General features: G+C 56.0%; 43 protein-coding genes (1 of these 43 only partly in view). 27 read left to right on the top strand and 16 right to left on the bottom strand.

Annotated features, from left to right (window positions below; genetic code table 11):
- The first annotated feature begins 442 nt into the window (after positions 1–442).
- Positions 443–1,144, top strand: coding sequence for a FadR/GntR family transcriptional regulator (locus tag AC6CWS_RS03860; protein ID WP_023291487.1), 702 nt, complete (start codon positions 443–445; stop codon positions 1,142–1,144).
- Between the two features lie 12 nt (positions 1,145–1,156).
- The gene (gene mdtD, locus AC6CWS_RS03855; RefSeq protein WP_023291486.1) at positions 1,157–2,554 is read left to right on the top strand and encodes a multidrug transporter subunit MdtD; all 1,398 of its coding nucleotides are present in this window, start codon (positions 1,157–1,159) and stop codon (positions 2,552–2,554) included.
- Here mdtD and rbsR read toward each other — a convergent pair.
- From rbsR to kup, 7 genes are all read right to left on the bottom strand, one after another.
- Complete coding sequence (rbsR, locus tag AC6CWS_RS03850) at positions 2,551–3,543, bottom strand: ribose operon transcriptional repressor RbsR (RefSeq protein WP_087776367.1); 993 nt, start codon at positions 3,541–3,543, stop codon at positions 2,551–2,553. The two genes, mdtD and rbsR, sit on opposite strands and share 4 nt — an antisense overlap.
- A gap of 3 nt (positions 3,544–3,546) precedes the next feature.
- Positions 3,547–4,476, bottom strand: a complete 930-nt coding sequence (gene rbsK, locus AC6CWS_RS03845) for a ribokinase (RefSeq protein WP_023291484.1) — start codon at positions 4,474–4,476, stop codon at positions 3,547–3,549.
- A 103-nt stretch (positions 4,477–4,579) separates the two neighbouring features.
- Complete coding sequence (gene rbsB / locus AC6CWS_RS03840; protein WP_004202323.1) at positions 4,580–5,470, bottom strand: ribose ABC transporter substrate-binding protein RbsB; 891 nt, start codon at positions 5,468–5,470, stop codon at positions 4,580–4,582.
- 27 nt (positions 5,471–5,497) lie between these two features.
- The gene (rbsC, locus tag AC6CWS_RS03835; protein ID WP_004202322.1) at positions 5,498–6,463 is read right to left on the bottom strand and encodes a ribose ABC transporter permease; all 966 of its coding nucleotides are present in this window, start codon (positions 6,461–6,463) and stop codon (positions 5,498–5,500) included.
- A gap of 5 nt (positions 6,464–6,468) precedes the next feature.
- Entirely contained in the window at positions 6,469–7,974 is a 1,506-nt protein-coding gene (gene rbsA, locus AC6CWS_RS03830) for a ribose ABC transporter ATP-binding protein RbsA (protein WP_065883550.1), read from the bottom strand.
- 10 nt (positions 7,975–7,984) lie between these two features.
- The gene (rbsD, locus tag AC6CWS_RS03825; protein WP_065883548.1) at positions 7,985–8,404 is read right to left on the bottom strand and encodes a D-ribose pyranase; all 420 of its coding nucleotides are present in this window, start codon (positions 8,402–8,404) and stop codon (positions 7,985–7,987) included.
- A 185-nt stretch (positions 8,405–8,589) separates the two neighbouring features.
- A complete protein-coding gene (gene kup / locus AC6CWS_RS03820; RefSeq protein WP_004202319.1) occupies positions 8,590–10,458 on the bottom strand; it encodes a low affinity potassium transporter Kup in 1,869 nt (622 codons plus the stop codon).
- A gap of 217 nt (positions 10,459–10,675) precedes the next feature.
- Here kup and ravA point away from each other — a divergent pair, with 217 nt between their 5' ends.
- Together ravA and viaA are read left to right on the top strand one after the other, a co-directional pair.
- The gene (gene ravA / locus AC6CWS_RS03815) at positions 10,676–12,175 is read left to right on the top strand and encodes an ATPase RavA (protein ID WP_060590682.1); all 1,500 of its coding nucleotides are present in this window, start codon (positions 10,676–10,678) and stop codon (positions 12,173–12,175) included.
- Positions 12,172–13,620, top strand: coding sequence for an ATPase RavA stimulator ViaA (gene viaA, locus AC6CWS_RS03810; protein ID WP_032454444.1), 1,449 nt, complete (start codon positions 12,172–12,174; stop codon positions 13,618–13,620). Before ravA ends, viaA begins: the two co-directional genes overlap by 4 nt.
- 3 nt (positions 13,621–13,623) lie before the next feature.
- Here the strand turns inward: viaA and asnA are convergent, their stop codons facing one another.
- Entirely contained in the window at positions 13,624–14,616 is a 993-nt protein-coding gene (gene asnA / locus AC6CWS_RS03805; protein WP_065883546.1) for an aspartate--ammonia ligase, read from the bottom strand.
- A 151-nt stretch (positions 14,617–14,767) separates the two neighbouring features.
- On the opposite strand from asnA, the gene asnC reads away from it, so the two are divergent.
- The 22 genes from asnC to AC6CWS_RS03695 all read left to right on the top strand — a co-directional run bounded on the left by asnC (position 14,768) and on the right by AC6CWS_RS03695 (position 38,619).
- Positions 14,768–15,226: a transcriptional regulator AsnC gene (asnC, locus tag AC6CWS_RS03800; protein ID WP_002882510.1), complete on the top strand. Its 459-nt coding sequence runs from the start codon at positions 14,768–14,770 to the stop codon at positions 15,224–15,226.
- 99 nt (positions 15,227–15,325) lie between these two features.
- The gene (mioC, locus tag AC6CWS_RS03795; protein ID WP_017899651.1) at positions 15,326–15,766 is read left to right on the top strand and encodes an FMN-binding protein MioC; all 441 of its coding nucleotides are present in this window, start codon (positions 15,326–15,328) and stop codon (positions 15,764–15,766) included.
- 381 nt (positions 15,767–16,147) lie between these two features.
- Positions 16,148–18,037: a tRNA uridine-5-carboxymethylaminomethyl(34) synthesis enzyme MnmG gene (gene mnmG, locus AC6CWS_RS03790; protein ID WP_023291477.1), complete on the top strand. Its 1,890-nt coding sequence runs from the start codon at positions 16,148–16,150 to the stop codon at positions 18,035–18,037.
- A 115-nt stretch (positions 18,038–18,152) separates the two neighbouring features.
- Positions 18,153–18,776 carry a 16S rRNA (guanine(527)-N(7))-methyltransferase RsmG gene (gene rsmG, locus AC6CWS_RS03785; protein ID WP_032429030.1) on the top strand — a complete coding sequence of 208 codons (624 nt, stop codon included), beginning with the start codon at positions 18,153–18,155 and terminating at the stop codon, positions 18,774–18,776.
- A 616-nt stretch (positions 18,777–19,392) separates the two neighbouring features.
- Positions 19,393–19,773, top strand: a complete 381-nt coding sequence (atpI, locus tag AC6CWS_RS03780) for a F0F1 ATP synthase subunit I (protein WP_004202310.1) — start codon at positions 19,393–19,395, stop codon at positions 19,771–19,773.
- An 8-nt stretch (positions 19,774–19,781) separates the two neighbouring features.
- The gene (atpB, locus tag AC6CWS_RS03775) at positions 19,782–20,597 is read left to right on the top strand and encodes a F0F1 ATP synthase subunit A (protein WP_023291475.1); all 816 of its coding nucleotides are present in this window, start codon (positions 19,782–19,784) and stop codon (positions 20,595–20,597) included.
- Between the two features lie 48 nt (positions 20,598–20,645).
- Positions 20,646–20,885 carry a F0F1 ATP synthase subunit C gene (atpE, locus tag AC6CWS_RS03770; RefSeq protein WP_000429386.1) on the top strand — a complete coding sequence of 80 codons (240 nt, stop codon included), beginning with the start codon at positions 20,646–20,648 and terminating at the stop codon, positions 20,883–20,885.
- A 50-nt stretch (positions 20,886–20,935) separates the two neighbouring features.
- Positions 20,936–21,406 carry a F0F1 ATP synthase subunit B gene (gene atpF, locus AC6CWS_RS03765; RefSeq protein WP_004107293.1) on the top strand — a complete coding sequence of 157 codons (471 nt, stop codon included), beginning with the start codon at positions 20,936–20,938 and terminating at the stop codon, positions 21,404–21,406.
- Between the two features lie 14 nt (positions 21,407–21,420).
- Entirely contained in the window at positions 21,421–21,954 is a 534-nt protein-coding gene (gene atpH, locus AC6CWS_RS03760) for a F0F1 ATP synthase subunit delta (RefSeq protein WP_004202307.1), read from the top strand.
- 12 nt (positions 21,955–21,966) lie between these two features.
- On the top strand, positions 21,967–23,508 hold the full coding sequence (gene atpA, locus AC6CWS_RS03755) for a F0F1 ATP synthase subunit alpha (RefSeq protein WP_004144995.1): 1,542 nt from the start codon (positions 21,967–21,969) through the stop codon (positions 23,506–23,508).
- A gap of 50 nt (positions 23,509–23,558) precedes the next feature.
- On the top strand, positions 23,559–24,422 hold the full coding sequence (gene atpG, locus AC6CWS_RS03750) for a F0F1 ATP synthase subunit gamma (RefSeq protein WP_004144996.1): 864 nt from the start codon (positions 23,559–23,561) through the stop codon (positions 24,420–24,422).
- Between the two features lie 26 nt (positions 24,423–24,448).
- Entirely contained in the window at positions 24,449–25,831 is a 1,383-nt protein-coding gene (atpD, locus tag AC6CWS_RS03745) for a F0F1 ATP synthase subunit beta (protein ID WP_023291474.1), read from the top strand.
- Positions 25,832–25,851: 20 nt separating this feature from the next.
- Positions 25,852–26,271, top strand: coding sequence for a F0F1 ATP synthase subunit epsilon (locus AC6CWS_RS03740; protein WP_004107274.1), 420 nt, complete (start codon positions 25,852–25,854; stop codon positions 26,269–26,271).
- A gap of 695 nt (positions 26,272–26,966) precedes the next feature.
- Complete coding sequence (gene glmU / locus AC6CWS_RS03735) at positions 26,967–28,337, top strand: bifunctional UDP-N-acetylglucosamine diphosphorylase/glucosamine-1-phosphate N-acetyltransferase GlmU (RefSeq protein WP_065883543.1); 1,371 nt, start codon at positions 26,967–26,969, stop codon at positions 28,335–28,337.
- A gap of 186 nt (positions 28,338–28,523) precedes the next feature.
- Positions 28,524–30,353 carry a glutamine--fructose-6-phosphate transaminase (isomerizing) gene (gene glmS / locus AC6CWS_RS03730; protein WP_023291472.1) on the top strand — a complete coding sequence of 610 codons (1,830 nt, stop codon included), beginning with the start codon at positions 28,524–28,526 and terminating at the stop codon, positions 30,351–30,353.
- Positions 30,354–30,692: 339 nt separating this feature from the next.
- Positions 30,693–31,733 carry a phosphate ABC transporter substrate-binding protein PstS gene (gene pstS / locus AC6CWS_RS03725; protein ID WP_023291471.1) on the top strand — a complete coding sequence of 347 codons (1,041 nt, stop codon included), beginning with the start codon at positions 30,693–30,695 and terminating at the stop codon, positions 31,731–31,733.
- A 128-nt stretch (positions 31,734–31,861) separates the two neighbouring features.
- Positions 31,862–32,821, top strand: coding sequence for a phosphate ABC transporter permease PstC (pstC, locus tag AC6CWS_RS03720; protein ID WP_004145004.1), 960 nt, complete (start codon positions 31,862–31,864; stop codon positions 32,819–32,821).
- Complete coding sequence (gene pstA, locus AC6CWS_RS03715) at positions 32,821–33,711, top strand: phosphate ABC transporter permease PstA (protein ID WP_023291470.1); 891 nt, start codon at positions 32,821–32,823, stop codon at positions 33,709–33,711. The genes pstC and pstA overlap by 1 nt, the downstream gene beginning before the upstream one ends.
- 46 nt (positions 33,712–33,757) lie before the next feature.
- On the top strand, positions 33,758–34,531 hold the full coding sequence (gene pstB / locus AC6CWS_RS03710) for a phosphate ABC transporter ATP-binding protein PstB (RefSeq protein WP_004145006.1): 774 nt from the start codon (positions 33,758–33,760) through the stop codon (positions 34,529–34,531).
- Positions 34,532–34,581: 50 nt separating this feature from the next.
- Positions 34,582–35,307: a phosphate signaling complex protein PhoU gene (phoU, locus tag AC6CWS_RS03705; RefSeq protein ID WP_004145007.1), complete on the top strand. Its 726-nt coding sequence runs from the start codon at positions 34,582–34,584 to the stop codon at positions 35,305–35,307.
- A gap of 475 nt (positions 35,308–35,782) precedes the next feature.
- On the top strand, positions 35,783–37,414 hold the full coding sequence (locus AC6CWS_RS03700; protein WP_065883542.1) for a carbohydrate porin: 1,632 nt from the start codon (positions 35,783–35,785) through the stop codon (positions 37,412–37,414).
- A 38-nt stretch (positions 37,415–37,452) separates the two neighbouring features.
- Positions 37,453–38,619, top strand: a complete 1,167-nt coding sequence (locus AC6CWS_RS03695; protein WP_065883541.1) for an esterase — start codon at positions 37,453–37,455, stop codon at positions 38,617–38,619.
- 163 nt (positions 38,620–38,782) lie between these two features.
- Here the strand turns inward: AC6CWS_RS03695 and yieH are convergent, their stop codons facing one another.
- Positions 38,783–39,448, bottom strand: a complete 666-nt coding sequence (yieH, locus tag AC6CWS_RS03690) for a 6-phosphogluconate phosphatase (RefSeq protein WP_044525105.1) — start codon at positions 39,446–39,448, stop codon at positions 38,783–38,785.
- A 169-nt stretch (positions 39,449–39,617) separates the two neighbouring features.
- Here yieH and AC6CWS_RS03685 point away from each other — a divergent pair, with 169 nt between their 5' ends.
- Positions 39,618–40,955 (top strand): NCS2 family permease, encoded by a 1,338-nt coding sequence (locus AC6CWS_RS03685; protein ID WP_023291466.1) that lies wholly within the window; start codon positions 39,618–39,620, stop codon positions 40,953–40,955.
- Between the two features lie 45 nt (positions 40,956–41,000).
- Here AC6CWS_RS03685 and AC6CWS_RS03680 read toward each other — a convergent pair whose 3' ends face one another.
- The 7 genes from AC6CWS_RS03680 to yidC all read right to left on the bottom strand — a co-directional run.
- Positions 41,001–41,567 (bottom strand): NADPH-dependent FMN reductase, encoded by a 567-nt coding sequence (locus AC6CWS_RS03680; protein WP_023291465.1) that lies wholly within the window; start codon positions 41,565–41,567, stop codon positions 41,001–41,003.
- Between the two features lie 36 nt (positions 41,568–41,603).
- The gene (locus tag AC6CWS_RS03675) at positions 41,604–42,179 is read right to left on the bottom strand and encodes a 4'-phosphopantetheinyl transferase family protein (RefSeq protein ID WP_072096716.1); all 576 of its coding nucleotides are present in this window, start codon (positions 42,177–42,179) and stop codon (positions 41,604–41,606) included.
- 310 nt (positions 42,180–42,489) lie between these two features.
- A complete protein-coding gene (yidZ, locus tag AC6CWS_RS03670) occupies positions 42,490–43,449 on the bottom strand; it encodes an HTH-type transcriptional regulator YidZ (RefSeq protein ID WP_004202291.1) in 960 nt (319 codons plus the stop codon).
- Positions 43,418–44,602 carry an MFS transporter gene (locus AC6CWS_RS03665; protein WP_064155654.1) on the bottom strand — a complete coding sequence of 395 codons (1,185 nt, stop codon included), beginning with the start codon at positions 44,600–44,602 and terminating at the stop codon, positions 43,418–43,420. Before AC6CWS_RS03665 ends, yidZ begins: the two co-directional genes overlap by 32 nt.
- Before the next feature lie 99 nt (positions 44,603–44,701).
- Positions 44,702–45,121, bottom strand: a complete 420-nt coding sequence (locus tag AC6CWS_RS03660) for a GNAT family N-acetyltransferase (RefSeq protein ID WP_023291462.1) — start codon at positions 45,119–45,121, stop codon at positions 44,702–44,704.
- 118 nt (positions 45,122–45,239) lie between these two features.
- Positions 45,240–46,604, bottom strand: coding sequence for a tRNA uridine-5-carboxymethylaminomethyl(34) synthesis GTPase MnmE (mnmE, locus tag AC6CWS_RS03655; protein WP_065883537.1), 1,365 nt, complete (start codon positions 46,602–46,604; stop codon positions 45,240–45,242).
- A gap of 122 nt (positions 46,605–46,726) precedes the next feature.
- Positions 46,727–47,345, bottom strand: partial view of a membrane protein insertase YidC gene (yidC, locus tag AC6CWS_RS03650; protein ID WP_023291460.1) — the final stretch only. It continues 1,028 nt past the right edge of the window; 619 of the gene's 1,647 nt are visible here — the last part of the coding sequence; its start codon lies beyond the right edge, outside the window; the stop codon is at positions 46,727–46,729.

The raw sequence follows: 47,345 nt of genomic DNA, 5'->3' as shown, positions 1-47,345 counted from the left end.
ATTACGTGTTCACTCTTGAGACTTGGTATTCATTTTTCGTCCGAGGACGTTAAGAATCCATGTCACTTTGAGTGCCCACACAGATTGTCTGATAAATTGTTAAAGAGCAGTGCCGCTTCGTTTTTCGCTGCGGCGCGGGGTGTGCATATTACGCTTTCCCGCTGCAGAGTCAAGCATTTATTTTCGCTTTTCTCTGCGAGGTTCTCACCGGAACCCCGCTGACCCGGCGGCTTGCTTGCCGTTGTTCCGTGTCAGTGGAGGCGCATTATAGGGAGTAATTCTGAGGTGACAAGGGGAAATGCAAAAAAACTTTTCAACCGTCTCTTTTTTCAACAATGCGGCGAGGAATGTCGCAAAAAACCGCCGTTTTGCTGTTTTAACCGACGAAACGGGGCGCCTGGTGGCATACTGTTAGTGTAGAGAAAAGAAAGGAACGGCATTTATGTCTTTAAGCGCACAGCAACTGGCGGCACAAAAGAACATCTCCTGGGTACTGGCCGAGAAGCTCGCCCAAAAGATACTGACTGGCGAATATCAGCCGGAAAGCATTCTTCCCGGCGAAATGGAGTTAGGGGAGCAGTTCGGCGTGAGTCGTACCGCCGTCCGCGAAGCGGTGAAGACGCTGACTGCAAAAGGCATGCTGCTGCCCCGCCCTCGCATTGGCACCCGGGTAATGCCGCGCAGCAGCTGGAACTTCCTGGATAAGGAACTACTCTCCTGGTGGCTCACGGAAGATAACTTCGAAGAGGTGGTGAGCCACTTTCTCGTCATGCGCAGCAGCCTGGAGCCACAGGCCTGTTTCCTCGCCGCCGCCCACGGCACCGCGGAGCAGAAAGCGCAGCTCAATACCCTTATGGAAGAGATGATTGCCCTGAAACGTCATTTTCAGCGCGATCGCTGGATAGACGTCGATATGGCCTGGCATGAACATATCTATGAAATGAGCGGCAATCCTTTCCTCAGCTCATTCGCTTCTTTATTTCATTCCGTCTACCACACCTACTTCACGTCGATTACGCAAAATGAAGTCGTGAAGCTCGATCTCCACCAGGCGATCGTCGATGCCATTCTCAATAGCGATGCGCCAGGTGCCTTGCTCGCCTGCCAGGCGCTGCTGAACGCCCCACACCACGTAAATCAATAACAAGGATTTGGCATGAGCGGAAAAAAAGGGCGCAGCATGGCAGGCCTGCCGTGGATCGCGGCGATGGCCTTCTTTATGCAGGCGCTGGATGCCACCATTCTTAACACCGCCCTCCCGGCTATCGCCCACAGCCTGAACCGTTCCCCCTTAGCAATGCAGTCGGCCATCATCAGCTATACGCTGACGGTGGCGATGTTGATCCCGGTCAGCGGCTGGCTGGCCGATCGCTTCGGCACGCGCCGGGTCTTTATCATCGCCGTTAGCCTGTTTACTCTCGGCTCCCTCGCCTGCGCGCTCTCGAGTTCATTAACGGAGCTGGTCATTTTTCGCGTTATTCAGGGGGTCGGCGGGGCGATGATGATGCCGGTGGCGAGGCTAGCCCTCCTGCGCGCCTATCCGCGCAGCGAACTGCTGCCGGTACTGAACTTTGTCACCATGCCGGGACTGGTAGGACCGATTCTGGGCCCGGTTCTCGGCGGGGTATTTGTGACCTGGGCCAGCTGGCATTGGATTTTCCTGATAAACATTCCCATCGGCGTGATCGGCATTCTGTATGCCCGTAAATATATGCCAAATTTCACAACGCCGCGCCGACGCTTCGATATAACCGGTTTTCTGTTATTTGGCTTAAGCCTGGTGTTATTTTCCAGCGGTATTGAACTGTTTGGCGAAAAAATCGTGGCGACATGGCTGGCGCTGGCGGTGATCGCCGTCAGTCTGATACTGCTCCTGGCCTATGTCCGTCACGCGCGCCGCCATCCTGCGCCGCTGATCTCGCTCTCTTTATTTAAAACCCATACGTTCTCGGTCGGCATTGCCGGCAACCTTGCCACGCGGTTGGGTACCGGCTGCGTACCTTTTCTGATGCCGCTCATGCTGCAGGTTGGCTTTGGCTATCCGGCCATTATCGCCGGCTGTATGATCGCCCCCACCGCTATCGGCTCGATTATTGCGAAATCTACCGTTACCCAGGTGCTGCGCTGGTTTGGCTATCGTAAGACCCTGGTGGGGATCACCGTGTTTATTGGCCTTATGATTGCCCAGTTCTCGCTGCAGTCGCCAGAAATGCCGCTGTGGATGCTGCTTCTGCCGCTGTTCGTGCTGGGGATGGCGATGTCCACGCAGTTTACCGCCATGAATACCATTACCCTGGCCGATTTGACGGATGACAATGCCAGCAGCGGCAATAGCCTGCTGGCAGTCACCCAGCAGCTTTCCATCAGTCTCGGAGTGGCCATCAGCGCTGCGGTGCTGCGCTTCTATGAAGGTTTTGACAGCGCCAGCACCGTAGAGCAGTTTCACTACACCTTTATTACCATGGGCGTGATAACCATCGTGTCGGCGCTGATGTTTATGCTGTTGAGAGCGAAGGATGGCCGCAACCTGATTAGCGAGCGGCACAAACGCTAAGCGGAACCGCGGACCACCAGCTCCGGGGTTAACTGTACGCGCTGCTGTTTTTGCTGCGGGTCGGCCATGCGATGGATCAGCACGTCGATGGCCAGTTCCCCCAGCTCATCTTTCGGCTGGTGAATGGTGGTTAACGGCGGCGTCATATAGCGAGCCAGTTCAATATCATCGTAACCCACCAGCGCCATATCCTGCGGGATCTGCAACCCGGCCTGGTATAACGCCTGATAAGCGCCAACCGCCATGGCGTCGTTACCGACAAACACCGCCTGCGGCCGCTGCGGCAACGCCAGCAGCTGCTGCATCGCGCTAAATCCGCCGCCAAACTCAAAATCACTGGTCACCACGTCTCCCTCGGCTACGGGCAGACCGCAGCGCGCCATCGCGGCATGGTAACCTTCAAGGCGCAGACGCGCCGGGGTTTTATCCAGCGGGCCGGCAATGCAGGCAATGTGTGAATACCCTTGATCGATCAGGTACTGGGTCGCCATATCGCCACCGAGCAGCGAGTTATCCTGAATCAGATCGCTATCGCCATCAAACGGCGCCCAGTCCATCATGACCGTCGGAACCGACGGATAGCGCTGCATAATTTCCGGGGAGGGTTGGTGGGTCTCAGTGCACAGCAGCAGTAATCCATCGACGCGTTTTTGCATTAACGTCTCCAGATTACGATTCATTCGCTGCTCATCACCTTCCGTATTACAGAGTACGAGACTATAACCCCGCTCAAAGCAGCTGCGCTCCACGCCCCGCACCAGCTCGGAATAAAACGGATTGGTACTGGCGGTGATCAGCATGCCGATGGTGCGGGTTTGATTAAGCTTGAGGCTACGCGCCAGCGCCGAGGGGGCGTAGTTGAGGCTTTTGATCGCGGCGTCGACTTTGGCGGTAATCGCCTCGCTGACAAAGCGGTCCTTATTGATGACGTGTGACACCGTCGATGTGGAAACGCCCGCGACGCGGGCCACATCTTTCATCGTAGCCAAGCATTACCCCTGTTGCGCTAAAAATTCATCAATCTCTGTGCGCCACGGCACGGAAGGCTGCGCGCCTTTGCGAGTCACGGCAATCGCCGCCGCGGCATGCGCAAAGCGGATCGCCTCCGGCAGGGCGGTCCCTTCCAGCAGCGCGGTCACCAGCGCGCCGTTGAAAGTGTCGCCGGCCGCGATAGTATCAATAGCCTGCACGCGAAACCCTGGGATCCGGCGGCTTTCGCCTTCGGCACTGAGCCAGACGCCGCGGCTGCCGAGGGTGATCATTACCGTACCAATGCCTTTGGCATGCAGCACGTCGGCGGCTTTTGCCGCATCCTCGTCACTCTCAACGCGAATCCCCGTCAGCTTTTCCGCTTCGGTTTCGTTGGGGGTAATGATATCCACCAGCGCCAGCAGTTCATCGGACAGTTCACGCGCTGGCGCGGGATTAAGCACCACGGTGGTCTGATGGTGATGGGCGATTTTCGCCGCCGCCAGCACGCTCTCCAGCGGCGACTCGAGCTGCATCAACAACGCCTGCGCGCTGGCGATCCGCTCTTTTTCCGCCTCTACCTGAGCGACGGATAAGGCCGCATTGGCGCCGGCATGAATACCGATAACATTCTCACCTTCGGCGTTAACGAAGATTAACGCCACGCCGGTTGCTTCCCCGGCGACCGCGCGCACAGGCGCCACATCGATTTTATCGCTCGCCAGCTGGCGGCGGATGCGTTCACCGATGTCGTCATCGCCGGTGCAGGCAATAAACGCGATATCCGCCCCGCTGCGCCCGGCGGCCACCGCCTGGTTGGCCCCTTTACCACCGAACGCCAGCTGGTAGTGGTTGCCGGTGACGGTTTCACCCGGCGTCGGGAAAGCGTCAAGGTTGAGAATGTGATCGGCATTGATGCTGCCAAGGACGACAAGTTTGCCTGCAGTTTTCATCGTTTCTGTTCCCGGGAAAGCGCGCCACCGGGATCCGGTGGCGCATGCCCTGCTTTTCTTTTTTTATATTGTCCCTCGGACCGTTGCCAGTCCGAATCGCATATTACTGCTTAACGACCAGCTTCAGCTCAACCGGGTAGTTAGCTTCCACTTTTTCGCCCTTCAGTACCTTATCAGCAGTCTCAACGCCTTTCGCGCCGATCTGCTCCGGCAACTGTGCGACGGTCGCCGCCAGTTTGCCACTGTTTACTGCTTTTTCGCCATCCGGAGTGCCGTCAAATCCAACCACCATCACATCGGACTTGCCTGCGGTCTGCAGCGCGCGCAGAGCGCCGAGCGCCATTTCATCATTCTGCGCGAACACCGCCTGGACGTCAGGATGGGCGGTCAGCAGGTTCTGCATCACGTTCAGCCCTTTGGTACGGTCGAAATCGGCCGGCTGGCTGGCCAGAACGTTGAACTTGTGCGCCGCCACGGCCTGTTTGAAGCCTTCGCCGCGCTCGCGCGCCGCGGAAGTCCCGGCAATGCCCTGCAGCTCAATGACTTTCGCACTTTCACCCAGCTTTTTCGCAATGTAATCGCCCGCCATTTTTCCGCCCTGCACGTTGTCAGAGGCGATGTGGCTCACGACATCGCCTTTTGTCGCCTGACGGTCGAGGGTGATGACCGGGATTTTCGCCTGGTTCGCCATCTTCACGGCATTGCCGACGGCATCAGAGTCGGTTGGGTTGATCAGCAACAGCTTCGCGCCGCGCACCGTTAAATCCTGAACGTTAGCCAGCTCTTTCGCCGGGTTGTTCTGGGAATCGAGCACCACCAGGTTGTAGCCCAGTTTGTCAGCTTCTTTTTGCGCGCCGTCTTTCAGCGACACGAAGAAGGGATTGTTGAGGGTAGAGATAACCAGAGCGATGGTGTCTTTGGCCATCGCGTTCGCGCTAACGGTCGCACTTAGCGCAACAGCAGAGACCAGGGTCGCCAGTTTTTTCATATTCATAGTTAAGATGTCCTGTAGAGTTCTCAGTTACTGCTTTTTGTTATCTACCAGTACCGCCAGCAAAATCACCACCGCTTTAACGATCATCTGGTAATAGGAAGAAACGCCTAAAAGGTTCAAACCATTATTCAGGAAGCCAAGGATCAGCGCGCCAATCAGCGTGCCGACAATGCGTCCTTTGCCGCCCGCCAGGCTGGTGCCGCCGAGCACGACTGCCGCAATGGCGTCCAGCTCATAGCCTGTCCCGGCCGTCGGCTGCGCGGAGGAGAGGCGCGCCACTTCGATAATCCCGGCCAGCGACGCCAGCATCCCGCACAACGCGTAGACGATAATTTTGACTTTATTGACGCTAATCCCGGACAGGCGCGTCGCCGCCTCATTACCGCCAAGGGCGTAGATATAACGACCCAGGCGAGTATGGTGCAGCATGTACCAGGCCGCCAGGAAGACAATCGCCATGATCCATACCGGCGTCGGGATCCCCAGCGGACGCCCGATACCAAACCAGCCGAACAGATCGGCATTATCGCTAAAGCCGGTATTGATCGGGCTGCCGTTGGTGTACACCATGGTCACGCCGCGCAGCAGCAGCATCATCACCAGGGTGGCGATGAAAGCCTGCACGCGGCCTTTCGCCACAATCACCCCGGTGACTGCGCCGATCGCCGCACCTAATGCGAGGGCAGCAGCGACCGCCACCAGCGCATTCACTTCAATGCCAACGATCGACGCCGCCACCGCGCCGGTGAGCGCCAGCAGGGAACCGACGGACAGGTCGATCCCCGAGGTCAGTATGACCAGCGTCATCCCTACCGCCATAATGGCGTTAACGGAGGTCTGCTGCAGAATATTGAACAGGTTATTGACGGTAAAAAAGTTGGGGCTCATGGTCGATACCACCGCGATCAGCACCAGCAGGGCAATCAGCGATTTTTGCTCCATCAGCCACGCTTTCGTGAAATAACGGCGACCAGAAACAGCCTGGGTTGTCATCTTTCTTACTCCTGATTCACACGGTTAAGCTTGCCCACAGCGGCAGCCATCAATACTTCCTGGGTGGCCTGCTCGCGTGTGAATTCACCGCCGAGATGCCCTTCATGCATCACTATGATGCGATCGCTCATGCCCAACACTTCCGGCATCTCGGAGGAGACCAGAATGATGCTCAGGCCATCGGCTTTGAACTGATTGATGAGCTGGTAGATCTCTTTCTTCGCCCCAACGTCGACGCCACGGGTCGGCTCATCGAGGATCAGGACCTTCGGCCGGGTCATCAGCCCGCGGGCGATGGCGACCTTTTGTTGGTTGCCGCCGGAGAGCAGGCCGATCGCCTGCTCCATGGACGGCGTTTTCACGTTAAACAGCCGGATGAAATCACTGACCGCCTGCTGTTCATCTTTATGCTTGAGACTCCCTCCCGTCCGGCTGAAGTAGCGCAGGGCGGTCAGGGACATGTTTTCTTTTACCGACATCCCGAGCACTAAGCCGTCACGCTTACGGTCTTCGGAGATATAGACAATGCCGTTCGCCAGACCATCCTGCGGCGAACGGGTCACCACTTCGTGACCGTCGAGCGTCACGGAGCCGCTGCTGCGCGGCAGCGCGCCATACAACACTTTCATCAGCTCGGTCCGCCCGGCGCCCATCAGCCCGGCGACGCCGAGGATTTCCCCCTGGCGCAGGGTAAAGGTCACGTTTTCCACGCCCGGGCCGCAGAGATTATCGACTTTCAGGCGCACCGCGCCCGGCGCCTTAGCCAGATGCGGATACTGATCTTCCAGCTTCCGGCCAACCATCATTTCAATCAGACGGTCTTCATCCAGCGAGGAGACCTCGCGTTCGGCGATAAACTGCCCGTCGCGGAACACGGTCACGTCGTCGCAAATCTCGAAGATCTCTTTCATGCGGTGGGAGATGTAGACGATGCCGCGCCCCTGCGATTTCAGTTCGCGGATCACACGGAACAGCGATTCGGTTTCGGTATCGGTCAGCGCGTCGGTCGGTTCATCCATAATGATGACCTTCGACTCGAAGCTCAGCACTTTGGCGATCTCCACCATTTGCTGGTCGCCAATCGACAGATCGCCCACCAGCTTCTGGCTGGTAAAACGGAGATTCAGCTTCGCCAGCAGCTTGTCGGCTTCGGTATACATCCGCTTCCAGTCGATTTTGCCAAAGCGGTTAACGAATTCGCGGCCGAGGAAGATGTTCTCGGCGATCGTCAACTGCGGGATCAGGTTCAGCTCCTGATGGATAATGCCGATCCCGGCTTCCTGGGAAGATTTTGGGCCGCTAAAGGTGGTCTCTTTGCCCAACCACAATAAAGCGCCAGCATCACGGGTATAGATCCCGGTCAGCACTTTCATCATGGTGGATTTACCGGCGCCGTTCTCACCCACCAGCGCCATCACCCGGCCAGGGTAGACATTCAGCGAGGCGCCGGAGAGCGCCTTGACGCCTGGGAACGCTTTATCGATCCCTTTCAGTTGCAATAAGGCTTCCATGACGGCGATCTCAGAAGGTGACGCCGGCACAGAGAATGATATTCGCAAACGGGGAACACTCCCCGCTGCGAATTACCGCCTGACTGTCTGCGGTTTGTTTTTTGAACTGCTCATGACTGGTGTAACGAATTTCAATGGTGTTTCCCTGGTGCTGCTGCAGCTGCTCAAGATAGTTGAGCAACGTCGCGTGGAGCTGCGGATTATGCGTCTTAATTTCCTCCGCGATGACAGCCGCTTCAACCTGCATTTCCGTCGTCACCACTTGCAGAACCTGCATAAATGAAGGTACGCCCTGGGTCAACGCCATATCGATGCGCGCGCTGCTGCGGGGAACCGGTAATCCGGCATCGCAGACCACCAGCGTATCGGTGTGGCCCAGGCGGGAGATAACCGCGGAAATATCAGCGTTAAGTACGGTGCCTTTTTTCATTTTTTCTCTTTTGCTCCACTAGCGAAACGTTTCGCTAAAATAATTATTATCAATGCGTGAGCAGAAAACCATCACCAGAAGAGAGAAATGTGATCGCTATCGAAACGTTTCGCGAGACAGCGACAGGAGATGACAGCCGGAGTGAGAAACAAAAAGCCCTTCGCAACGGAAGGGCTTTTTTGACATCAGATTTCGACCTGAGTACCGAGCTCGATAACCCGGTTTGGCGGGATTTCAAACTGATCCGGCGCGCGCAGGGCGTTACGCTGCAGCAAAAGATAAAGCTTGCCGCGCAGGCGCAGATACCACGGCCGTTTGCCGATAATCAGCGACTCATGGGACATAAAGAACGAGGTCTCCATCATCCGGCAGCTGAGTCCTTCCAGGCCACAGCGATGGAACACCTCTTCGACATTTGGCGTTTCCCGCCAGCCGTAGCTGGCCACCACCCGCCAGAACGAGGGCGACAGCTGCTCAATCTGCACCCGGCGAACGTTATGCACGTAAGGCGCGTCTTCGGTGCGCAGGGTCAGGAGGATCACTCGCTCATGCAGCACCTTGTTGTGCTTCAGGTTATGCAGCAGGGCAAACGGGATCACGTTCAGGGCGCGGGACATATACACCGCAGTACCCGGCACGCGCACTGGCGGCGATTTCTCCAGCGAAGAGATCATCGCTTCCAGCGAGTTGCCGTGCTCGTGCATTCGACGCAGCAAGCGGAAACGCTCGCTCTTCCAGGTGGTCATCACCGTAAACATCACCAGACCCAGGGACAACGGCAGCCAGCCGCCGGAGACAATCTTATCGAGGTTCGCTGAGAACAGCGGAACATCAATGCACAGGAAGGCCACCAGCATCAGCCCAACGAACAGTTTATTCCAGTGCCAGTTTTTGCGCGCCACCGTTGCCGACAGGATAGAGGTCAGCACCATGGTCCCCGTGACCGCGATACCGTACGCCGCCGCCAGGTTAGACGAGTGCTCGAAGCTGACGATGACGATCACTACCGAGACATACAGCAGCCAGTTAATGAACGGGATATAGATCTGGCCGGACTCCATTTCCGAGGTGTGGATGATGCGCATCGGCGACAGATAGCCCAGACGCACCGCCTGACGGGTTAAGGAGAAGACCCCGGAGATCACCGCCTGCGAGGCGATAACCGTCGCCAGTGTGGCGATAATCAGCATCGGGATCAGCGCCCACTCCGGCGCCAGCAGGAAGAACGGGTTTTTAATCGCTTCCGGATGCTTAAGCAGCAATGCCCCCTGGCCAAAATAGTTCAGCACCAGCGAAGGCAGCACGACGGAGAACCAGGCGACACGGATCGGCAGTTTGCCGAAGTGCCCCATATCGGCGTACAGCGCTTCCACCCCGGTAATCGACAGCACCACCGCGCCAAGCGCAATAAAGGAAACCGTTTTGTACTGCAGGAAGAAGTGCACCGCCCAGTAGGGGTTTAGCGCCTGCAGAACTTCCGGGTTAGCGTAAATGCTTCGCGCGCCAAGCACCGCCAGCAGCAGGAACCAGATCAGCATAATCGGCGCAAACAGCTTGCCGACCATCCCGGTCCCGTGCTTCTGGATCATAAATAGCAGGGTAAGCACGATAATGGAGATCGGCACAATCCAGCTATCGAGCTGCGGAGCGATAATTTCTAACCCCTCTATCGCCGACATCACCGAAATCGCCGGGGTAATCACCACTTCGCCATAGAAGAAACTGCCGCCGATCAGGCCGAGGATCACCAGCACAGAGGTCATCCGCGCCGAGGTATTGCGTCCGGCCAGCGACATCAGCGTTAAGATCCCGCCTTCCCCGGCGTTATCCGCCCGCATCACGAAGGTGATGTATTTAATCGATACGGTAAAGATTAACAGCCAGAAAATCAGCGACAAAAAGCCAAAAACGGCATCGCGCTCAACGCCAAAGCCAAACTGACCTGACAGGCATTCACGCAGGGTATACAGTGGACTGGTACCGATATCACCGTACACCACGCCGATGGCCGCCAGCGTTAACGCCGGCAACGATTGTTTATTATCAGTGCTCATAGACTAGTCTTTTCGTTTATAAAACAAATGTGTGCCTAGTCCCTTGGCCCACAAAAAGCGCACAGTATGCACGATTATTTGTGAAATCGTACCCCTAACAGACACCATATTAACCTGGCTCAAAAAAAATAAATCGATTCTTCAGGCTATTACCGCCCCTGCTCTAACATCTATACTCGTCCCAATAACGATACATGACAAAGCACGCAACTCAATTATGGCTCAAACACATTTACTGGCTGAAAGAATTTCCCGACTCAGCGCGGCACTCGAAAAAGGACTCTTTGAACGCAGCCACGCGATACGCCTGTGCCTGCTGGCGGCGCTCAGCGGCGAGAGCGTATTTTTGCTTGGTCCGCCGGGGATCGCCAAAAGCCTGATTGCCCGCCGCCTCAAGTTCGCCTTCCAGCAGGCGCGCGCTTTTGAATACCTGATGACCCGCTTTTCCACCCCGGAAGAGGTTTTTGGCCCGCTGTCCATTCAGGCGCTGAAAGATGAAGGCCGCTACGAGCGTTTAACCGCCGGCTACCTGCCGGAAGCAGAAATCGTGTTCCTCGATGAAATATGGAAAGCGGGTCCGGCTATCCTCAACACCCTGCTGACGGCGATTAACGAACGTCACTTCCGCAACGGCGCTCACGAAGAGAAAATCCCGATGCGCCTGCTGGTGGCCGCCTCGAACGAACTGCCCGAAGCCGACAGCAGCCTGGAAGCGCTGTATGACCGCATGCTGATCCGTCTGTGGCTCGATAAAGTACAGGATAAAGGTAATTTCCGTTCGATGCTGGTCAGCCAGCAGGATGAAAACAGCAATCCGGTGCCCAGCGCGCTGCAGGTTAGCGATGAAGAGTTTACGCAATGGCAGCAGCAGATCGGCAATATCAAACTGCCGGACGCGGTGTTTGAGCTGATATTCCAGCTGCGCCAGCAGCTGGATGCCCTGCCAAACGCGCCATACGTTTCGGATCGCCGCTGGAAAAAGGCTATTCGCCTGCTGCAGGCCAGCGCCTTCTTCAGCGGCCGCGACAGCATCGCGCCGATAGATCTTATCCTGCTGAAAGATTGTCTGTGGCACAACGTCGAGAGCATGAACCTGATGTCGCAGCAGCTGGAAACGCTGATGACCTGCCACGCCTGGCAGCAGCAGGCGATGCTGACGCGGCTCGGGGCGATTGTGCAGCGACGCATTCAGATCCAACAGCAGCAAAGTGACAAAACGGCGCTAAAGGTCACCCGCCTTGGCGGCATGTTCAGCCGCAAGCCGCACTATGAGCTGCCGGCGGAGATCCAGGGGACCACCCTGACCCTGCTGCTGCAGCAGCCGCTCAAACTCCACGATATGGAAGTGATCCACATTACTTTTGAGCGCGAGGCGTTAGCCAGCTGGCTGGAAAAGGGCGGCGAGATCCGCGGCAAGCTCAACGGGATCGGCTTTGCCCAACTGCTCAATATGGATGTCGACACCAGCCAGCATCTGGTTGTTCGCGACGTCAGCCTGCAGGGCTCACGCCTCTCGCTGCCCGGCAGCGCGTCGCAGGAAAACATGCCGGCGGAAATTCGCCAGCAGCTGGAGGCGCTGGACGATGAGTGGCACCAGCAACATAACCGCTTCAGTGAGCAGCAGAAGTGCCTGTTTATCCCGGTCGAGTGGCTGGGAAGAATCGAAGCCAGCCTGCAGGACGTCGGCGCGCAGATTAAACAGGCGAAGCAGCCATGACGCTCGATATGCTGAATGTCATGCTGGCAGTCAGCGAAGAGGGAATGATCGAGGAGATGCTGCTGGCGCTGCTGGCCTCTCCGCAGCTGGCGGTTTTCTTTGAGAAATTTCCCCGCCTGAAAAACATCATCGCGGCGGATATTCCGCGCTGGCGGGAAGCCGTTCGCGCCCGCTTAAAAGAGGTTAACGTCCCGCCGGATCTGGACGCCGAGGTGCAAACCTATCAGCAGGCTCAGCTGCTCTCTACCTCGCAGTTTATCGTCCAGCTGCCGCAGATCCTCGGCAAGCTACACCAGCTCCAGTCCCCTTTTGCCGCCCAGGCGCAGAAGCTGGTGGACGACAATGCGACCTTTACCCCGGCGCTGCATACGCTGTTTTTACAGCGCTGGCGCCTGAGCCTGGTGGTGCAAGCCACCAGCCTTAACCAGCAGCTGCTGGATGAAGAGCGCGATCAGTTGCTCAGCGAGGTCCAGGAACGAATGACGCTCAGCGGTCAGCTCGATCCGGTGCTGGCGGAGAATGACACCGCCGCCGGACGCCTGTGGGATATGAGCGCCGGCGAACTCAAACGTGGCGACTATCAGCTGATCGTGCGCTATGGCGATTTTCTTAACCAGCAGCCGGAGCTGCTGCAGCTGGCGGAACAGCTGGGGCGCTCACGGGAAGCGAAATCCGTGCCGAAGAAAGACGCGCCGATGGAGACCTTCCGTAGCCTGGTGCGCGAGCCAGCGACGGTGCCGGAACAGGTCGACGGCCTCCAGCAGAGCGATGACATTCTGCGCCTGCTGCCGCCGGAGCTGGCGACGCTCGGCATCACGGAGCTGGAGTTTGAATTTTATCGCAAGCTGGTGGAGAAACAGCTTCTGACTTACCGGCTGCACGGCGACGCCTGGCGAGAAAAAATCACCGAACGCCCGGTGACGCGGCAGGATTTTGATGAACAGCCGCGCGGGCCCTTTATTGTCTGCGTCGATACGTCAGGATCGATGGGCGGTTTTAACGAGCAGTGCGCCAAAGCCTTTTGTCTGGCCCTGATGCGCGTCGCGCTGGCGGATAACCGCCGCTGCTTTATTATGCTGTTCTCCAGCGAAGTGGTGCACTACGAACTGACCTGCGAGGGCGGCCTGGAGCAGGCGATCCGCTTTCTGAGCCAGCGCTTTCGCGGCGGCACCGATCTGGCCAGCTGTTTTCGCGCCATTATTGAACGTCTGCAAAACCCGCAGTGGGTGGATGCGGATGCCGTGGTGATCTCCGACTTTATTGCCCAGCGGTTGCCGGATGAGGTGATTGCTCAGGTGGGGGAGTTACAGCGAAAGCATCAGCACCGTTTTCACGCGGTGGCGATGTCGGTACACGGCAAACCCGGCATCATGCGCATCTTCGATCATATCTGGCGCTTTGATACCGGGTTGCGTAGCCGCCTGCTGCGACGCTGGCGGCGCTAATCGTTACAGCAGCGCGGAAACGCTTTCGCGAACCTGTGCCGGCCATACGCCGCATTGCACCTGGCCGATATGGTCGAGCTGCAGCAACAGCATCGTCAGGCGAGACTGGCCAATGCCGCCGCCGATAGTCTGCGGCATCTCGCCGCGCAGCAGCGCCTGGTGCCACTCCAGTTTCAGGCGATCTTCATCGCCGGTCAGCGCCAGCTGGCGTTTCAGCGCCGTGGCGTCAACGCGGATCCCCATTGAGGAGATCTCGAACGCATCTTCCAGCACGGGGTTCCACACCAGGATATCGCCGTTCAGTCCGGCAAAGCCTTCAGAAACCTCAGTGCTCCAGTCATCATAGTCCGGCGCACGTACATCATGGCGCTTGCCATCAGAGAGTTTGCCGCCGATGCCGATTAAGAAGACGGCGCCCAGCTCTTTGGCAATCGCTCGCTCGCGGCCCTTGGCATCAAGATCCGGATAGCGACTCAGCAGCGCCTGGCTGTGAACAAAGTGGATCTGTTCCGGCAGGAACGGCGTCAGGCCAAATTCCTGGCTGACCGCCAGCTCGGTGGCTTTGATCCCGGCGTAAATCGCTTCGACGGTCGCCTTCAGCGTGCCGACGTGGCGCTCTTCATCCCCCATCACCCGCTCCCAGTCCCACTGGTCGACATAGACGGAATGGATCGGCGTCAGACGGTCTTCATCGGGGCGAAGGGCCTTCATGTGCGTGTACAGCCCTTCGCCCGCGCTGAAGTCGTGTTGTCCCAGGGTTTGACGCTTCCACTTCGCCAGCGAATGCACCACTTCGAACTGGGCGTCGGGCAGTGTTTTCACTTTCACCTGAACCGCTTTCTCACAGCCGGACAAGTTATCCTGCGTCCCATCGCCCACGCGGCTTAAGATTGGCGCCTGGACTTCAATCAGGCCAAGCTTCTCTTCCAGCTGACGGGAAAAGTGGGATTTAACGAAACTGATCTGGCGTTGTTTTGCGATATATGCGGTTTTCATTTTTATGACTCCTGCGTCCTGTTGCCATTGATTAAGCAACAAAAAAGGCCACAAATACAATAATCAATCAATAAAAAGGCTCATCAACTTTTAATTCATCAAAATATGGCGCTAAAATAGTAAGAACCCTCAAACTTCATAAGAAAAAGATATGGAAAATTATCAGATCGACAATCTGGACCGCGGCATTCTCGATGCGCTAATGGCCAACGCCCGTACCGCCTATGCCGAACTGGCCAAACAGTTCAGCGTCAGCCCCGGCACTATTCATGTACGCGTCGAAAAGATGAAACAGGCGGGCATCATTACCGGCGCGCGAATTGACGTCAGCCCCAAACAGCTGGGCTATGACGTCGGCTGCTTCATCGGCATTATTCTCAAGAGCGCCAAAGACTATCCCTCCGCCCTCGCCCGCCTGGAAAGCCTGGAGGAGGTCACCGAGGCTTATTACACCACCGGCCACTACAGCATCTTTATTAAGGTGATGTGTAAATCCATCGATGCCCTGCAGCAGGTACTTATCAACAAGATCCAAACAATTGATGAAATTCAGTCCACCGAGACCCTGATCGTGCTGCAGAACCCGATCATGCGCACCATTAAGCCCTGATCGTTTTTTTTAATCCCACATTTTTCCACAGGTAGATCCCAGCTCGCTCACAGCGTACAATACGCCACTCTGAACAGTTGAGCGGGCGATCGGCGATCTATGGCAGACATTACACTTATCAGCGGCAGCACCCTGGGCAGTGCGGAATACGTAGCGGAGCATCTGGCGGAAAAGCTGGAAGAAGCAGGCTACAGCACTGAAATCCAGCACGGCCCGCTGGTGGACGATCTGCAGGCGCAGGGGATCTGGTTAGTTATCTCTTCCACCCATGGCGCCGGCGACATTCCCGACAACCTGGTTCCCTTCTATGACGCGCTGCTGGCGCAGCAGGCCGATCTTTCCGCCGTGCGCTTTGGCGCCATCGGGATCGGCAGCCGCGAATACGACACTTTTTGCGGCGCGATCGATAAATTAGAAGCGGCGCTGAAGGCCTGCGGGGCAAAACAGATCGGCGAGACCCTGAAGATCAACGTGCTGGAACATGAAATTCCCGAGGATCCGGCGGAAATTTGGCTGGGATCCTGGAAAAATTTGCTCTGAGATTTGTAAAGATCGTCCGTTCTTCTGTGGATAACCATGCTTAAAAGCTTGGATCAACCGGTAGTTATCCAAAGAATAACCGCAGTACGGTTTTTGAGCTGTGCATAACCCTTCATTCTGATCCCAGCTTATACGGACCAGGATCACCGATCATTCACAGATAGTGATCCTTCTTAAGCTTTTGATCTTACTTCGCGGATCCGACTTATCCACAAAGAGAGTCGATCCTAATAAGAGATCACAATAGAACAGATCTCTATATAAAGATCTTCTTTTTAATACTCAGGATCCCGGAGTCTTTCTCAAAAGACCAAAGCCGAGTAGAATCCACGGCCCGGGCTTCAATCCATTTTCAAACCGCGTTATGCGAGGCAGACCACCATGTTTTATCAGGATCCTTTTGACGTCATTATCATTGGCGGGGGTCACGCAGGCACTGAGGCCGCAATGGCCGCAGCGCGTATGGGTCAACAGACCCTGCTTTTGACACACAATATCGACACGCTGGGGCAGATGAGCTGCAACCCGGCGATTGGCGGCATTGGGAAAGGACACCTGGTAAAAGAAGTGGACGCGCTCGGCGGCCTGATGGCCAAAGCGATCGATCAGGCAGGCATCCAGTTTAGGATACTAAACGCCAGCAAAGGCCCCGCGGTGCGCGCCACTCGCGCCCAGGCTGACCGCGTGCTGTACCGTCAGGCGGTACGCACTGCGCTGGAGAACCAGCCGAATTTGATGATCTTCCAGCAGGCTGTGGAAGATCTGATTGTCGAAAACGATCGCGTCGTAGGCGCAGTCACCCAGATGGGCCTCAAATTCCGTGCCAAAGCGGTGGTGCTGACCGTCGGAACCTTCCTTGACGGCAAAATCCATATTGGTCTGGATAACTACAGCGGCGGACGCGCCGGCGATCCGCCGTCGATCCCGCTGTCTCGTCGTCTGCGTGAACTGCCGCTGCGCGTAAGCCGACTGAAAACCGGGACCCCGCCGCGCATTGACGCGCGCACCATCGATTTCAGCGTGTTGGCTCAACAGCATGGCGATAACCCGATGCCGGTCTTCTCGTTTATGGGATCTGCCGATCAGCATCCGCGTCAGGTGCCGTGCTACATCACCCACACTAACGAGAAAACCCATGACGTGATCCGCAATAACCTCGATCGCAGCCCCATGTACGCCGGGGTGATCGAAGGGATCGGTCCACGCTACTGCCCGTCGATCGAAGACAAAGTCATGCGCTTTGCCGATCGCAACCAGCATCAGATCTTCCTCGAACCGGAAGGCCTGACCTCAAACGAAATTTATCCGAACGGCATATCCACCAGCCTGCCGTTCGATGTGCAAATGCAAATCGTCCGCTCCATGCAGGGGATGGAAAATGCGCGGATCGTCCGTCCTGGCTACGCTATTGAGTACGACTTCTTCGACCCGCGCGATCTGAAACCGACGCTCGAGAGCAAATTCATTCAGGGTCTGTTCTTCGCCGGTCAGATCAACGGCACCACCGGTTATGAAGAAGCGGCGGCTCAGGGTCTGCTGGCCGGTCTTAACGCTGCTCGCTTCTCGGCGGAAAAAGAGGGCTGGGCGCCGCGTCGCGATCAGGCCTACCTCGGCGTGCTGGTGGATGACCTGTGTACTCTGGGTACCAAAGAACCGTACCGCATGTTTACCTCTCGTGCTGAATATCGTCTGATGCTGCGCGAAGACAACGCCGACCTGCGTCTGACTGAGCAGGGGCGTGAGCTGGGTCTGGTGGATGATGAACGCTGGGCGCGTTACAACGAGAAGCTGGAAAGCATTGAGCGCGAACGCCAGCGCCTGAAATCGACCTGGGTGAACCCGCAGGCTGAGAGCGCTACCGAAGTGAACGCTCACCTGACCGCGCCGCTGTCGCGCGAAGCCAGCGGTGAAGATCTGCTGCGTCGCCCGGAAATGACCTACGAGCAGCTGGTTCAGCTCTCGCCGTTCGCGCCGGGGCTGGAAGATCGGCAGGCGGCTGAGCAGGTTGAGATCCAGGTGAAGTATGAAGGTTATATCGCGCGCCAGCAGGATGAGATCGAGAAACAGCAGCGCAACGAGAATACCTTGTTACCGGCGACACTCGACTACCGTCAGGTCACCGGACTGTCTAATGAAGTGATCGCTAAACTAAACGACCATAAACCGTCGTCGATAGGGCAGGCGTCACGTATTTCCGGGATCACCCCGGCGGCGATCTCTATTTTGCTGGTTTGGTTGAAAAAGCAGGGGATGCTGCGTCGCAGCGCCTGATTGCGGCAGCCTGCCGCGCTGATTTCCCACTTGCATAATCAGCGTTCGCCTTTATCATTCCTGGCCCGGTAAGCGTTAGCGCCTCCGGGCTCATTATTTTTTGAAGGTACTTACCGTGCTCAACAAACTTTCTCGTCTGCTGGATGAAGCGGGTATTTCGCTCACCGATCACCAGAAAAATCAGCTGGTGGCTTACGTCGGGCTGCTCGATAAGTGGAACAAAGCCTATAACCTGACCTCCGTTCGCGATCCAAATGAGATGCTGGTGCGTCATATCCTCGACAGCATCATCGTCGCGCCTTATCTGCAGGGCTCGCGCTTTATCGATGTCGGTACGGGACCGGGGCTGCCGGGGATCCCGTTGGCTATCGTGCGCCCGGAGTCGCATTTCACCCTGCTGGACAGCCTTGGCAAACGCGTGCGCTTCCTGCGTCAGGTGCAGCATGAACTGAAGCTGGATAACATCACCCCGGTGCAGAGCCGCGTGGAAGCTTTCCCGGCCGAGCCGCCGTTTGATGGCGTGATAAGCCGCGCCTTCGCGTCGCTTAATGATATGGTGAGCTGGTGCCATCATTTGCCGGCCGCGAACGGTCACTTCTATGCGCTCAAAGGGTTAGCGCAAAAAGACGAAATGGAAAACCTGCCGGAAGGGTATGCCATAGCCGAGGTCATTGAGCTGCATGTTCCTCAGCTGGAAGGGGAGCGGCACCTGGTGGTGATTACGCCAAAAGCGAGTTAATTTTTATCAAAAAATGTGGAAAAAATGTGGCCCATGAATGTTACAAAAATAAAGGTCACCTCCTGATATTATCGGGCTGCATTTAACCATGTTTTTACTATGGTTTTTCTTGCGGTTAACTTAACGTAAGTGATTCACTGACAAAATAGTCAACTTTGAAAATATCAGGGTGCTAAAAATCGACAATGATGATCAGCATCGCGATGTTAAATTTTTATTATAAATGTCAATAAAAGGTTTTTATTGTATGTGGGGTTGTTTTAGATAATGTCCTCACTTTTTATCTTGAATATCAAAAACATGAAAAATAGTGTTTTATGTCCTTGATTCATTAAAGGGCGCTTGAAATGTTTATTATGTGATCTAATGCACGCTTTAATTGCCGTGTTTCCACGTTATTTGCAGTTTTGTATGACCGCTCACAGAACGCTGAAATGCACGGAAAGTTGTCCGTTGGAAAATAATTAAACATTTATTCACTATTTTGCTACTTATTGTTTGAAATCACGGGGCGTCACCGTATAATTTGTCCGCTTTTTGATGCTTGACTCTTCGTCTTAAAGGACGTTTTATACGACACGCGACATACCTCAAAGGGAGCAGGAGTAAAAACGTGATGTCAGTGTCGCTCTTGAGTCGAAACGTTGCTCGCAAGCTTCTGTTTATTCAGTTACTGGCAGTAATGGCAAGTGGACTGCTGTTTAGCCTCAAAGACCCCTTCTGGGGCATTTCCGCGGTATGCGGCGGTTTGGCAGTAGTTTTGCCAAACCTGATGTTTATGATTTTTGCCTGGCGTCATCAGGCGCATACACCAGCAAAAGGCCGTGTGGCCTGGACCTTCGCCTTCGGTGAAGCCTTCAAGGTGTTGCTGACCTTCGCCCTCCTGGCGGTGGCGCTGGCCGTTTTAAAAGTGGTATTTTTGCCACTGATCGTGACGTGGGTTTTGGTGCTGGTGGTACAAGTTCTGGCGCCAGCTGTAATCAACAACAAAGGGTAAAAGGCATCATGGCTTCAGAAAATATGACGCCGCAGGAATACATAGGTCACCATCTGAACAACCTTCAGATTGATCTGCGTACTTTCTCGCTGGTGGATCCGCACAACCCCCCGGCCACCTTCTGGACGCTCAACATTGACTCCATGTTCTTCTCGGTGGTTCTCGGTCTGCTGTTCCTGGCCATGTTCCGTAGCGTTGCTAAGAAAGCGACCAGCGGCGTACCAGGGAAATTCCAGACCTTCATCGAAATGATCATCGGCTTCGTCCATGGCAGCGTCAAAGACATGTACCATGGCAAGAGCAAGGTTATCGCGCCGCTGGCGCTGACCGTGTTCGTCTGGGTCTTCCTGATGAACCTGATGGACCTGCTGCCAATCGACCTGCTTCCTTATATCGGCGAACACATTTTCGGCCTGCCTGCACTGCGCGTGGTTCCGTCTGCTGACGTGAACATCACCCTGTCGATGGCGCTTGGCGTGTTCATCCTGATTATTTTCTACAGCATCAAAATGAAAGGCGTGGGTGGGTTCGTTAAAGAACTGACCATGCAGCCGTTCAATCACTGGGCGTTCATTCCTGTCAACTTAATCCTTGAAGGGGTAAGCCTGCTGTCCAAACCGGTCTCTCTCGGTCTGCGACTGTTCGGCAACATGTATGCCGGTGAGCTGATTTTCATTCTGATTGCTGGTCTGTTGCCGTGGTGGTCACAGTGGGTTCTGAATGTGCCTTGGGCCATTTTCCACATCCTGATTATTACGCTGCAAGCCTTCATCTTCATGGTTCTGACGATTGTCTATCTGTCGATGGCGTCTGAAGAGCATTGATTTTTACCAACACTACTACGTTTTAACTGAAACAAACTGGAGACTGTCATGGAAAACCTGAATATGGATCTGCTGTACATGGCTGCCGCTGTGATGATGGGTCTGGCGGCAATCGGTGCTGCGATCGGTATCGGCATCCTCGGAGGTAAATTCCTGGAAGGCGCAGCGCGTCAGCCGGATCTGATCCCTCTGCTGCGTACTCAGTTCTTTATCGTTATGGGTCTGGTGGATGCTATCCCGATGATCGCTGTAGGTCTGGGTCTGTACGTGATGTTCGCCGTCGCGTAGTAAGTTGTTAGAAACCTAAGCCACAGAGTTAATTAAAGAGGTATTGTGCTGTGAACATGAACGCAACAATCCTCGGCCAGGCCATCGCGTTTGTTATCTTCGTATGGTTCTGCATGAAGTACGTATGGCCGCCTTTAATGGCTGCCATCGAAAAACGCCAGAAAGAGATTTCTGACGGTTTAGCTTCTGCAGAACGCGCTAAGAAAGATTTGGACCTTGCACAGGCCAACGCGACCGACCAGCTGAAAAAAGCGAAAGCGGAAGCCCAGGTAATCATTGAGCAGGCGAACAAGCGCCGCTCTCAGATTCTGGACGAAGCTAAAGCTGAAGCAGAACAGGAACGCACCAAAATCGTTGCACAAGCGCAGGCTGAAATTGATGCTGAGCGTAAACGTGCACGCGAGGAGCTGCGTAAGCAGGTCGCTATCCTGGCTGTTGCTGGCGCCGAGAAGATCATCGAACGTTCCGTGGATGAAGCTGCTAACAGCGACATCGTGGATAAACTTGTCGCTGAACTGTAAGGAGGGAGGGGCTGATGTCTGAATTTGTAACGGTAGCTCGCCCCTACGCCAAAGCAGCTTTTGACTTTGCCGTCGAACACAACAGTGTTGAACGCTGGCAGGATATGCTGGCGTTTGCCGCCGAAGTGACCAAAAACGACCAAATGGCAGAGCTTCTCTCCGGTGCTTTGGCGCCGGAAACGCTCTCAGAAGCGTTTATCGCTATCTGCGGCGAGCAACTTGACGAAAACGGCCAGAACCTGATTAAGGTGATGGCGGAAAATAATCGTCTGAAGGTGCTCCCGGACGTTCTTGAGCAATTCATTCACCTGCGCGCGGCCAGTGAGGCCATCGCAGAGGTAGAAGTCATATCTGCCAACCAACTGAGTGATGAACAGCTTGCCAGGATCGTCAGCGCGATGGAAAAACGTCTGTCACGCAAAGTTAAGCTGAATTGCAAAATCGATAAGTCTGTTATGGCAGGTATTATCATCCGTGCGGGTGATATGGTCATTGATGGCAGCGTACGCGGCCGTCTTGATCGCCTTGCAGACGTCTTGCAGTCTTAAGGGGACTGGAGCATGCAACTGAATTCCACCGAAATCAGCGAACTGATCAAGCAGCGCATTGCTCAGTTCAATGTTGTGAGCGAAGCTCATAACGAAGGTACTATTGTTTCTGTAAGTGACGGTGTTATCCGCATCCACGGCCTTGCCGAATGTATGCAGGGTGAGATGATCTCCCTGCCGGGTAACCGTTACGCTATCGCACTGAACCTGGAGCGCGACTCCGTTGGTGCGGTGGTGATGGGTCCGTACGCTGACCTCGCCGAAGGCATGAAGGTGAAATGTACTGGCCGTATCCTGGAAGTTCCGGTTGGCCGTGGCCTGCTGGGCCGCGTGGTTAACACCCTGGGCGCGCCAATTGATGGTAAAGGTCCGCTGGAAAACGACGGTTTCTCCGCCGTTGAAGCGATCGCGCCGGGCGTAATCGAACGTCAGTCCGTCGATCAGCCGGTACAGACCGGTTATAAATCCGTTGACGCCATGATCCCAATCGGTCGTGGTCAGCGTGAACTGATCATCGGCGACCGTCAGACCGGTAAAACTGCGCTGGCTATCGATGCCATCATCAACCAGCGTGATTCCGGCATCAAGTGCGTCTATGTTGCTATCGGCCAGAAAGCGTCCACCATCTCTAACGTGGTGCGTAAACTGGAAGAGCACGGCGCGCTGGCTAACACCATCGTGGTGGTAGCGACTGCATCCGAATCTGCTGCACTGCAATACCTGGCGCCATACGCGGGTTGCGCAATGGGCGAATACTTCCGCGACCGCGGTGAAGATGCGCTGATCGTTTACGATGACCTGTCTAAACAGGCTGTTGCTTATCGTCAGATCTCCCTGCTGCTCCGTCGTCCGCCAGGACGTGAAGCGTTCCCGGGCGACGTATTCTACCTCCACTCTCGTCTGCTGGAGCGTGCTGCGCGTGTTAACGCCGAATACGTTGAAGCCTTCACCAAAGGTGAAGTGAAAGGGAAAACCGGTTCTCTGACCGCGCTGCCGATTATCGAAACCCAGGCGGGTGACGTTTCCGCGTTCGTTCCGACCAACGTAATCTCCATTACCGATGGTCAGATCTTCCTGGAAACCAACCTGTTCAACGCCGGTATTCGTCCTGCGGTTAACCCGGGTATCTCGGTATCCCGTGTGGGTGGTGCAGCGCAGACCAAGATCATGAAGAAACTGTCCGGTGGTATCCGTACCGCGCTGGCGCAGTATCGTGAACTGGCGGCGTTCTCCCAGTTTGCATCCGACCTTGACGATGCAACCCGCAAACAGCTGGACCACGGTCAGAAAGTGACCGAACTGCTGAAACAGAAACAGTATGCGCCGATGTCCGTCGCGCAGCAGTCTCTGGTTCTGTTCGCAGCAGAACGTGGTTATCTGGCTGATGTAGAACTGGCGAAAATCGGTAGCTTCGAAGCCGCTCTGCTGGCTTACGTCGACCGTGATCACGCTCCGCTGATGCAAGAGATTAACCAGTCCGGTGGCTATAACGACGAAATCGAAGGAAAGCTGAAAGGCATCCTCGATTCCTTCAAAGCAACCCAGTCCTGGTAACGTCTGGCGGTCTGTCTTAGGGCAGGCCGCAAGGCATTGAGGAGAAGCTCATGGCCGGCGCAAAAGAGATACGTAGTAAGATCGCAAGCGTCCAGAACACGCAAAAGATCACTAAAGCGATGGAGATGGTCGCCGCTTCCAAAATGCGTAAATCGCAGGAGCGCATGGCGGCCAGCCGTCCTTACGCAGATACTATGCGCAAAGTGATTGGTCACCTTGCGAACGGTAATCTGGAATATAAGCACCCTTACCTGGAAGAACGCGACGTTAAGCGCGTGGGCTACCTGGTGGTGTCGACCGACCGTGGTTTGTGCGGCGGCTTGAACATTAACCTGTTCAAGAAACTGCTGGCGGAAATGAAAGCATGGTCCGATAAAGGCGTTCAGTGCGACCTCGCAATGATCGGCTCTAAGGGCGTCTCTTTCTTTAACTCCGTTGGCGGCAACGTCGTTGCACAGGTGACCGGTATGGGGGATAACCCATCCCTGTCCGAACTGATCGGCCCGGTAAAAGTGATGTTGCAGGCCTATGATGAAGGCCGTCTGGACAAGCTGTACGTTGTCAGCAACAAATTTATTAACACCATGTCTCAGGTTCCGACGATCACTCAGCTGCTGCCGTTACCGGCATCAGAAGACGCTGATCTGAAACGTAAATCCTGGGATTACCTGTATGAGCCCGATCCGAAAGCGCTGCTGGATACCCTCCTGCGCCGCTACGTCGAGTCTCAGGTTTATCAGGGCGTGGTTGAAAACCTGGCCAGCGAGCAGGCCGCCCGTATGGTGGCGATGAAAGCCGCGACCGATAATGGCGGCAGCCTGATTAAAGAGCTGCAGTTGGTATACAACAAAGCTCGTCAGGCCAGCATTACTCAGGAACTCACCGAGATCGTCTCGGGGGCCGCCGCGGTTTAACCAGGTTATTTCGTAGAGGATTTAAGATGGCTACTGGAAAGATTGTCCAGGTAATCGGCGCCGTGGTCGACGTCGAGTTCCCTCAGGATGCCGTACCACGCGTGTACGAAGCCCTTGAGGTACAGAATGGTAATGAAGTTCTGGTGCTGGAAGTTCAGCAGCAGCTGGGCGGCGGTATCGTGCGTACCATCGCCATGGGTTCTTCCGATGGTCTGCGCCGCGGTCTGGATGTAAAAGACCTCGAGCACCCGATCGAAGTCCCGGTTGGTAAAGCTACGCTGGGTCGTATCATGAACGTACTGGGTCAACCGGTCGACATGAAAGGCGACATCGGCGAAGAAGAGCGTTGGGCTATCCACCGCGCAGCACCGTCTTATGAAGAGCTGTCCAGCTCTCAGGAACTGCTGGAAACCGGCATCAAAGTTATCGACCTGATGTGTCCGTTCGCGAAGGGCGGTAAAGTCGGTCTGTTCGGTGGCGCGGGTGTAGGTAAAACCGTAAACATGATGGAGCTGATCCGTAACATCGCGATCGAGCACTCCGGTTACTCCGTGTTTGCGGGCGTAGGTGAACGTACTCGTGAGGGTAACGACTTCTACCACGAAATGACCGACTCCAACGTTATCGACAAAGTATCCCTGGTGTATGGCCAGATGAACGAGCCGCCGGGAAACCGTCTGCGCGTTGCGCTGACCGGCCTGACCATGGCTGAGAAGTTCCGTGACGAAGGTCGTGACGTTCTGCTGTTCGTCGATAACATCTATCGTTACACCCTGGCCGGTACGGAAGTATCCGCACTGCTGGGTCGTATGCCTTCAGCGGTAGGTTACCAGCCGACACTGGCGGAAGAGATGGGCGTTCTGCAGGAACGTATCACCTCCACCAAAACCGGCTCTATCACTTCCGTACAGGCGGTATACGTACCGGCGGATGACTTAACTGACCCATCCCCAGCCACTACCTTTGCTCACTTAGATGCAACCGTAGTACTGAGCCGTCAGATCGCATCCCTGGGTATCTACCCGGCCGTTGACCCGCTGGACTCCACCAGCCGTCAGCTGGATCCGCTGGTTGTTGGTCAGGAGCACTACGACACCGCTCGTGGCGTTCAGTCCATTCTGCAGCGTTATCAGGAACTGAAAGACATTATCGCCATCCTGGGTATGGATGAACTGTCTGAAGAAGATAAACTGGTGGTAGCTCGCGCACGTAAGATCCAGCGCTTCCTGTCCCAGCCGTTCTTCGTGGCAGAAGTATTTACCGGTTCTCCGGGCAAATACGTCTCCCTGAAAGACACCATCCGTGGCTTTAAAGGCATCATGGAAGGCGAATACGATCACCTGCCGGAGCAGGCGTTCTACATGGTCGGTTCTATCGACGAAGCCGTGGAAAAAGCCAAAAAACTTTAACGCCTTAATCGGAGGGTGATATGGCAATGACTTACCACCTGGACGTCGTCAGCGCAGAGAAACAAATGTTCTCTGGTCTGGTCGAGAAAATCCAGGTAACGGGTAGCGAAGGTGAACTGGGTATTTACCCGGGGCACGCGCCGCTGCTCACCGCCATTAAGCCTGGTATGATTCGCATCGTTAAGCAGCACGGTCACGAAGAATTTATCTACCTGTCAGGCGGCATTCTTGAAGTGCAGCCGGGTAGCACGACCGTCCTGGCGGATACCGCAATTCGTGGCCAGGATCTCGACGAAGCGCGAGCCCTGGAAGCGAAACGTAAGGCTGAAGAGCACATTAAGAGCTCTCATGGTGACGTGGATTACGCTCAGGCGTCCGCGGAACTGGCCAAAGCGATCGCTAAACTGCGCGTTATCGAGTTGACCAAAAAAGCGATGTAACACCGGCTTGAACGTAAAAAGCCAGTCTGGTTTCCAGGCTGGCTTTTTTTATGGCCAGCTGCTGACGAGCGGATGAAGTGAAAACAGAGTTCACCCTTAATTGTTATTGATTAGTTAAATGATGAAGCGTAGACTCTATTTTATGTGATGTATGTCACATAAAATAGCGTTATCAAATTGCACCTGCGTCAGGAATTCATCATGAAACTGTTCCATAAAATCATCGCTAAATTTAGCGTCCTGAGCTTCTAAGCTCCGCGCTATCTCCCCCGCTGACACGACGTATCGCCCATCAAAACGACAACACTGGCGATGTGAAACCGGGCAAAGAAGGTCACCTGACGGTGGCCTTTCGTTTTTAATCACTACATCAATCACTTTGCCGCCCTCCCCCGCCAGCGACTGGCGACGATTATCCTGGTTCTTCCCGTTATGGGTGCTGAAAACCGCTTTCCGCAGCGGCTTTATTCAGGTGACGAAAAAACAGCAAAAGCAGTGAGATAGTCAATGATTATCCTCCCTACCCTCCTTTTTCAGCGTTAAACTGATTTGCAGTGGTTAAAAATAGCGTCATAAAATGGTGTATAGCGGTGAGCCTGGACGTTTTCTCCACGTCTCGTTTTATGATGAAAAATATGTAGAAATTTCAACGTGAAAGGCTTTTACTTTTCGTTCTAACTACCGTCAGGATGAGTATGTCAAATAGTGCGATGAGCGTGGTTATCCTTGCCGCAGGCAAAGGGACCCGCATGTATTCCGATCTTCCTAAGGTGCTGCATACCCTGGCCGGGAAGCCAATGGTGCAGCATGTCATTGATGCCGCTAACGATTTAGGCGCATGTGCGGTACACCTGGTGTACGGCCACGGCGGCGATCTGCTGCGTCAGACGCTGCATGAAGACAACCTGAACTGGGTGCTGCAGGCCGAGCAGCTAGGAACCGGGCACGCCATGCAGCAGGCGGCGCCGTTCTTCAATGATGATGAAGACATCCTGATGCTCTACGGCGACGTGCCGCTGATCTCCGTCGAGACGCTACAGCGCCTGCGCGCCGCGAAACCGCAGGGCGGGATTGGTCTGCTGACGGTGAAGCTGGATGATCCAACCGGCTATGGCCGCATTACCCGTGAGAATGGCCAGGTGACAGGCATCGTTGAGCACAAAGATGCCAGCGAGGCGCAGCGCCAGATTCAGGAAATTAACACCGGGATCCTGATCGCCGGCGGAGCAGATCTCAAGCGCTGGCTGGCGAAGCTCACCAATAACAACGCCCAGGGCGAATACTACATCACCGATATCATCGCCATGGCGCATCAGGAAGGTCACGAGATCGTTGCCGTGCATCCCCAGCGCCTGAGCGAAGTCGAAGGCGTCAACAATCGCCTGCAGCTTGCGCGCCTGGAGCGCGTCTACCAGGCTGAGCAAGCGGAAAAGCTGCTGCTGGCGGGGGTGATGTTGCGCGATCCGGCGCGTTTCGATCTGCGCGGTACGCTGCAGCACGGGCGCGATGTGGAGATCGATACTAACGTTATTCTGCAAGGCAGCGTCGTGCTGGGCGATCGCGTGAAAATCGGCGCCGGCTGCGTGATTAAAAACAGCACTATCGGCGATGATTGCGAAATCAGCCCCTACAGCGTGGTGGAAGATGCCCAGCTGCAGGCGGCCTGCACCATCGGCCCATTTGCCCGTCTGCGCCCGGGCGCCGAACTGCTGGAAGGCGCCCACGTTGGCAACTTCGTGGAAATGAAAAAGGCGCGTCTCGGCAAAGGCTCCAAGGCGGGTCATCTGACCTATCTGGGCGATGCGGAGATCGGTGATAACGTCAATATCGGCGCGGGCACCATCACCTGCAACTATGATGGCGCGAATAAACATAAAACGATTATTGGCGATGATGTTTTTGTCGGCTCGGATACCCAGCTAGTGGCCCCGGTCACGGTTGGCAACGGCGTCACGATCGCCGCCGGCACCACCGTCACACGCAATATCGCCGATAACGAACTGGTGTTGAGCCGCGTACCGCAGGTCCACAAACAGGGCTGGCAGCGTCCGGTGAAGAAAAAATAAACAGGATTGTCGCCGGGGGTGAAAAACGCCCGGCGAACCAGGATGAGAGGGTCAATATAGATCCCCGTCCGCAGGCAGTACCATAACAATAACCCCACTCTCTACAAGGCTCGGGGCGCCCGGAAAACGGGCAAATACAGGTCAGCGACAACGCATGGCATATCGCCATTATCAGGAAATTTAACTATGTGTGGAATTGTTGGCGCAGTCGCGCAGCGTGATATTGCTGAAATCCTTCTCGAAGGTTTACGTCGTCTGGAATACCGTGGCTATGACTCTGCCGGTCTGGCGGTAGTCGACAGCGAAGGTCATATGACCCGCGTACGTCGCCTGGGTAAGGTACAGATGCTGGCTCAGGCGGTCGAAGAGCAACCGTTACACGGTGGTACCGGGATCGCCCATACTCGTTGGGCGACGCACGGCGAACCGTCTGAGAGCAATGCGCATCCGCATGTTTCTGAACACATTGTGGTGGTCCATAACGGGATCATCGAAAACCACGAGCCGCTGCGCGCACTGCTGCAGTCTCGCGGCTATGTCTTCGTCACTGAGACCGATACCGAAGTTATCGCCCATCTGGTGCACTGGGAGCTGGAACAAGGTGGTACCTTACGTGAAGCCGTGCTGCGCGCCATCCCGCAGCTGCGCGGCGCCTACGGCACCGTCATCATGGATACCCGCGACCCGGGAACTCTGCTGGCGGCCCGCTCCGGTAGCCCACTGGTTATTGGTCTGGGCATGGGTGAAAACTTTATCGCCTCCGACCAGCTGGCGCTGCTGCCGGTTACCCGCCGCTTCATCTTCCTCGAAGAGGGCGATATTGCGGAAGTGACTCGTCGCTCGGTGGTGATTTTCGATAAATCCGCTGCGCAAGTGAAGCGCCAGGAGATCGAATCCAATCTGCAGTATGACGCCGGCGATAAAGGTATCTATCGCCACTATATGCAGAAAGAGATTTTCGAACAGCCGAACGCGATTAAGAACACCCTGACCGGGCGTATCAGCCACGGCGAAGTCGATCTCAGCGAGCTGGGGCCGAACGCCAATGAAATGCTGGCTCAGGTCGAACATATTCAGATTGTTGCCTGCGGGACCTCCTATAACTCCGGGATGGTCTCCCGCTACTGGTTTGAAGCGTTAGCCGGCGTGCCGTGCGATGTGGAAATCGCCTCCGAATTCCGCTATCGCAAGTCCGCGGTGCGTCGTAACAGCCTGATGATCACCCTTTCCCAGTCCGGTGAAACTGCCGATACGCTGGCGGCGCTGCGATTGTCGAAAGAGCTGGGCTATCTCGGCTCGCTGGCCATCTGCAACGTGCCGGGCTCGTCGCTGGTGCGCGAATCCGATCTGGCGCTGATGACCAAAGCCGGAACGGAAATTGGCGTGGCCTCGACCAAGGCCTTTACCACTCAGCTGACGGTGCTGCTGATGCTGGTGGCGAAACTGGCGCGATTGAAAGGTCAGGATGCGTCCATTGAGCATGATATCGTCCACGGCCTGCAGGCGCTGCCGAGTCGTATCGAGCAGATGCTCTCTCAGGACAAGCGTATTGAGCAGCTGGCAGAGCGTTTCTCTGATAAGCACCATGCGCTGTTCCTCGGCCGCGGCGATCAGTATCCGATCGCCATGGAAGGGGCGCTGAAGCTGAAAGAGATCTCCTACATTCACGCGGAAGCCTACGCGGCGGGCGAGCTGAAGCACGGCCCGCTGGCGCTGATTGATGCGGAAATGCCGGTGATCGTGGTGGCGCCGAACAACGAGCTGCTGGAAAAACTGAAATCCAACATCGAAGAAGTTCGCGCCCGCGGCGGTGAGCTGTACGTCTTCGCCGACGGTGACGCCGGCTTCAACGGCAGCGACAACATGCACATCATTGAGATGCCGCATGTCGAAGAGACCATTGCCCCCATCTTCTACACCGTGCCGCTGCAGCTGCTGGCTTATCACGTTGCGCTGATCAAAGGCACAGACGTTGATCAGCCGCGTAACCTGGCGAAATCGGTCACGGTTGAGTAACGTATTACCTCTTTTGCAAAGGGCTGCCGGCGGCGGCCCTTTTTTATTTTCACCTGCTGTTTTTCGCCGATCTTGTGCGCAATATGTGGGATGGCGATAGACGACAACCGATCGTTTTGCACTGCGATTTGGCTGTCATAAAAAGAAAATTATTCCGTCATTGTATGGTCATGCTTGCAGGTAACCATTTGAGTTATAAGCGTATTATTTGACGCAAAATCCCTTCTCCCAGCCTGTCATAAAACTGTCATAATTCGTACATTTTACTGTCACCTCTTTGACCTATTTTGCTCACCATAGCCTCGAAACAATGATTTACGAATCCCAGCAGGAGACATTATGAACGTTATGCGTACCACCGTCGCAACAGTTGTCGCCGCGACCTTATCGATGAGCGCTTTCTCTGCTTTCGCAGCAGCAAGCCTGACTGGCGCAGGTGCAACTTTTCCTGCGCCGGTGTATGCCAAATGGGCTGACACCTATCAGAAAGAAACCGGCAATAAAGTGAACTACCAGGGTATTGGTTCCTCTGGTGGCGTTAAGCAGATTATTGCCAACACCGTTGATTTCGGTGCTTCTGATGCTCCGCTGGCTGATGACAAACTGACCCAGGAAGGTCTGTTCCAGTTCCCGACCGTGATTGGCGGCGTGGTGCTGGCGGTTAACCTGCCTGGCGTGAAATCCGGCGAGCTGGTGCTGGATGGCAAAACCCTCGGCGATATCTACCTGGGTAAAATTAAAAAATGGGATGACGAAGCGATCGCTAAACTCAACCCGGGTCTGAAGCTGCCGTCGCAGAATATCGCCGTGGTTCGCCGCGCCGATGGATCCGGTACCTCCTTCGTCTTCACCAGCTACCTGTCCAAAGTGAATGAAGAGTGGAAATCGAAAATCGGCGCAGGCTCTACCGTTAACTGGCCAACCGGTCTTGGCGGTAAAGGCAACGACGGTATCGCCGCCTTTGTTCAGCGTCTGCCGGGCTCGATTGGTTACGTCGAATACGCTTACGCCAAACAAAACAATCTGGCGTACACCAAACTGGTCTCTGCCGATGGCAAACCGGTTAGCCCGACTGAAGACAACTTCGCTAACGCCGCAAAAGGCGTTGACTGGAGCAAGTCTTTCGCTCAGGACCTGACTAACCAGAAGGGTGAAAATGCATGGCCGATCACCTCAACCACCTTCATTCTGGTGCATAAGGCGACTAACAAGCCTGAGCAGACCGCTGAAGTGCTGAAGTTCTTCGACTGGGCGTATAAAAACGGCGGGAAAGAAGCGAATGCGCTGGATTACGCATCGCTGCCGGAAAGCGTGGTTGAGCAGGTTCGTGCGGCATGGAAAACCAACGTCAAAGACAGCAGCGGTAAAGCGCTGTACTAACAGTAGATTTTTGACGAAGATGGCGGGGGGCGTTCAGCGCTGCCCGCCCTACGGTTCAGACTGTAGGCCCGGAAGCGAACGCCACCGGGCATTTATTCGAACAAGCTTTAATACGTAAAGAGTAATCTATGGCTGCAACCAAGCCTGCATTTACCCCTCCGGGGAAAAAGGGTGACATGATTTTCAGTGCGCTGGTAAAACTGGCTGCGCTGATTGTGCTATTGATGCTGGGCGGCATCATCGTTTCCCTGATCATCTCTTCCTGGCCGAGCATTCAAAAGTTTGGCTTTGCCTTTTTGTGGACCAAAGAGTGGGATGCGCCCAACGAAATCTTCGGCGCGCTGGTGCCGATTTACGGGACCCTGGTGACCTCCTTTATCGCGCTGCTGATCGCCGTACCGGTGAGCTTCGGCATCGCGCTGTTTCTGACGGAACTGTCCCCCGCCTGGCTCAAGCGTCCGCTGGGTATTGCGATTGAGCTGCTGGCCGCGATCCCGAGTATCGTGTACGGCATGTGGGGCCTGTTTATTTTCGCCCCGCTGTTTGCGACTTACTTCCAGGAGCCTGTCGGTAACGTCCTGTCGACTATTCCGTTCGTCGGCGCGCTGTTTGCTGGCCCGGCGTTTGGTATCGGTATTCTCGCCGCTGGCGTCATTCTGGCCATCATGATCATCCCTTATATCGCCGCGGTAATGCGTGATGTTTTCGAACAGACGCCGGTGATGATGAAAGAGTCGGCCTATGGCATCGGCTGCACCACTTGGGAAGTGATCTGGCGCATCGTTTTACCGTTCACCAAGAACGGGGTGATCGGCGGCGTGATGCTCGGTCTGGGCCGTGCGCTGGGTGAAACCATGGCGGTCACCTTTATCATCGGTAACACCTACCAGCTCGACAGCATATCGCTGTATATGCCGGGGAACAGCATTACCTCCGCGCTGGCCAACGAATTCGCCGAAGCCGAAACCGGTCTGCACGTGGCGGCGCTGATGGAACTGGGTCTGATCCTGTTCGTTATCACCTTTATCGTTCTGGCGGCGTCGAAGTTTATGATTATGCGCCTCGCGAAGAATGAGGGGGCACGCTAATGGCGACCATTGAAATGCAAAGCACCGCCGAGCTGGCGGAGTCTCGCCGCAAGATGCAGGCTAAACGCCGCATGAAGAACCGCATCGCCCTGGCGCTGTCGATGGCCACCATGGCGTTTGGTTTGTTCTGGCTTATCTGGATCCTGATGGCGACGATAACCCGCGGCTTCGACGGCATGAGCCTGGCGCTGTTTACCGAAATGACGCCGCCGCCGAATACCGCGGGCGGCGGTCTGGCCAACGCCCTCGCCGGCAGCGGCCTGCTGATCCTGTGGGCAACTATCTTTGGTACGCCGCTGGGTATCCTCGCTGGAATTTATTTGGCGGAGTATGGCCGCAAGTCGGTGCTGGCGGAAATTATCCGTTTTATTAACGATATACTGCTTTCCGCGCCGTCTATCGTGGTTGGTCTGTTCGTCTACACCATCGTGGTGGCGCAGATGCAGCACTTCTCCGGCTGGGCGGGGGTGATCGCCCTGGCGCTGCTGCAGGTGCCTATCGTTATTCGTACCACCGAAAACATGCTGAAACTGGTGCCGGATAGCCTGCGTGAAGCGGCCTATGCGCTGGGTACGCCGAAGTGGAAGATGATCTCGGCGATCACCCTGAAAGCGTCCGTCTCGGGGATTATGACCGGGATCCTGCTGGCTATCGCCCGTATCGCCGGGGAAACGGCGCCCCTGCTGTTTACCGCGCTGTCCAACCAGTTCTGGAGCACCGACATGATGCAGCCGATTGCCAACCTGCCGGTGACCATTTTCAAATTTGCCATGAGTCCGTTTGCGGAGTGGCAGCAACTGGCATGGGCCGGGGTATTGATTATCACCCTGTGCGTCTTGCTGCTGAACATCCTGGCGCGCGTTATCTTCGCCAAGAAGAAACACGGTTAATTTTTGCGGCGCAGCGACAGCTGCGCTGAATGAGGAAGAGATTGAGATGAGTATGGTGAATACAGCCCCGGGTAAGATTTCAGTTCGCAACCTGAACTTCTACTACGGTAAATTCCATGCCCTGAAGAACATCAACCTGGATATCACCAAAAACCAGGTGACGGCGTTTATCGGTCCGTCAGGCTGTGGTAAATCCACTCTGCTGCGTACGTTCAATAAAATGTTTGAACTGTATCCGGAGCAGCGCGCGGAAGGCGAGATCCTGCTGGATGGCGACAACATTCTGACCAACACCCAGGATATCGCCCTGCTGCGTGCCAAGGTTGGCATGGTATTCCAGAAGCCAACGCCGTTCCCGATGTCCATTTACGACAACATCGCTTTCGGCGTGCGCCTGTTTGAAAAGCTGTCCCGTGCCGATATGGATGAGCGCGTGCAGTGGGCGTTGACCAAAGCCGCATTATGGAATGAAACCAAAGATAAACTGCACCAGAGCGGGTATTCTCTCTCCGGCGGTCAGCAGCAGCGCCTGTGCATCGCCCGCGGTATCGCGATCCGCCCGGAAGTCCTGCTGCTTGATGAACCTTGCTCAGCGCTGGACCCGATCTCTACCGGGCGTATCGAGGAGCTGATCACCGAGCTGAAGCAGGATTACACCGTCGTTATCGTGACTCACAACATGCAGCAGGCTGCGCGTTGCTCCGACCATACGGCATTTATGTATCTTGGCGAGCTGATTGAGTTCAGCAACACGGATGACCTGTTCACCAAGCCCGCGAAGAAACAAACTGAAGATTATATTACTGGCCGCTACGGTTGATTTGCCCTTGTGCTTTCAGGCTCTCACCAGTTGGGCAATCAGGAGACACCATGGACAACCTAAATCTTAACAAACATATTTCCGGCCAGTTCAACGCTGAACTGGAGTATATCCGCACCCAGGTGATGACCATGGGTGGGCTGGTGGAGCAACAGCTTTCTGATGCGATCACCGCCATGCATAACCAGGACAGCGATCTGGCGAAACGCGTGATTGACGGCGACAAACAGGTCAACATGATGGAAGTGGCGATCGATGAAGCCTGCGTGCGCATCATCGCCAAGCGCCAGCCGACCGCCAGCGACCTGCGCCTGGTGATGGCGATCATCAAGACCATCGCTGAGCTGGAACGCATTGGCGACGTGGCGGATAAAATCTGCCGTACCGCGCTGGAGAAGTTTTCCCAGCAGCACCAGCCGCTGCTGGTGAGCCTCGAATCGCTGGGCCGCCATACGGTGCAGATGCTGCATGACGTGCTGGATGCCTTCGCGCGTATGGATCTCGACGAGGCGGTACGTATCTATCGCGAAGACAAGAAAGTCGACCAGGAGTATGAAGGCATCGTGCGTCAGCTGATGACCTACATGATGGAAGACTCGCGCACTATCCCCAGCGTTCTGACGGCGCTGTTCTGCGCGCGCTCCATCGAACGTATCGGCGACCGCTGCCAGAATATTTGCGAATATATTTTCTACTTCGTCAAAGGCCAGGATTTCCGTCATGTGGGCGGCGATGAACTGGATAAACTGCTCGCCGGAAAAGATCCGAAAGAGTAATAATCATTTTGTTTAATTCTGATAAATGGATTTATCAGAATTAGATATGATTCCTCCAGCGGCAGCGATATTGCTGCGATTATCGTCACAATTAACAGGCTGCCCGTTTGAGTTCTTCATTTTATCGCGTAACAATCAGTATCCACTGACTGAGCGCGCAAGCTCAGAATGTTTTAAACGGATTGTTACTGCGACAGCAGGCAAAACCTGATATTGCCCCCCCACGGCGGCGATATCAGGTTTTTTTATGTGCGCTAAGAATGACTTAATAAGGGTTGCTACCGCGATGCGCGGGCAAAACCTGAAGAGGATTATCTGTTTAGGCAGATCGTCTTCTTCGGGTTTTTTTGCTTTTTTCTCTCCGCAAAAATAACAGCCCTCGCGCCCTTAAGCGGTATGGATACAGCTATTAGAACCCGCGCGATGCTTGTCGCTGTCGTATTTATTTATGCCAACACTTATATAAGGGAATATTATGTTTAGAAAAACCAGGATCGCTTCGGCGATGGTATTGCTGGCGCCGCTTTGTTATTCAACCACGCTGTTCGCGAGCCAGTTGACGGTAGAGCAACGGCTTGAGTTGCTGGAAAAAGCGCTTAGCGATACGCAAAAAGAGCTCAAAAAATATCAGGACCAGGAGAGAAAAAGAGACCAGATTTGGGCCACATGGTCTTCGCCTGCAGAGAGCCAGAAGCGCACCGTCGCGGCGGCGGCAGGACCGAAAGCAGCAGTGAAACCGGATGCGGTACTGGTCAAAAATCAACAACCTGCCACAGACGGCGCGCCAGCCTACGGCGCGATGACGCTGAAAGACTTTAGCAAGTTCGTCAAAGATGAAATTGGCTTTAGCTATAACGGCTACTTCCGCTCGGGCTGGGGAACCGCCTCGCATGGCTCGCCAAAGTCGTGGGCCATTGGCTCGCTTGGCCGTCTGGGCAATGAATATTCCGGCTGGTTCGATCTGCAGCTGAAGCAGCGGGTGTTTCAGGAAGGCGATAAACGCGTCGACGCCATCGTGATGCTCGACGGGAACGTTGGCCAGCAGTATTCCACTGGCTGGTTTGGTGACAATGCCGGCGGCGAAAACTACATCCAGTTCTCGGATATGTACGTCAACACCAAAGGATTCCTGCCGTTTGCCCCGGAAGCCGATTTCTGGGTCGGCAAACACGGTGCGCAAAAAATCGAGATCCAGATGCTGGACTGGAAAACGCAGAGAACCGATGCGGCGGCTGGCGTGGGGCTGGAAAACTGGCAGGTAGGCGCCGGGAAATTCGATATCGCGCTGGTCCGGGAGGATGTTGATGACTACGATCGTTCTTTAAGCAATAAGCAGCAAATTAACACCAATACCCTCGATATCCGTTACAAAGAGATCCCGTTGTGGGATAAAGCCAGTCTGATGGTCAGCGGACGCTATGTCGCCGCCAACCAAAGTTCTTCTGAGAAATATAAAGAAGGCAATGAAGGCTATTATCCATGGAAAGATACCTGGATGGCCGGCACCTCGTTAACGCAAAAATTTGCTCACGGCGGCTTTAACGAATTTTCTTTGTTGCTGGCGAATAACTCCATTGCCAGCAGCTTCTCGCGCTATGCCGGATCCAGCCCCTATACCACCTTTAACGGCCGCTATTATGGCGACCATACCAATGGCACCGCCGTGCGCTTAACCTCGCAAGGGGAAACCTATTTACGCGATGACATTATTATGGCGAATGCCATCGTTTACTCCTTTGGCAACGACGTTTACAGCTACGAGACCGGGGCCCACTCCGATTTTGAATCCATCCGTACGGTCCTGCGGCCGGCCTATATCTGGAATAAATATAACCAGACCGGCGTCGAACTGGGGTACTTCAGGCAGCAAAACAAAGATGTGACCGGCAAGAAATATAACGAGTCCGGCTATAAGACCACGCTGTTCCATACCTTCAAAGTTAATACCAGTATGCTGACCTCGCGCCCGGAAATTCGCTTCTATGCCACCTATATTAAAGCGAAGGATATCGACCTGGATAAGGCCGCGAATAACACCACCCGCATTTTTGAAGACGGTAAAAACGATCAGTTTGCCGTAGGGGCGCAGGCGGAAATCTGGTGGTGAGACGATAACAGAACGGACACAACGTAAGAGGAATAACGATGAAACAACATGCCATTTATTTCGCCCTCGCGCTGGCGGGCGCGGCGTTCACCATTCAGGCGGCACCGTTGCCAGCGGTGCCCGAGCCCTCCCTGCCGGTGAGCCACTTTATCACTCAGGTTAACGCGGATAAGAGTATCACTTACCGCCTGTTTGCCCCTGATGCCCGGCGGGTTTCGGTGGTGACAGGCGCCACGCCGGACACCTTTGTCTCGCACGACATGACCAAAGCGGACCACGGGGTCTGGACATGGAAAAGTGAGCCAATGAAACCCAATCTCTATGAATACTATTTTGATGTGGACGGCTTCCGCTCGGTGGATACCGGCAGCCGCTATCAGAAGCCGCAGCGTCAGGTGAACACCAGCCTGATTCTGGTTCCCGGCAGTATTCTTGACGATCGCCCGGTCGCGCACGGCGATCTGCGCACCCTTACCTATCACTCGAAGGCGCTGAATGCGGAACGGCGGCTCTATGTCTGGACGCCGCCGGACTATAGCGGCAGCGGCGAGCCGCTGCCGGTGCTCTATTTCTATCATGGCTTTGGCGACAGCGGGCTGTCGGCCATCGATCAGGGGCGTATTCCGCAAATCATGGATAACCTGCTGGCGGAGGGCAAGATCAAGCCTATGCTGGTGGTGGTCCCGGATACCGAAACCGACACCCCGGAAGCCATCGCGGAAAACTTCCCGCCGCAGGAGCGACGCAAAACCTTCTATCCGCTGAATGCGCTGGCGGCGGATAAGGAGCTGATGCAGGACATTATTCCGCTGATCGATGCCCGGTTTAACGTGCGTAAAGATGCCGATGGTCGGGCGCTGGCTGGCCTCTCTCAGGGCGGGTATCAGGCGCTGGTTTCCGGGATGAATCATCTGGAGAGCTTTGGCTGGCTCGCCACGTTTAGCGGCGTCACGACCACCACGGTGCCGAATGCCGGTGTGGAAGCGCAACTGAAACATCCTGAGGCGATCAATCAACAGCTGCGTAACTTTACCGTGGTCGTCGGGGAAAAAGATTCCGTAACCGGCAAAGACATCGCGGGTCTGAAAAGCGAGCTGGAAAAACAGAAGATCAACTTTGACTATCACGCCTATCCCGGCCTGAACCATGAAATGGACGTCTGGCGCCCGGCCTACGCGGAGTTTGTGCAAAAACTGTTTAAATAGCCGGTGGGGGCGTTTAGCCCCCGCTTTCCGCGAGTGAAGAAAGACAAGATGAAAGTGATTGTGTCCCAAGATGATGGAGAGATAGCCGGTCGCCAGCCGTCTTGTTCTGGGCTAGATCATAGCGCTACCTGCCAACCGTCGCCCGGTTGGGCGACGCCGGGGGCTAGCGAGTGATATCCCAACCGCGCGCTTTCCACAATGCCGGCAGCGCAGCCAGATCGGTAAAGGTCGTCACTTTGGGATGATCGATGGGCGGGTTGTGCGGATCGGCGCAGAAGTAGAACACCTCCATGCCGGCGGCTATTCCCGATTGTGCACCTGCCCTGGAATCATCAACCAGAATACAGTTCTCAACGTTAACGCTCATCGCCTTTGCGGCATGGAACATCAGCGCCGGATCGGGTTTCCAGCGCTGAATATCGTAGCCGCTGTACAACCGGTCAGCGAAATGGTGCAGCAGGCCGGTGCGGCCGAGAGAGTGTTGCATCTTACTGACCGGGCCATTGGAAACCACGCACATCGGGACGCTTACCGCATCCAGCAGCGCCTGGGCTCCGGCAATCACCTCCAGTTCGCTATCAAACAGGCGGGCGACTTCCGCACGGTAAATCGGCTCCAGAGTGGCCTTTTGCAGGTTAACGCCATGCTCGGCGTTGATGGTGTCGATTATTTCGTACAGCTTTACGCCTTTGAAGCGCTTAAAAATCTCTGCCAGCTCCAGCGTAATGCCAAATTCCTGGAACATGTGCACGTAGGCGCGGGAGCAAATCACCTCGCTGTCGACCAGCGTGCCGTCACAGTCAAAAAATACTGCTTCTGGTTGAGTCATAGCCATTCCATATTAACAAGTTTAACGTTTTCGTCATGTCCAATGCCGCGACGCAATCGTTGCCGTATAAGCAAAATAAATGAAAAAAATTACCATACAACCGCGCCTGGTGCTGTAATTTGGTATAGGATAGCGTCGAATTTTCCCTCCTTACGTTCGGAAACCGATAATGAGTCAACAACAAACCAGCCAGTCTTCTGGCCAGGGTCTGCTGGAGCGCGTATTTAAACTGCGCGAGCACGGCACCACGGTGCGCACGGAAGCCATCGCCGGTTTCACCACGTTCCTGACGATGGTGTATATCGTTTTTGTTAACCCACAAATTCTTGGCGTAGCGGGCATGGATACCAGCGCCGTGTTTGTGACCACCTGTCTGATTGCCGCTTTCGGCAGTATCCTGATGGGGCTGTTCGCGAACCTGCCGGTCGCCCTGGCGCCGGCGATGGGCCTGAACGCCTTTTTCGCCTTTGTGGTGGTGCAGGCGATGGGCCTGCCGTGGCAGGTCGGGATGGGCGCGATTTTCTGGGGCGCCGTCGGCCTGCTGCTGCTGACGATCTTCCGCGTACGCTACTGGATGATCGCCAATATTCCGCTGAGCCTGCGCGTGGGCATCACCAGCGGTATCGGTCTGTTTATCGGTATGATGGGCCTGAAGAACGCCGGGGTTATCGTCGCAAACCCGGAAACGCTGGTCAGCATTGGTCATCTGACCTCCCACAGCGTGCTGCTGGGCGTGCTGGGCTTCTTTATCATCGCGATTCTGGCGTCGCGCAACATTCATGCCGCGGTTCTGGTCTCTATCGTGGTGACCACCCTGCTGGGCTGGATGCTGGGTGATGTACACTACACCGGAATCGTCTCGGCGCCGCCGAGCGTGACTTCGGTGATCGGTCATGTCGATCTGGCGGGCTCCCTGAATCTGGGCCTGGCCGGGGTGATCTTCTCCTTTATGCTGGTCAACCTGTTTGACTCCTCCGGGACGCTGATCGGCGTGACGGATAAAGCGGGTCTGGCGGACGCCAACGGTAAATTCCCGCGCATGAAGCAGGCGCTGTTTGTCGATAGCGTCTCGTCGGTGGCAGGCTCCTTCATCGGCACCTCGTCGGTAACTGCGTATATCGAATCCTCCTCCGGCGTTTCCGTGGGCGGGCGCACCGGCCTGACCGCTGTGGTCGTCGGTATCCTGTTCCTGCTGGTTATCTTCCTCTCTCCGCTGGCGGGGATGGTTCCGGCCTATGCGGCCGCCGGCGCGCTGATTTACGTCGGCGTGCTGATGACCTCAAGCCTGGCGCGCGTGAAGTGGGATGACCTGACGGAAGCGGTACCGGCGTTTATCACCGCGGTGATGATGCCGTTTAGCTTCTCGATCACCGAAGGCATTGCCCTGGGCTTTATCTCCTACTGCGTGATGAAAATTGGCACCGGCCGTCTGCGCGACCTCAGCCCTTGCGTCATTATCGTCTCGCTGCTGTTTGTGCTGAAGATTGTCTTTATCGATGCACATTAATCCGCACGTATGATGAAAAAGCCCGGCATCGCTGCCGGGCTTTTTTTATGCTTTAACCCGCTGAATATAGTCGCCAAAGGCAGTCAGCTGGCCGCGCAGATGGTCGAGGGTGCTCTGATCGACCACTTCACCCGACTGCGGATCCACTTTGTTCTGGATCACGCCACCCATAAATTCCGGTTTATTCATCACCATCGCATCGAGGAACACCAGAATCTGCCGCAGATGATACTGGCAGCGCGCGCCGCCGATGGCGCCCATAGAGCTGGTTTGAATCAGCACCGGCTTGCCGGACAGCGGCTGCTCGGGCAGACGTGAAAGCCAGTCGATGGCGTTTTTCAGGCCGCCAGGCACGGAATAGTTATACTCGGGGGTGACAATCACCACGCCATCCGCCTCGCGGATCTGCTGCGCAATCTCCTGCACGCTCTGCGGGAATCCCTCTTCCTCCTGAATATCAGCATCGTACAGCGGAATATCGCCGATCGACGGCAGCGCGGAAATGTGCATGCCCGCCGGCGCGATGCCGGGCAGGGTACGCGCGACCATTCCATTAAACGACCCTTTACGCAGGCTGCCGAGTAACGTAACCACTTTCAAGGTATCTGACATGATTGCTCCTTTGGATCATGATGCCGGCAAGACCGGTCAATTGAGGGATAAGGTTTTTTCCGTGGGCAGACTGGTAAAGCGCATCAGGCGGGCTGAGGGTTCGCGTGCGCGGCGCTGAGCGTCCGCCAGGCTGTGCCAGTCGCCTCCCTTAGCATCATACTCCCAGACCTTCAGCGGGCCGATATTCGGGGTAGCGGCAATCGACCACACCAGCAGCGATTCGGCGTCACAGACGGCTTCGATCGGCAGGCTGCCGGCGGTACGCAGGCGGCCGGAGCCAGGCAGCAGCTGCAGCTGCGTTGATGTCTCACCGGTCAGCTTCAGCACGCTGCGGCGCAGCGCCACCAGCTGGCTGCGCGCTTCGTCCGGGTCATGCTGAATGTTAATCCACAGATTCTCATTGTTACTGAAATTTTGCCGGTCGGCGTCGTGGCTGCGAACGGCGCGCTGCAGCTCCATGTCGAGGCCGCAATCCCCCTCGGTGGTCAGCGCCACGCCAACGATATTGCCAGTATAAGAGATAGAGAAGCGGGGAAGGTGACGATCGCTAAAAACCGGTCTGCCATTGGCTTCGTTAACGATTTCAGGCAGCTCGCTGATGCCGTAAAGCATAAACAGCAGTTCGGCGAGCAGCGACCGCGAAGCGCGAAAGCGGGCTTGCCGGTATTCAGGGAGCCGACGTGCGGATTGATGACAGGCCGCTGACAAACGTGTCGATAGCGGCTCCCCGGAACTGAGTATCCCTCGTGCAAAATGCGTTGCCATACGTCGCTCCGTGAGTAATGGTCTGAATTAAAACGGCGGGCGCTATTATCGCCTGGTATTAACAGGTTTTAATGCCGAAATCCCCCCTTGAAAAGGGAATTTGTTTGAATTTTACAAATTCTTGCGCAAATAAGGTGCTATGGGCACGAAACAAGGCTTACAGCGTACCGGAATAGAGCGCTTTCAGCGTATCTCTAAGCCAGACAAGCTTCGGGTTGTAGCTGTTGCGTTTATGCCATAGCAAGGTGAAGGGGACGCGAAGCTTTTCCAGATGCTGCGGCTCCAGCGGCAGCGGTCGGGAGACCAGCGGTAGCTGGTGCTGCTGATTATAGTGCTGGCAGTAGCGCGGCGCGGTGGCCAGCATGGTGTGCTGCGGCTGGGCCGCCATAAAGAGGGATTGCTCAAACCCCGGCACGGTCAGCGCCACGTTACGTTTATGCCCCAGCTCCTGCAGCACGTCGTCCAGCGCCCAGGTATCGCGTTGTTCCCAGCAGATGGTGATATGCGGATAGCGTAAGAATGCCGCCAGATCCCACTCCTCCCTGAGCGCCGGATGATCGGCGCGCAGCCAGACCTGCGGCAGGTCGGTGAACAGCACATCAAAATCGATATACCACGGCAGCAGGCTTAGCAGCTCCCGCGACTGCGGATGGCTTTCGCGCCCGCAGAAGCCGATATCCACCTCGCCGCGAATGATGGCGTCCAGGGAGTCGTAGTCCCAGTTGCGCAAACGAATCAATGCCTGCGGATAGCGCTGATAGATGCGCTGGGAGAGGGTGTTAAACAGGATCATCAGCAGCGGCGTTTCCGCCGCCAGCTCGAACTTAAGGCCGCTCGGCATGGTGTGGTGCGGTTTATCGAGGATCTGGTTGCCCATCTGCATCCAGTCCGCCAGATCCTGCTCCATGCTGCTGACCAGCGGCGTGGGCGCCAGGCCCAGCGGCGTTTTGACAAACAGCGGATCGTCAAACCAGGCGCGCAGTTTGGCCAGCGACTTGCTCACCGCCGAGGGCGAAACGTTCATCCGCTTCGCCGTACGGGTGACGCTGAGCTCCTGGGTCAGGAGCTGCAGGCAGAGGAGTAAATTAAGATCGAGACTCGAAAGCGGCTTCTTCATCGTGTTGCGCAACCCGCGGCGGGGTGGCGACCAGTAGCAGAACAAGACTCACTATGCTACAGGCAATGAGTATCCCGATCAGCATATTCATTGCGCTGAGTCCGATGATAGCGGCGAGCCATATCCACAGCGACGAACCGCACACCTGCGCGATGCCGAGGACCGAGCTGGCGACACCGGCGCGCAGCGTGAATGGCCCCAGGGCCTGGCTCATCGCGACGCCGAAGCCGACGGAGAAGCCGGCGCAAATCATGCCCAGCCCGACCAGGGTGACGGCCTGGTGGGTGGCGAGGCTCAGCGCCACGCCAGCCGCCAGGAACAGCAGCTGCGAGGTTATCATTAGGGTGCGCGGTTTAAACAGCGACAGGGCGAACGGCGTCGAGAAGGAGACCGCCATGCTGACCATCGCCATCAGCGCCATCGTCATGGAATAGGTGCCGCGATCGAACCCCATTTCCTCCATCATCAGTACCGGCGAGACGTTCACGTAGGTGAGGATCGCCGTTACGCTGAGGGTGGTGATGAGAATGCGGCTGAGGAAAAAGCGATTCAACAGCGATTCGTCCGCGCCATGCTGCGGCATAGCCGTCTGCGGAGGCGCCGTCGGACGCGTCTCGCGCAGGATAAATACCGCCAGTAAACCCACCGTTACCCCCATGCCGATCATGGTGTAGAACAGACTCTGCCACGGGAATTTCAGCATGATCAGGTGGCCGAGCACCGGCGCCAGAACAGGGATGATGCAGGTAATGCCGTTGAGCAACGACAGCACTTTGGCCCGCCGACGGTCGTCCAGCGTATCGCGCAGAATAGCGAAAGCCACCACGTAGCAGCAGCCGGCGCCAATCCCCTGGATAAAGCGTCCGGTAAGGAAGTGGCTGCTGGTGTGCGCCTGCGCGCAGAGCAGGGAGGCGATAACAAAGATCGCCGCGCCCACAATGGCGACAGGCTTGCGCCCCGAGCGGTCGGCGATACGGCCAGCAAACAGCATCGCGGAGGCCATTCCGGCCAGATAGACCGAGAAGGCGATATGTAATTGCGCCTCGCTGGCTCCCAGATCCTGAGCAATACGCGGCAGGCCGACGAGATACATATCGATGCCGGAGGGATAGAGCAGAACCAGGGCAAAGCTGCAGAGAAGAAAGCGTGTCATGAGATCCTCGCGATGTGAATGGCGTTCAGCATAGTGAGATACGCTCCGCAAGACGAGTTGCCATTTGGACAACGCTATTTTCCTGGCAGGAAACGCGAACTAGCGGCCCCGGCGTCGCCAGACGCGGGCCATCCCTTCGCTTTCCGGCCGAACGCTTTCGAAGCCAAACTTCGCGTACAGCTCCGGAACATCCGCCACAAGCGTAACGTAGGCGCCGTCAAAGGCGTTCGCATCCAGCCAGGCGACCAGCTTCTCCATCACCAGCCGGCCAAGGCCCTTTCCCTGGTGAGCCGGATCGACGGCGACGTCGACAATGTCGAAATTAATCGCGCCGTCGCCGACGATGCGCCCCATGGCGATCGGCGTCTCCTGCCAGAGGATATGTACGCCATAACAGCTTTGCGGCAGCCCGGCTCTGGCGCCTTCTACGGGGCGCGGCGACATGCCCGCTACCACCCGCAGGTGGCAAAACGCTTCGGCGGAGGGCACCTTCTCGATCACGGTATATTCAACGGTCATGCTTTAGTCTCGTGGTTAGGGGGAGATAAAAGTAGAGAACGTTGCGCCGCAAAGGGCAAGAAAAAACCCGCATTAACGCGGCGCTAATGCGGGTGAGTGAACGTTTACGGACTAAACGTTATTTGCCGATACAGAAGCTGGAGAAGATGCGGCCCAGCAGGTCGTCGGAAGTGAACTCCCCGGTGATCTCGCTCAGCGCCTGCTGCGCGAGACGCAGCTCTTCCGCCAGCAGCTCGCCGGCCCAGGCGCCCAGCAGCTGGGCTTTGCCCTGCCGCAGATGGTTCGCCGCCTCTTCCAGCGCCTGCAGATGGCGACGGCGGGCGAGGAAGCCGCCTTCCATATTGGTATCGAAGCCCATGCTCTGCTTGAGGTGATTACGCAGCACCTCGACGCCTTCGCCGGTGCGTGCCGACAGGCGGATCAGTGAGTGGCCATTTACTTCGCTGATACCCAGCGCTTCGCCGGTAACATCGGCTTTATTTCGCACCACGGTAATCGGCAGTTTAGCGGGCAGACGCTCGATAAAATCTGGCCAGATCTCCGCCGGGTCAACGGCGCTGGTGGTGGTGCCATCGACCATAAACAGCACCCGGTCAGCCTGCGCAATCTCCTGCCAGGCGCGCTCGATGCCGATACGCTCCACTTCGTCATTGGCGTCGCGCAGGCCCGCGGTATCAATGATATGCAGCGGCATGCCGTCGATATGGATATGCTCGCGCAGCACATCGCGGGTGGTGCCCGCAATGTCGGTGACGATCGCCGCTTCGCGGCCCGCCAGGGCGTTCAGCAGGCTTGATTTACCGGCATTTGGCCGCCCGGCGATCACCACTTTCATCCCTTCGCGCAGCAGACTGCCCTGACGGGCTTCGGCGCGGACGGCGTCGAGGTCGGCCATCACCTCGTTCAGCTGGGCTTCAATTTTGCCGTCGGAGAGGAAATCAATTTCTTCATCCGGAAAATCAATCGCCGCTTCCACGTAGATGCGCAGGTGAGTGAGCGCTTCCACAAGGTGGTTCACCCGCGCGGAGAACGCCCCCTGCAGCGAGTTCAGCGCCGAGCGCGCCGCCTGTTCTGAGCTGGCGTCGATAAGATCGGCGATGGCCTCTGCCTGCGCCAGGTCGAGCTTGTCGTTAAGGAACGCGCGCTCGGAGAATTCGCCCGGTCTGGCGATGCGCAGGCCCGGCAGGGTCAGAATACGTTTGAGCAGCAGGTCAAGAATGACCGGGCCGCCGTGGCCCTGCAGCTCAAGCACATCTTCCCCGGTAAAGGAGTTCGGCCCGGGGAACCACAGCGCAATCCCCTGATCCAGCGGCGTACCGTCAACGTCGTTGAACGGCAGGTAGTCGGCATAGCGCGGCTTCGGCAGCTTGCCGAGTACCGCCTGCGCGACGTCGCGCGCTTTGAGGCCGGAGATACGCAGGATGCCCACACCCCCGCGTCCCGGTGGGGTTGCCTGGGCGACGATAGTGTCGTTATGGCTCATGGTGACTCTCTATGTAGATGTAAAAAAGGCGGTCCATTGACCGCCTTCTCTGGCATTAACGTTACCGTAACTACTCTAAATTATCCAGGTCGCAGATGCGTTGGCTTGAAGAATGAAGAGTATCAGGATTTCTTCTTCTCGCGGCTATGCAGGCCACGCTTCTCCAGACCACGGTAAATCAGCTGCTGCTGGATAATGGTCACCAGGTTGCTGACGATGTAGTACACCACCAGGCCAGACGGGAACCACAGGAAGAACACCGTGAAGATGACCGGCATAAAGGTCATGATCTTCTGCTGCATCGGGTCGGTCACGGTGGTTGGCGACATCTTCTGGATGAAGAACATCGTCGCGCCCATGATGATCGGCAGGATGTAGTACGGGTCTTGCGCAGACAGATCGTGGATCCACAGGATAAACGGCGCATGACGCAGTTCTACCGAGGCGCTCAGCATGTAGTACAGCGCAAGGAAGATCGGCATCTGGATAATCAGCGGGAAGCAGCCGCCCAGCGGGTTCACTTTTTCCGCTTTATACAGCGCCATCATCTCCTGGCTTTGACGTTGTTTATCGTCGCCCAGACGCTCGCGCATGGCCTGAATTTTCGGCTGCAGCATACGCATCTTCGCCATGGAGGTGTACTGCGCTTTGGTCAGCGGGTACATGATGCCACGAACGATAAAGGTGATGACGATAATCGAGAAGCCCCAGTTGCCGAGGAAGCCGTGAATGAATTTCAGC

It is taken from the genome of Klebsiella sp. M041 (assembly GCF_059759695.1).
This window is presented reverse-complemented; position numbering and strand designations above follow the sequence as displayed.

Bases quoted from the DNA above. Each gene is read 5' to 3' on its own strand.
- AC6CWS_RS03860 (WP_023291487.1), top strand. From the start codon at position 443: ATGTCTTTAAGCGCACAGCAACTGGCGGCACAAAAGAACATCTCCTGG.
- mdtD (WP_023291486.1), top strand. From the start codon at position 1,157: ATGAGCGGAAAAAAAGGGCGCAGCATGGCAGGCCTGCCGTGGATCGCG.
- rbsK (WP_023291484.1), bottom strand. From the start codon at position 4,476: ATGAAAACTGCAGGCAAACTTGTCGTCCTTGGCAGCATCAATGCCGAT.
- rbsB (WP_004202323.1), bottom strand. From the start codon at position 5,470: ATGAATATGAAAAAACTGGCGACCCTGGTCTCTGCTGTTGCGCTAAGT.
- rbsC (WP_004202322.1), bottom strand. From the start codon at position 6,463: ATGACAACCCAGGCTGTTTCTGGTCGCCGTTATTTCACGAAAGCGTGG.
- rbsA (WP_065883550.1), bottom strand. From the start codon at position 7,974: ATGGAAGCCTTATTGCAACTGAAAGGGATCGATAAAGCGTTCCCAGGC.
- rbsD (WP_065883548.1), bottom strand. From the start codon at position 8,404: ATGAAAAAAGGCACCGTACTTAACGCTGATATTTCCGCGGTTATCTCC.
- kup (WP_004202319.1), bottom strand. From the start codon at position 10,458: ATGAGCACTGATAATAAACAATCGTTGCCGGCGTTAACGCTGGCGGCC.
- ravA (WP_060590682.1), top strand. From the start codon at position 10,676: ATGGCTCAAACACATTTACTGGCTGAAAGAATTTCCCGACTCAGCGCG.
- viaA (WP_032454444.1), top strand. From the start codon at position 12,172: ATGACGCTCGATATGCTGAATGTCATGCTGGCAGTCAGCGAAGAGGGA.
- asnA (WP_065883546.1), bottom strand. From the start codon at position 14,616: ATGAAAACCGCATATATCGCAAAACAACGCCAGATCAGTTTCGTTAAA.
- asnC (WP_002882510.1), top strand. From the start codon at position 14,768: ATGGAAAATTATCAGATCGACAATCTGGACCGCGGCATTCTCGATGCG.
- mioC (WP_017899651.1), top strand. From the start codon at position 15,326: ATGGCAGACATTACACTTATCAGCGGCAGCACCCTGGGCAGTGCGGAA.
- mnmG (WP_023291477.1), top strand. From the start codon at position 16,148: ATGTTTTATCAGGATCCTTTTGACGTCATTATCATTGGCGGGGGTCAC.
- atpI (WP_004202310.1), top strand. From the start codon at position 19,393: ATGTCAGTGTCGCTCTTGAGTCGAAACGTTGCTCGCAAGCTTCTGTTT.
- atpB (WP_023291475.1), top strand. From the start codon at position 19,782: ATGGCTTCAGAAAATATGACGCCGCAGGAATACATAGGTCACCATCTG.
- atpE (WP_000429386.1), top strand. From the start codon at position 20,646: ATGGAAAACCTGAATATGGATCTGCTGTACATGGCTGCCGCTGTGATG.
- atpH (WP_004202307.1), top strand. From the start codon at position 21,421: ATGTCTGAATTTGTAACGGTAGCTCGCCCCTACGCCAAAGCAGCTTTT.
- atpA (WP_004144995.1), top strand. From the start codon at position 21,967: ATGCAACTGAATTCCACCGAAATCAGCGAACTGATCAAGCAGCGCATT.
- atpG (WP_004144996.1), top strand. From the start codon at position 23,559: ATGGCCGGCGCAAAAGAGATACGTAGTAAGATCGCAAGCGTCCAGAAC.
- atpD (WP_023291474.1), top strand. From the start codon at position 24,449: ATGGCTACTGGAAAGATTGTCCAGGTAATCGGCGCCGTGGTCGACGTC.
- AC6CWS_RS03740 (WP_004107274.1), top strand. From the start codon at position 25,852: ATGGCAATGACTTACCACCTGGACGTCGTCAGCGCAGAGAAACAAATG.
- glmU (WP_065883543.1), top strand. From the start codon at position 26,967: ATGTCAAATAGTGCGATGAGCGTGGTTATCCTTGCCGCAGGCAAAGGG.
- glmS (WP_023291472.1), top strand. From the start codon at position 28,524: ATGTGTGGAATTGTTGGCGCAGTCGCGCAGCGTGATATTGCTGAAATC.
- pstS (WP_023291471.1), top strand. From the start codon at position 30,693: ATGAACGTTATGCGTACCACCGTCGCAACAGTTGTCGCCGCGACCTTA.
- pstC (WP_004145004.1), top strand. From the start codon at position 31,862: ATGGCTGCAACCAAGCCTGCATTTACCCCTCCGGGGAAAAAGGGTGAC.
- pstA (WP_023291470.1), top strand. From the start codon at position 32,821: ATGGCGACCATTGAAATGCAAAGCACCGCCGAGCTGGCGGAGTCTCGC.
- pstB (WP_004145006.1), top strand. From the start codon at position 33,758: ATGAGTATGGTGAATACAGCCCCGGGTAAGATTTCAGTTCGCAACCTG.
- phoU (WP_004145007.1), top strand. From the start codon at position 34,582: ATGGACAACCTAAATCTTAACAAACATATTTCCGGCCAGTTCAACGCT.
- AC6CWS_RS03700 (WP_065883542.1), top strand. From the start codon at position 35,783: ATGTTTAGAAAAACCAGGATCGCTTCGGCGATGGTATTGCTGGCGCCG.
- AC6CWS_RS03695 (WP_065883541.1), top strand. From the start codon at position 37,453: ATGAAACAACATGCCATTTATTTCGCCCTCGCGCTGGCGGGCGCGGCG.
- yieH (WP_044525105.1), bottom strand. From the start codon at position 39,448: ATGACTCAACCAGAAGCAGTATTTTTTGACTGTGACGGCACGCTGGTC.
- AC6CWS_RS03685 (WP_023291466.1), top strand. From the start codon at position 39,618: ATGAGTCAACAACAAACCAGCCAGTCTTCTGGCCAGGGTCTGCTGGAG.
- AC6CWS_RS03680 (WP_023291465.1), bottom strand. From the start codon at position 41,567: ATGTCAGATACCTTGAAAGTGGTTACGTTACTCGGCAGCCTGCGTAAA.
- AC6CWS_RS03675 (WP_072096716.1), bottom strand. From the start codon at position 42,179: ATGCTTTACGGCATCAGCGAGCTGCCTGAAATCGTTAACGAAGCCAAT.
- yidZ (WP_004202291.1), bottom strand. From the start codon at position 43,449: ATGAAGAAGCCGCTTTCGAGTCTCGATCTTAATTTACTCCTCTGCCTG.
- AC6CWS_RS03665 (WP_064155654.1), bottom strand. From the start codon at position 44,602: ATGACACGCTTTCTTCTCTGCAGCTTTGCCCTGGTTCTGCTCTATCCC.
- AC6CWS_RS03660 (WP_023291462.1), bottom strand. From the start codon at position 45,121: ATGACCGTTGAATATACCGTGATCGAGAAGGTGCCCTCCGCCGAAGCG.
- mnmE (WP_065883537.1), bottom strand. From the start codon at position 46,604: ATGAGCCATAACGACACTATCGTCGCCCAGGCAACCCCACCGGGACGC.